This window comes from Allobosea sp. 05T422_2 (genome assembly GCF_056396265.1).
The window spans coordinates 1-46,119 of the sequence record NZ_JBFTLD010000020.1; the positions used below are offsets into that span (position 1 = coordinate 1).

Annotated in this window: 46 protein-coding genes; 16 read left to right on the top strand and 30 right to left on the bottom strand. The window is 65.4% G+C overall.

Annotated features, from left to right (window positions below; genetic code table 11):
* A partial coding sequence (locus AC1DJT_RS05950; RefSeq protein WP_476833712.1) for a hypothetical protein occupies positions 1 to 420 on the top strand: 420 nt, incomplete at its 5' end.
* Between the two features lie 11 nt (positions 421 to 431).
* Here the strand turns inward: AC1DJT_RS05950 and acuI are convergent.
* Both acuI and AC1DJT_RS05960 read right to left on the bottom strand, forming a co-directional pair.
* Positions 432 to 1,418 (bottom strand): acrylyl-CoA reductase (NADPH), encoded by a 987-nt coding sequence (gene acuI, locus AC1DJT_RS05955; RefSeq protein WP_441506522.1) that lies wholly within the window; start codon positions 1,416 to 1,418, stop codon positions 432 to 434.
* A gap of 95 nt (positions 1,419 to 1,513) precedes the next feature.
* Complete coding sequence (locus AC1DJT_RS05960; RefSeq protein ID WP_476833713.1) at positions 1,514 to 2,749, bottom strand: MFS transporter; 1,236 nt, start codon at positions 2,747 to 2,749, stop codon at positions 1,514 to 1,516.
* A gap of 473 nt (positions 2,750 to 3,222) precedes the next feature.
* Between AC1DJT_RS05960 and AC1DJT_RS05965 the strand changes: the two genes are divergently transcribed.
* The 3 genes from AC1DJT_RS05965 (at position 3,223) to AC1DJT_RS05975 (ending at position 5,791) form a co-directional block, all read left to right on the top strand.
* Positions 3,223 to 4,308, top strand: coding sequence for a cell wall hydrolase (locus AC1DJT_RS05965; RefSeq protein ID WP_476769642.1), 1,086 nt, complete (start codon positions 3,223 to 3,225; stop codon positions 4,306 to 4,308).
* Between the two features lie 330 nt (positions 4,309 to 4,638).
* Positions 4,639 to 4,884, top strand: a complete 246-nt coding sequence (locus AC1DJT_RS05970) for a GDCCVxC domain-containing (seleno)protein (protein WP_441506519.1) — start codon at positions 4,639 to 4,641, stop codon at positions 4,882 to 4,884.
* Positions 4,885 to 5,194: 310 nt separating this feature from the next.
* Positions 5,195 to 5,791, top strand: a complete 597-nt coding sequence (locus AC1DJT_RS05975; protein ID WP_441506518.1) for a hypothetical protein — start codon at positions 5,195 to 5,197, stop codon at positions 5,789 to 5,791.
* Between the two features lie 82 nt (positions 5,792 to 5,873).
* On the opposite strand, the gene nadC is transcribed toward AC1DJT_RS05975, so the two are convergent.
* The 7 genes from nadC to AC1DJT_RS06010 all read right to left on the bottom strand — a co-directional run bounded on the left by nadC (position 5,874) and on the right by AC1DJT_RS06010 (position 12,117).
* On the bottom strand, positions 5,874 to 6,728 hold the full coding sequence (gene nadC / locus AC1DJT_RS05980; RefSeq protein WP_441506517.1) for a carboxylating nicotinate-nucleotide diphosphorylase: 855 nt from the start codon (positions 6,726 to 6,728) through the stop codon (positions 5,874 to 5,876).
* Between the two features lie 13 nt (positions 6,729 to 6,741).
* Positions 6,742 to 8,301 (bottom strand): L-aspartate oxidase, encoded by a 1,560-nt coding sequence (locus AC1DJT_RS05985; protein ID WP_441506516.1) that lies wholly within the window; start codon positions 8,299 to 8,301, stop codon positions 6,742 to 6,744.
* Positions 8,302 to 8,354: 53 nt separating this feature from the next.
* Entirely contained in the window at positions 8,355 to 9,458 is a 1,104-nt protein-coding gene (nadA, locus tag AC1DJT_RS05990) for a quinolinate synthase NadA (RefSeq protein ID WP_476833714.1), read from the bottom strand.
* A gap of 179 nt (positions 9,459 to 9,637) precedes the next feature.
* On the bottom strand, positions 9,638 to 9,907 hold the full coding sequence (locus tag AC1DJT_RS05995; RefSeq protein ID WP_441506514.1) for a hypothetical protein: 270 nt from the start codon (positions 9,905 to 9,907) through the stop codon (positions 9,638 to 9,640).
* An 8-nt stretch (positions 9,908 to 9,915) separates the two neighbouring features.
* Positions 9,916 to 10,188 carry a translation initiation factor IF-1 gene (gene infA, locus AC1DJT_RS06000; RefSeq protein WP_054207590.1) on the bottom strand — a complete coding sequence of 91 codons (273 nt, stop codon included), beginning with the start codon at positions 10,186 to 10,188 and terminating at the stop codon, positions 9,916 to 9,918.
* Between the two features lie 83 nt (positions 10,189 to 10,271).
* Complete coding sequence (locus AC1DJT_RS06005; protein WP_476833715.1) at positions 10,272 to 11,717, bottom strand: DEAD/DEAH box helicase; 1,446 nt, start codon at positions 11,715 to 11,717, stop codon at positions 10,272 to 10,274.
* A 190-nt stretch (positions 11,718 to 11,907) separates the two neighbouring features.
* Complete coding sequence (locus tag AC1DJT_RS06010) at positions 11,908 to 12,117, bottom strand: cold-shock protein (RefSeq protein WP_043233725.1); 210 nt, start codon at positions 12,115 to 12,117, stop codon at positions 11,908 to 11,910.
* 363 nt (positions 12,118 to 12,480) lie between these two features.
* Here AC1DJT_RS06010 and AC1DJT_RS06015 point away from each other — a divergent pair, with 363 nt between their 5' ends.
* On the top strand, positions 12,481 to 12,624 hold the full coding sequence (locus AC1DJT_RS06015; protein WP_476769646.1) for a hypothetical protein: 144 nt from the start codon (positions 12,481 to 12,483) through the stop codon (positions 12,622 to 12,624).
* A 3-nt stretch (positions 12,625 to 12,627) separates the two neighbouring features.
* Here AC1DJT_RS06015 and AC1DJT_RS06020 read toward each other — a convergent pair whose 3' ends face one another.
* The 4 genes from AC1DJT_RS06020 to AC1DJT_RS06035 all read right to left on the bottom strand — a co-directional run bounded on the left by AC1DJT_RS06020 (position 12,628) and on the right by AC1DJT_RS06035 (position 17,648).
* Entirely contained in the window at positions 12,628 to 13,332 is a 705-nt protein-coding gene (locus AC1DJT_RS06020; protein ID WP_441506512.1) for an HAD-IA family hydrolase, read from the bottom strand.
* Positions 13,333 to 13,335: 3 nt separating this feature from the next.
* Positions 13,336 to 14,157 carry an alpha/beta fold hydrolase gene (locus AC1DJT_RS06025; protein ID WP_476833716.1) on the bottom strand — a complete coding sequence of 274 codons (822 nt, stop codon included), beginning with the start codon at positions 14,155 to 14,157 and terminating at the stop codon, positions 13,336 to 13,338.
* 131 nt (positions 14,158 to 14,288) lie between these two features.
* A complete protein-coding gene (gene ppdK, locus AC1DJT_RS06030) occupies positions 14,289 to 16,973 on the bottom strand; it encodes a pyruvate, phosphate dikinase (protein WP_441506510.1) in 2,685 nt (894 codons plus the stop codon).
* 177 nt (positions 16,974 to 17,150) lie between these two features.
* Positions 17,151 to 17,648 carry a YcgN family cysteine cluster protein gene (locus tag AC1DJT_RS06035; RefSeq protein ID WP_441506509.1) on the bottom strand — a complete coding sequence of 166 codons (498 nt, stop codon included), beginning with the start codon at positions 17,646 to 17,648 and terminating at the stop codon, positions 17,151 to 17,153.
* 267 nt (positions 17,649 to 17,915) lie between these two features.
* On the opposite strand from AC1DJT_RS06035, the gene AC1DJT_RS06040 reads away from it, so the two are divergent.
* Genes AC1DJT_RS06040 through AC1DJT_RS06050 form a run of 3 tightly spaced genes read left to right on the top strand, consistent with a single transcriptional unit; the run spans position 17,916 to position 21,367 of the window.
* A complete protein-coding gene (locus AC1DJT_RS06040; protein WP_441506508.1) occupies positions 17,916 to 20,141 on the top strand; it encodes a transglycosylase domain-containing protein in 2,226 nt (741 codons plus the stop codon).
* Positions 20,142 to 20,153: 12 nt separating this feature from the next.
* Positions 20,154 to 20,729, top strand: coding sequence for a DUF1214 domain-containing protein (locus AC1DJT_RS06045; protein WP_441506507.1), 576 nt, complete (start codon positions 20,154 to 20,156; stop codon positions 20,727 to 20,729).
* Positions 20,726 to 21,367: a DUF1254 domain-containing protein gene (locus AC1DJT_RS06050; RefSeq protein WP_441506506.1), complete on the top strand. Its 642-nt coding sequence runs from the start codon at positions 20,726 to 20,728 to the stop codon at positions 21,365 to 21,367. Before AC1DJT_RS06045 ends, AC1DJT_RS06050 begins: the two co-directional genes overlap by 4 nt.
* Here the strand turns inward: AC1DJT_RS06050 and AC1DJT_RS06055 are convergent, their stop codons facing one another.
* Complete coding sequence (locus AC1DJT_RS06055; protein WP_441506505.1) at positions 21,368 to 22,162, bottom strand: hypothetical protein; 795 nt, start codon at positions 22,160 to 22,162, stop codon at positions 21,368 to 21,370.
* Positions 22,159 to 22,368 carry a hypothetical protein gene (locus AC1DJT_RS06060; protein WP_441506504.1) on the bottom strand — a complete coding sequence of 70 codons (210 nt, stop codon included), beginning with the start codon at positions 22,366 to 22,368 and terminating at the stop codon, positions 22,159 to 22,161. Before AC1DJT_RS06060 ends, AC1DJT_RS06055 begins: the two co-directional genes overlap by 4 nt.
* A 180-nt stretch (positions 22,369 to 22,548) precedes the next feature.
* On the opposite strand from AC1DJT_RS06060, the gene AC1DJT_RS06065 reads away from it, so the two are divergent.
* Positions 22,549 to 23,682 carry a DUF2336 domain-containing protein gene (locus AC1DJT_RS06065; RefSeq protein ID WP_476833717.1) on the top strand — a complete coding sequence of 378 codons (1,134 nt, stop codon included), beginning with the start codon at positions 22,549 to 22,551 and terminating at the stop codon, positions 23,680 to 23,682.
* Positions 23,683 to 23,705: 23 nt separating this feature from the next.
* On the opposite strand, the gene AC1DJT_RS06070 is transcribed toward AC1DJT_RS06065, so the two are convergent.
* The 3 genes from AC1DJT_RS06070 to AC1DJT_RS06080 are packed head-to-tail and all read right to left on the bottom strand — an operon-like array spanning position 23,706 to position 26,486.
* Complete coding sequence (locus AC1DJT_RS06070) at positions 23,706 to 24,041, bottom strand: DUF1491 family protein (RefSeq protein ID WP_069877409.1); 336 nt, start codon at positions 24,039 to 24,041, stop codon at positions 23,706 to 23,708.
* 23 nt (positions 24,042 to 24,064) lie between these two features.
* Positions 24,065 to 24,649, bottom strand: coding sequence for a hypothetical protein (locus AC1DJT_RS06075; protein ID WP_441506502.1), 585 nt, complete (start codon positions 24,647 to 24,649; stop codon positions 24,065 to 24,067).
* Positions 24,650 to 24,662: 13 nt separating this feature from the next.
* On the bottom strand, positions 24,663 to 26,486 hold the full coding sequence (locus AC1DJT_RS06080; protein ID WP_476833718.1) for a PAS domain-containing sensor histidine kinase: 1,824 nt from the start codon (positions 26,484 to 26,486) through the stop codon (positions 24,663 to 24,665).
* A 327-nt stretch (positions 26,487 to 26,813) separates the two neighbouring features.
* Between AC1DJT_RS06080 and AC1DJT_RS06085 the strand changes: the two genes are divergently transcribed.
* The gene (locus AC1DJT_RS06085) at positions 26,814 to 27,089 is read left to right on the top strand and encodes a hypothetical protein (protein WP_441488986.1); all 276 of its coding nucleotides are present in this window, start codon (positions 26,814 to 26,816) and stop codon (positions 27,087 to 27,089) included.
* 110 nt (positions 27,090 to 27,199) lie between these two features.
* Positions 27,200 to 27,625, top strand: coding sequence for a SufE family protein (locus tag AC1DJT_RS06090; RefSeq protein WP_441506500.1), 426 nt, complete (start codon positions 27,200 to 27,202; stop codon positions 27,623 to 27,625).
* A gap of 274 nt (positions 27,626 to 27,899) precedes the next feature.
* On the opposite strand, the gene AC1DJT_RS06095 is transcribed toward AC1DJT_RS06090, so the two are convergent.
* Positions 27,900 to 28,316 (bottom strand): Ros/MucR family transcriptional regulator, encoded by a 417-nt coding sequence (locus tag AC1DJT_RS06095; RefSeq protein ID WP_043233741.1) that lies wholly within the window; start codon positions 28,314 to 28,316, stop codon positions 27,900 to 27,902.
* Positions 28,317 to 28,787: 471 nt separating this feature from the next.
* On the opposite strand from AC1DJT_RS06095, the gene AC1DJT_RS06100 reads away from it, so the two are divergent.
* Positions 28,788 to 30,914, top strand: a complete 2,127-nt coding sequence (locus AC1DJT_RS06100; RefSeq protein ID WP_441506499.1) for a S9 family peptidase — start codon at positions 28,788 to 28,790, stop codon at positions 30,912 to 30,914.
* Here AC1DJT_RS06100 and AC1DJT_RS06105 read toward each other — a convergent pair whose 3' ends face one another.
* Positions 30,915 to 32,309 carry a hypothetical protein gene (locus AC1DJT_RS06105; RefSeq protein WP_441506498.1) on the bottom strand — a complete coding sequence of 465 codons (1,395 nt, stop codon included), beginning with the start codon at positions 32,307 to 32,309 and terminating at the stop codon, positions 30,915 to 30,917.
* Between the two features lie 326 nt (positions 32,310 to 32,635).
* On the opposite strand from AC1DJT_RS06105, the gene AC1DJT_RS06110 reads away from it, so the two are divergent.
* Positions 32,636 to 33,235, top strand: coding sequence for a superoxide dismutase (locus AC1DJT_RS06110; RefSeq protein WP_069877416.1), 600 nt, complete (start codon positions 32,636 to 32,638; stop codon positions 33,233 to 33,235).
* A gap of 72 nt (positions 33,236 to 33,307) precedes the next feature.
* On the opposite strand, the gene AC1DJT_RS06115 is transcribed toward AC1DJT_RS06110, so the two are convergent.
* Both AC1DJT_RS06115 and AC1DJT_RS06120 read right to left on the bottom strand, forming a co-directional pair.
* Positions 33,308 to 34,969 carry a methyl-accepting chemotaxis protein gene (locus tag AC1DJT_RS06115; protein WP_476833719.1) on the bottom strand — a complete coding sequence of 554 codons (1,662 nt, stop codon included), beginning with the start codon at positions 34,967 to 34,969 and terminating at the stop codon, positions 33,308 to 33,310.
* Between the two features lie 170 nt (positions 34,970 to 35,139).
* Positions 35,140 to 35,970, bottom strand: coding sequence for a ChbG/HpnK family deacetylase (locus tag AC1DJT_RS06120; RefSeq protein ID WP_476833720.1), 831 nt, complete (start codon positions 35,968 to 35,970; stop codon positions 35,140 to 35,142).
* A 163-nt stretch (positions 35,971 to 36,133) separates the two neighbouring features.
* Between AC1DJT_RS06120 and AC1DJT_RS06125 the strand changes: the two genes are divergently transcribed.
* Together AC1DJT_RS06125 and murJ are read left to right on the top strand one after the other, a co-directional pair.
* Positions 36,134 to 37,168 (top strand): glycosyltransferase family 2 protein, encoded by a 1,035-nt coding sequence (locus AC1DJT_RS06125; protein WP_476833721.1) that lies wholly within the window; start codon positions 36,134 to 36,136, stop codon positions 37,166 to 37,168.
* Between the two features lie 124 nt (positions 37,169 to 37,292).
* Positions 37,293 to 38,819, top strand: a complete 1,527-nt coding sequence (gene murJ, locus AC1DJT_RS06130) for a murein biosynthesis integral membrane protein MurJ (protein WP_441489227.1) — start codon at positions 37,293 to 37,295, stop codon at positions 38,817 to 38,819.
* A gap of 12 nt (positions 38,820 to 38,831) precedes the next feature.
* Here murJ and AC1DJT_RS06135 read toward each other — a convergent pair whose 3' ends face one another.
* The 4 genes from AC1DJT_RS06135 to AC1DJT_RS06150 form a co-directional block, all read right to left on the bottom strand.
* Complete coding sequence (locus AC1DJT_RS06135; protein WP_476833722.1) at positions 38,832 to 39,722, bottom strand: NAD(P)H-dependent flavin oxidoreductase; 891 nt, start codon at positions 39,720 to 39,722, stop codon at positions 38,832 to 38,834.
* Between the two features lie 95 nt (positions 39,723 to 39,817).
* Complete coding sequence (locus tag AC1DJT_RS06140; protein ID WP_476833723.1) at positions 39,818 to 40,684, bottom strand: branched-chain amino acid aminotransferase; 867 nt, start codon at positions 40,682 to 40,684, stop codon at positions 39,818 to 39,820.
* 125 nt (positions 40,685 to 40,809) lie between these two features.
* Positions 40,810 to 41,127 carry an AzlD family protein gene (locus AC1DJT_RS06145; RefSeq protein WP_476833724.1) on the bottom strand — a complete coding sequence of 106 codons (318 nt, stop codon included), beginning with the start codon at positions 41,125 to 41,127 and terminating at the stop codon, positions 40,810 to 40,812.
* Positions 41,114 to 41,845: an AzlC family ABC transporter permease gene (locus tag AC1DJT_RS06150; RefSeq protein ID WP_441488976.1), complete on the bottom strand. Its 732-nt coding sequence runs from the start codon at positions 41,843 to 41,845 to the stop codon at positions 41,114 to 41,116. Before AC1DJT_RS06150 ends, AC1DJT_RS06145 begins: the two co-directional genes overlap by 14 nt.
* A gap of 131 nt (positions 41,846 to 41,976) precedes the next feature.
* Here AC1DJT_RS06150 and AC1DJT_RS06155 point away from each other — a divergent pair, with 131 nt between their 5' ends.
* Positions 41,977 to 42,585 (top strand): 4'-phosphopantetheinyl transferase family protein, encoded by a 609-nt coding sequence (locus AC1DJT_RS06155; protein ID WP_441506495.1) that lies wholly within the window; start codon positions 41,977 to 41,979, stop codon positions 42,583 to 42,585.
* An 8-nt stretch (positions 42,586 to 42,593) separates the two neighbouring features.
* Here the strand turns inward: AC1DJT_RS06155 and AC1DJT_RS06160 are convergent, their stop codons facing one another.
* From AC1DJT_RS06160 to AC1DJT_RS06175, 4 genes are all read right to left on the bottom strand, one after another.
* Positions 42,594 to 43,334 (bottom strand): TerC family protein, encoded by a 741-nt coding sequence (locus AC1DJT_RS06160; protein WP_441488974.1) that lies wholly within the window; start codon positions 43,332 to 43,334, stop codon positions 42,594 to 42,596.
* Between the two features lie 18 nt (positions 43,335 to 43,352).
* Positions 43,353 to 44,057 (bottom strand): TerC family protein, encoded by a 705-nt coding sequence (locus tag AC1DJT_RS06165; RefSeq protein ID WP_441488973.1) that lies wholly within the window; start codon positions 44,055 to 44,057, stop codon positions 43,353 to 43,355.
* A gap of 72 nt (positions 44,058 to 44,129) precedes the next feature.
* The gene (locus AC1DJT_RS06170) at positions 44,130 to 45,209 is read right to left on the bottom strand and encodes a tartrate dehydrogenase (protein WP_476833725.1); all 1,080 of its coding nucleotides are present in this window, start codon (positions 45,207 to 45,209) and stop codon (positions 44,130 to 44,132) included.
* On the bottom strand, positions 45,206 to 46,117 hold the full coding sequence (locus tag AC1DJT_RS06175) for an alpha/beta fold hydrolase (RefSeq protein WP_476833726.1): 912 nt from the start codon (positions 46,115 to 46,117) through the stop codon (positions 45,206 to 45,208). The genes AC1DJT_RS06170 and AC1DJT_RS06175 overlap by 4 nt, the downstream gene beginning before the upstream one ends.
* Between the last annotated feature and the right edge of the window lie 2 nt (positions 46,118 to 46,119).

Genomic DNA, 46,119 nt, shown 5'->3' on the forward strand with positions numbered 1-46,119 from the left:
TCTAATGTGCTGAAACGCCTCGACATTCGGGCGAACGCCCCGAAGCCAACCCCGAGAGCCGACCCGGCGATTGAGGAGGCGGCCACGCCAACTCCCACCATCTCGTCTTCTGGAATTGTGACGACGGTGGCCGAACTCGACGCTTTTGAAAGCATTAGGCGACGGCTTGCGTTTCTTTCTTCGGGGAACATCAACCTGTTTAACTCAATCTCGAATGTAAAATTCCGAGACTATCAAGGAAAGATGGTCGTATTCTATAAACAGGAGAGAAAGGGACGCTTGGTCGATATCACGGAAGCCCGCGATGGAACCGTGAGGTACTGGATCGTTGATGGCAACGAATCCACCCCGTTCACGGATCTATCGCAAGCTGATCAGAGGCTGCAGACGTTGTTCGAAAAGCGAATAGCCGAGTTTTAGGTCTTATCGCCTCAGCCCACCTCAACCACCACCCGGCCCCGCACCTTGCCCTCGACGATCGCCTTGCCGGTCTCGATCACGCTCTCCAACGGAATCGTCGAGGTCATGGCAGCAAGCTTGTCGCGATCGAGATCGGAAGCCAGCCGCGCCCAGGCCTCGAGCCTGCGTGGTTTCGGGCACATCACCGAATCGACTCCGAGCAGCGAGACGCCGCGCAGGATGAAGGGTGCAACCGAAGCCGGCAGATCCATGCCCTGGGCCAGGCCGCAGGCAGCAACGGCGCCGCCGTACCGGGTCATCGCCAGCAGATTGGCGAGCGTATGCGAGCCGACCGCGTCGACGCCGGCGATCCAGCGCTCCTTGGCCAGCGGCTTGCCGGGGTTGGAGAGTTCGTTGCGGTCGATGATCTCGGCTGCACCGAGGCCCTTGAGGTAGTCGGCCTCCTCGGCGCGGCCGGTCGAGGCGATGACATGCCAGCCCGCCTTCGCCAAAAGCGCGATCGCGACCGAGCCGACGCCGCCGGCAGCACCGGTGACCACAACCGGGCCATCAGCGGGTTTCAGCCCGTGCCTCTCCAGCGCCAGCACGCAGAGCATCGCGGTGTAGCCCGCGGTACCGATCGCCATGGCGTCGGCCGGGGTCATGCCGGCCGGCAGCGGCACCAGCCAGTCACCCTTGACCCGGCTTTTCTGGGCATAAGCGCCAAGATGGGTCTCACCCGTGCCCCAGCCATCCAGGATGACGAGATCGCCCGGCTTGAAATCGGGGTGGCTGGAGGTCTCGACCCGGCCGGAGAAATCGATCCCGGGAATCATCGGCCAGCGCCGGATCACCGGCGCCTTGCCAGTGATCGCGAGCCCATCCTTGTAGTTCACGGTCGAGTGCGTGACGCGGACGGTGACGTCACCTTCCATCAGATCGGCTTCGGCGAAATCCGTAAAGGCGAGGTTCGGGCCGGTTTCGCCCTTCGTCGCGACGAGCGCCTTGAAGCTGGACATGCATCACTCCTGTCGTGCCAACTGGTCACGACAGGAGTGGAACGAGCCCGGGCAATCCGCAAGGCGCAAGCATGTGCGTCTTTGCCCCGTCCCGATCAGGCGGGCTGCGGCACCGCGCGCGTCACGGGCTTCTCGACGATCGGCAGGTTGATCAGGGCGGAGGCGACACCCAGAGCGACCGAAAGCCACCAGACGATCTCGTAGGAGCCGGTCCGCTCATAGAGGATGCCACCGAGCAGCACGCCGAGGAAACCGCCGACCTGATGCGAGAAGAAGGCGAAGCCGTAGAGCATCGCCATGTATTTCGTGCCGAACATCAGCATGACCAGCGAGGAGGTCGGCGGCACGGTGGAGAGCCAGAACAGGCCGATSACGACGCCGAAGGYSAKCGCGGTSGCYGGGCTGGSCGRMAGCAKGATGAAGGCWGCGATSGCMACCGCACGSCCMAGATAGATCCAGGCSAGSARATGGCGCTTCGGCATGCGGGAGGTCAGCCAGCCGGAGCCGAGAGAACCCGCCGCATTCGCGAGACCGATCACGGCAAGTGTCCAGCCGCCGACCCAGGCCGGCATCCCGGCATCCTTGAGATAGGCCGGCATATGCGCGGTGATGAAAGCGAGCTGGAAGCCGCAGGTGAAGAAGCCAAGCACGAGCAGGACGTAGCTGCGATGCTTGAAAGCCTCCGACAGGGCCTGCGTGACGCTCTGGTTGGGCAGGTTGACAGCCGAAGCGACCTGCCTGGCCTCTCCGGTCTTGCGCGTTCCCAGCATGATGGCGAGCGGCATCACCAGCAGCACCGAGCCGGCGAAGACGACAAGCGCCTGATGCCAGCCGATCTGCTCGATCATGATGTTGCCGATCGGCGGGAACAGGAACTGGCCGAAGGAGCCGGCCGCGGTGCCGGCACCGAATGCCATCGGGCGCCATTGCTCCGGCAGCAGCTTGCCGAAGGCAGCCAGCACGAGATTGAACGAACAGGCCGAAAGGCCGAAGCCGATCAGCACGCCGGCGCCGAGATGCATCGTCATCGGCGTCGTGGCATAGGCCATGACGACGAGGCCGGCGGCATAGAGCAACGCACCGAAGCACAGCACCCGCACCGTGCCGAACCGGTCGGCCACGGCGCCGGCAAAGGGAGCGCCGAGGCCCCAGAGCAGGTTCTGCAGGGCAATGGCGATACTGAACGTGTCGCGCCCCCAGCCGAATTCCAGCGTCATCGGGATCTGGAACAGACCGGCGCTGGCGCGGGGGCCGAAGGTGATCAGCGCGATCAGACAGCCGGCAGCGACGACGATTTCAGGCGCGTATCTGCGCCCAGTGGCCGCACTCATTGGGAGCTCCGACAATAGGACAGAAGGAGAGCAAGTCTAAACGTGTGGCTGCACGTTATCGTTTCGTCCCGCGCCGCAACAACGTCTTTTCGTGAAATTCCACATCACGGCCGCACATGGAACGCGGGTCGCCGAAGAACGCGCGCCCGAGCGCGGCATTAACCGGCTCTCAACCCTACCGGATGGATAACGGGATCGTCGAAAAGCGCGCCTTGGCTGCGCGGCCGACCCCCGGTGTTGTCAAGGCGGGCAGAGCGTTGAGTCAGTTGCGGTTACGGCGTCGCACGAGGCGAATCAGAGCGCTGGGTCTGAAATGGGCCCTGGCCACGGTCGCGCCCTGGGCGCTGTCCGTCGGGCTGCTGGTTTCCTTCACCGCATCCGCCGGGCAAAATCACGACGGCGACGCAATTCCCTATTCCATGCTGCGGCGCGCAGCGCCCTCGCCCGAATCCATGCTCGAGGAAGGCCCTTCGATGCTGGTTGCGGCCAGCGCCTTCCGCCTGCCGGGCCTCACGCTGTCATCCTCGATCCAACAGGCTCATCTCTCCTTCGACGACCCCGAACGGCGCATCGCCATCGATCCGCGCCAGCCGCGCGAGGATATGAAGCGCACGGCAAGCGCCTTCCCCGAGGTCGACCGCAGCGCCAAGGGCGACCTGCTGCCCGGCCTGCGCCCGGGCCTGACGCTTACCCCGCAGCCACGCGAGCTCGAACGTGTCGTCTTCGGCGACAACCAGCCGGGCCTGATTTCGGGCGGCTTTGCGCTCGACGCCGTGCGCGAGGGCGAAAGCAGCGACGGTCCGCAAGTGGGGTTCGAGCCCTATTCCAATGACGAGGGACTGACCGACCCAGCCCTCTCGGACTCCTCGCCGAGTTCGCCGAAGCGGATCATCACCTCGCCGCGGGAAGCCGAACTGCATCTCGAGAGCATCGACGGCTCGACGCCCTCGGTTCCGCAGCCCGCAGCACGGGCCTCATCGACTCCGGCCGTGAACTACAGCGTCGCCACGATCGCGCCGACGACGCCGCCGGCCGTGGCCGCCGCACGGCCCGCCGCCATCGGCAAGGCCGCCGCTCCCGCAACCAGCGTCGCGCGCAAGAGCGATCCGGGGCCGAAACAGATTTATACCGGGCTGATCCTGCCAGAGAACATGGCGCGCGAGCAGCGCTGCCTCGCCGAAGCCGTCTATTTCGAGGCTCGTTCGGAATCCGAGGAAGGCCGGGCTGCGGTCGCGCAGGTCGTGCTCAACCGGGTGAAGAGCGGGCTTTATCCGGACTCGGTCTGCGGCGTGGTCTACCAGAACCGGAACCGCTACCTCGCCTGCCAGTTCACCTTCGCCTGCGAGGGCAAGTCGCTGCGCATCACCGAGCCCGAGCCGTGGCGCGCCTCCGTGCGCATCGCACGCGAGGTCTTTGAGGGCACGACCTATCTCGCGGATGTCGGCGCCTCCACGCATTACCACGCGGACTATGTTCGGCCGTACTGGGCCAAGAAGCTGAAGAAAATGGATGTGATMGGCCGGCACGTCTTCTATCAGCTGAGGCCGGGCCAGACTTAGTCTATCCTGAATTTTCAACCGCGGGCCCTGACTCCAAACAGATTGAATACCGGGCTTGTTTGCGAGAATGCGGGGTCTTGGCTTGCGGGAGCGAGGCTGTATCGAGGCACCTCTGGCCGGCCCGGAGGTCACCCCACGGGAGGCCCCCCTGCCCTGGAAACCTCTGTCGGCTCAATGAGGGTGCTCAGCGAAAGCCACTGCGCCAGGACCTGATCCTTCCGGGCAGCACCAGACAGGACGCTCATGAAAGTCGTCCTGTCAGCTTGACCCGGCCCGTCGCTTGGAATTGCATCTATGAAGCCTGATGCCTCAGAACCGCGCGTGAATTGAATGCAGCTTCAGTCCCTGATTACCTGCCCGCATTGCCGACACGCGGCGGCCGAGACGATGCCGACCGACGCCTGCCAGTTCTTCTACGAATGCAAGGGATGCGGCGCATTGCTCCGGCCGAAGCAGGGTGATTGCTGCGTGTTCTGTTCCTATGGCTCGGTTCCCTGCCCACCCATTCAGGAGGCTGTGAACGGAGGATCCGGCAACCTGTCCTGCTGCGCCTCTGCTGGTCCGAGCGGAACGTGATCTGAGCCCGGGGGATACAGCCCGAAGCTGCGTCCATCTCGGCTGCACGCTGAACGAAATCGTTCTTGCCACCGTGCCCGGCCGGGACTTGCGGCCCGCTCTACCCTTGAGCCGGGAGGCTTCCGCTGCGTAGGGCTCGCCGGCCTGCTGCCTTTGCATTCCAATTCAGTATTCGAGGCCTTGCCGGACGCGCCGGATCATGGTTAATTTTACCTTGTTTTCGCGTTTACCTTGCGTTCATCACTGCCGGCTGGCTTTCTGCCTCCAACACGGCGGCGCCAGAACGCCGCCGGGGAGGTCGGAGTCAGACATGCGAGGCAAGGTGCTTTCCGCTTCCGCATTGGCCGCTTCGGTGGCTGCGGCCGCGCTGCTGCTCGGCGCCCAGGGCGCCCAGGCTGGCGGTGGCTGCTATGGCTCCGCCTGCTACACGCTGCAGCAGTCGCCCCCGGTCTATGGCACGATCAACGAGACCTATGTCGCGCGCCCGGCCCAGACGCAGTCGCGCATCATTCCGGCCGAATATGAATACGTCACCGAGCAGGTGATGGTGCATCCGCAGCGGGTCATCCCGCGCTATCGCCCGGCCCAGTACAGCACGGTTGCCGAACAGGTCCTGATCTCACCGGCGGGGCGTCGCTGGGAGGTGAGCCGCGATCTCTATGGCAACGTCACCGGTTGCTGGGTCGATGTTCCCGCGCGCTACGGCATCCAGCAGCGTACGGTCGAGATCAGCCCGGCGAGCACCGATTACGAGACCCTGCCCGCCGTCTATGGCCAGCGTCAGCGCAAGGTCATGGTGCGCCAGACGCAGGTCGTGCACGAGACGATCCCCGCTCTCTACGAAACCCGCCAACGCCAGGTGCTGATGAGCCCTGGCTCGCAATACTGGGCGCGCGGCCGCTATTGAGTTCACGCCTACCAAGAGTTTAGACGCAGACCCTTTTAACCACGGAAACGACCTTACGCCCCGGCTTCGGCCGGGGCTTTTTTCATGCGATCTCGATATCGAGCCCGAGGTCGAGCACGCTGGCGGAATGGGTCAGGGCGCCCACCGAGATCATGTCGACGCCGGTCGCCGCAATCGCCGCGACAGTGTCGAGCGTGATGCCGCCGGAGGCCTCGACCTTCATGCGGCCGCCGACCATCGCAACGCCCGTGGTCAGATCCGCAACGGACATGTTGTCGAGCATGACGATGTCGGCCCCCTCGGCGAGGACCTCCTCGAGCTGGGCCAGGGTATCGACCTCGATCTCGATCTTGACGAAGTTACCGGCCTGGCGCTTGGCCGCCTGCAAGGCGGGGCGAATGCCGCCGGCGACGGCGACATGATTGTCCTTGATCAGGATGGCGTCATCGAGCCCATAGCGATGGTTGCCGGCGCCACCGCAGCAAACGGCGTATTTCTCGAACGCGCGCAGGCCTGGCGTGGTCTTGCGGGTGTCGACGATCATCGCCTTCGTGCCCGCGGCCTTGGCTACATAGGCCGCTGCCAGTGTAGCGATGCCCGAGAGTCGGCCCATGTAATTCAAGGCGACACGCTCTGCCGAGAGGACAGAGCGGGCCTCCCCCTCGATGCGAGCCACAATGGCGCCGGGTTCGAGCCTGTCGCCGTCCGACATGGCGGCCTCGAAGCGAACCGACGGGTCGTATTGCCGGAAGGTTTCGCGGGCGAAGGGCAGCCCGGCAACGATGCCGCTCTTGCGCGCGGCGATCACCGCGCTTGCCCGCTTGCCGGCCGGAATCGTCGCAAGGGTGGTGATGTCACCGGCCCGKCCGAGATCCTCGATCAGAGCGGCACGCACCGCTTCGGTGATGAGCAGGGGATTGAGGACGGCTTGGCTCACGTCGGGCTCCGGATCAGGACAGGGCGCGGCGCGCGGCAGGCGGCGCCGATAATGTCAGCTTGCTGCGCGTCGCCAGCGCCGCGCTGGCTTGCGGAAAATCGCTGCGCCAATGGCCGCCACGGCTCTCGCGCCGGGCAAGCGCTGCGGCAACGATGATGAGAGCGGCGCTCGCCATGTTGACGAGCGTCGAACTGTCCGCAGCCTCGGCGATGGCCTGGAGCTGACGCGACGCGGCAAGCAGCCCTGGCCCGCCACGCACCACGCCGGCCCTATCCGACATGATCGCGCGCAAGCGCTCGATCGCGCGCTGGTCCGCGGCTGTCGGCAAGCAGGCTGCCGTGCCGCTCATGCGGACAGGCTTCCCCCTGGTTCTCATCACCAACGGGCGGCCCTTCAGGTGCTCGGCGACACGTGCGCCGAAGACCACCGCCTCCAGAAGGGAATTCGAGGCGAGACGGTTGGCACCATGCAAGCCGGTACTGGCCACTTCACCGGCGGCATAGAGGCCGGGAAGCGTCGTGCAACCATGAGCGTCCGTCGCCACACCACCCATGTGGTAGTGCTCGGCCGGCGCCACCGGCATGAGCTCGGTCGCTGGATCGATGCCCGCCTTGCGGCAGGCGGCGGTGACGGCGGGAAAGCGCTCGGAAAACTCCGTGCCGATCGCCGCCCTTGCATCGAGGAAGGCACCGCGCCCGGCCGCGATCTCGGCGAAGACGGCGCGCGCCACGATATCGCGTGGGGCGAGCTCGACGTCCTTGTGGGCAGCCAGCATGAACCGCTCGCCAGCGGCATTGACGAGAATGCCGCCATCGCCCCGGATCGCTTCGGTCGCCAGCGGGGCTGGGTCGAGCCCGAGCGCCAGCGCGGTTGGATGAAACTGCACGAACTCCGCATCGGCAATCGTCGCGCCGGCGCGTGCCGCCATGGCCAGTCCTTCGCCACGCGCCTCCGCCGGGTTCGTGGTCAGCGCGTAGAGATGGCCGATGCCTCCCGTGGCCAACACGGTCGCGACGGCATGAAATCGCGTCGCCTCGCGCGCCGCCCCGTGCTCGCCGCGCGCCAGCACACCCGTGCAGGCGCCATCGGTAAGAAGCAGGTCCTCGGCAATGAACCCTTCCCGGACGGTGATCGAAGGCGTCTGCCGCACCGTCGCAATCAGCGCCTGCATGATCGCGGCGCCGGCACCATCGCCGCCGACGCGGACGACACGATGCTCCGAATGCGCGGCCTCGCGCGACTGCACGAGTCGCCCGGCGAGATCGCGATCGAAGGGGACGCCATAGGACAGAAGATCATGGACGCGTTCGGCAGCCTCATTGGCAACCATATGCGCGACGGCCTCGTCGACGATGCCGGCACCCGCCGCGATCGTATCGGCAGCGTGTTTGCCGGCCGTGTCGCCCTCGGACATCGCCGCGGCAATGCCGCCTTGCGCCCAGCTCGAGGAAGAGCCCTCGCCGAGCGGGCGCGGCGCCAGCACCGTGCAGGGCAGCGGCGCCAGTTTCAAGGCCGTGAACAGCCCCGCCAGCCCGCCGCCGACGATGAGGATATCCGCTTGGATGTCAGGCATGAGGGCCAATCCGCCGCCAGCGCCCCTCCCCCTGAAGGGAGAGGCATGCGGGTTTACATCGTCAGGTTGACCATTCGCTCAACCGAGCGCCGGGCCTTCTCGGCCATCGCCGGATCGATCACCACCTCGTGCTGCATATAGACCAGCGACTCGAGGATCTTGGGCAAGGTAATGCGCTTCATATGCGGGCAGAGATTGCAGGGCCGCACGAATTCGACGCCCTTCGTCTCGGCTGCAACATTGTCCGCCATTGAGCATTCGGTGACGAGCAGGACGCGGCCCGGCAGCTCATGCTTGACCCAGTCGATCATGCCCTTKGTCGAACCAGCGTAATCGGCAACTGCCACGACTTCCGGCGGGCATTCCGGATGGGCGACGATTTTGATGCTCGGATCGGCCTCGCGGTAGCGCACGAGCTCTTCGGCGGTGAAGCGCTCATGCACCTCGCAGGCGCCTGCCCAGGAGATGATCTTCACCTTGGTCTGCGCCGCGACGTTCTTCGCCAGATACTGGTCAGGCACGAAGATGACTTCCGGCACGCCCAGGCTCTCGACCACCTGCACGGCATTCGACGAGGTGCAGCAGATATCGACCTCCGCCTTCACATCGGCCGAGGTGTTGACATAGGCGACGACCGGACGGCCGGGATAGCGCTCGCGCAACAGACGGATATCGGCGCCCGTGATCGAAGAGGCCAGCGAGCAGCCGGCCTTCATGTCCGGCATCAGCACGATCTTGTCGGGGCTGAGCAGCTTCGAGGTCTCGGCCATGAAATGCACGCCGCCCTGCACGATGACCTCTGCCTTGGTCTTCGAGGCCACCTTGGCGAGCTGCAAGGAGTCGCCGACGATGTCGGAGACACAATGGAAGATCTCCGGCGTCATGTAGTTATGGCCGAGGATGACCGCGTTGCGGACCTGTTTCAGCTYGTTGATCGCCTTGATCGTCGGCGCGAAGAAGGGCCACTCCACCGCCGGAATGACGGCCTTGACCTTCTCGTAGAGATGCGCGGTCGCGGCCTCGACCTCAGGCGTCCAGGTCAGGTCTGGCATCGGCAATGGTCGGAAGCGCGGATCGTCCCTGCGGCGCGCGACAGTGACCGGGGCGACAGCGTTGTCGGCCTCGAAGCCCCGAGTCTTTTCCAAGCCCAAAGACATGGCATCCTCCTCATCCCTGCGATGCCGGAGCTCCGCTCCGGGTCGCCGCCGGCCTGTTGCTAGCCAGCTATGCTCGTTTTGAGCATAAGGATATTAGCACGTCTCCCCGATGCTGACCAGCACTCGGCATCCCGCGCCAGCGCGCGGTCCTTCATGTGTTTGGGGAATATGGCAGGCAGTCAGGCGATGCCGCCGGTGACCAGCGCCAGGACGCCAAGACCGAGCACGAAGGCCAGGATCCGGGCGGGCATCCCGACAAGGGCGCCGGGCGGACGGCCCGTCACGAAACCAAAGACGACTTCGATGAGGCCGAGCCCGATCAGGACGAACAGATAGCGCGGGAAAGCTGCCGATCCCGCCAGCCATCCAATGTGAGCCGCGAGTGCGACAAGGCCTCCGAGGCCTGCGCCTGCAGCGAGGAAGAGCAGTTCAACCCGGCTGAAGCGCATGCTGTGGCTCAACGCCGACGGAAGTTCTGATTGCGCGGCGGCCCACCCGGAGCCGGTCCCGCCGTCTTCTGACGGAAGTTKATGCGGCCGCGATCAAGATCATAAGGCGACATCTCGACGACGACCCGGTCTCCGGCGATCGTGCGGATGCGGTTCTTCTTCATCTTGCCGGCCGCGTAGGCCAGGATCACATGGTCATTGTCGAGCTTCACCCGATAGTTTCCATCGGGCAGCACCTCGACCACCGTGCCGTCGAACTCGAGAAGTTCTTCTTTCGCCATTCCTTGGTCCTTCTTCTGCGCCTTGGGCGGACGACCGGATCAGAGGGATCCGCCGGCCCGATCGTCCCCTGGCTATCCGCGCGTCAGTTCGCGCGGCGCCGGGCGCCGCCATTGCGACGTTGCTCTGTTCTTTGCTGCAAGAACGCGACGCCGCCAAGTCCTTCCTTGCCGGCAACGCTGTCTTTTCGCGCCGAAGGCGCCTCAGTGCGCTGCGGCGGACGGTCATTGCGCGGAGTCTCGCTGCGCTGACCGGCGGCATGCTGGGGCTTGCCCGCCTGCTGCGGCTTCGCGCCCTGGCGCTGGCCCTGCGGCCGGCCATGATCGCGCCCGCCACCGGAGCCCTGGCCATTGCGGCCGCGACCCTGGTTCTGCGGCGGCTTCTTGGGCGTGCGACCATCCCAGTGCGGCACCTCGCCGACCGGGGTCAGCGAAACGCGGGTCAGCTTCTCGATCGCCGCCAGATCGCCGCGCTCTTCCGGGGTGCAGAAGGCAATGGCGACGCCGGTGGCACCAGCGCGCGCGGTGCGGCCGATGCGGTGGACATAGGTTTCCGCCACGTTCGGCAGGTCGAAATTGACGACATGGCTGACGCCGTCGACATCGATGCCGCGCGCCGCGATATCGGTCGCGACCAGAATGCGCAGTTCGCCATCACGGAAAGCGCCGAGAGCGCGCTCGCGCTGGCCCTGGCTCTTGTTGCCGTGGATGGCAGCCGACTTGATGCCGGACTGCTCGAGCTGGCGCACGACCTTGTCCGCACCGTGCTTGGTGCGCGTGAACACGATCGCGCGCTCCATCTCCGCCACGCCGAGCGTCTTCGCCAGCAGCGCCGGCTTGTGGCCGGGATCGGTGAAGATGACGCGCTGCTCGACCTTCTCGGCAGTCGTGGCAACCGGCGTCACCGCGACCTCGACCGGATTGGTCAGATAGGCCGAGGCGATCTCGCGGATCTGCTTCGGCATGGTCGCCGAGAACAGAAGCGTCTGGCGCTTGGCCGGGATCAGCGTCGCAATCCGGCGCAGGGCATGGATGAAGCCGAGATCAAGCATCTGATCGGCCTCGTCGAGCACCAGGAACTCGATCTCGCGCAGCGAGACTGCGCGCTGGTCGACGAGATCAAGCAGGCGGCCGGGCGTGGCGACGAGGATGTCGACGGTCTGGCMAAGCGCACGGATCTGCTTGCCGACTGGCACGCCGCCGAAGATCACGGCCGATTTGACCGTGGTGAACTGGGCGTAGGTGCGGATGCTGGTCTCGATCTGCGCCGCAAGCTCACGCGTCGGGCTCAGGATGAGTGCGCGCACCGAACGCGGCTGCATGCGCCGGGGGTTGTTCAGCAACCGGTGCAGCATCGGCAGCGAGAAGGCGGCCGTCTTGCCCGTGCCCGTCTGGGCCGCGCCGAACAGATCCTTGCCTTCGAGAATAGGGGGGATGGCCTGCGCCTGGATGGGCGTCGGCTTGGAATAACCTTCAGCCGCGAGCGCCTTGAGAAGCTGCTCGGCGAGGCCGAGGTCTGTAAATTGTGTCAAAACAGGTCTTTCTGAAGCCGAAACGCAAGGGGCGCATGTGGAAACCGGCTGCGCCACCGAATGGGTTCGGCATTGAAGTACGTCATTCCGCCCGGCGAACCGCTAGCCACTGCGCCGAAAGGTATTGTTGTAAAGGTATCGATAGAGAGAGCCGGGAGAGTGCGAGCACCCTCCCGGTCAGTATTCAGCCTCAGGCGACGACGAGGTTGCCGGCCGAGGACTTGCCGGTCTTGCGATCGGCGATCAGCTCGAAGGAGACGACCTGACCATCGCGAAGTTCGCGCAGACCAGCACGCTCGACAGCGCTGATGTGGACGAAAACGTCCTGGCCGCCGGCCTCAGGGGTGATGAAGCCATAGCCCTTGGTGGTGTTGAACCACTTCACGGTGCCCTTGTTCATAGGGTAGTCCTTACGTTTCAGATCCGCGTTCGTATGTGGAAGACACGACTTGACGCGCGGACGCCTCGCCGTGGCCTTGATAACGATGTGTGGTGGATCTGAATCGTGCCCGCCGACCGGGAAATCCCGCGCGGAGGATTGGCCAGAACCCGGCCGCATCTCGTCTTACATGGGCGGCACTAGCATAAATTGCAATGCGGGTCCAGCGCAGCGCCCTGATGCGCAACGGCGCCCCCTTCCCGGCATCCGCGCAAGACGGGAGCATCGGAGAAGGCGGCCCGCGGAGGCCCGCTCTGCGTCGAGGCTGCATCCCTCGACCCGTCGCATCAACGTCTTCGTCGGCGTGCCGACAGAATAACCGCAATGAGCGATGTCAATCGGCAGGCCGAACTCTTTGCCGATCTGGTCTTCGAACGGGGACTGCTCGCTTGCGCCCTGGAACGGATGCCTTCCGGGCCGCTCCTCAGCTTTGACGCGGCGGATGGTCCGACCAGGGGCCGTCGCTAGCGCTCATTCGATCTCGCCCAGAAGCCCGACGAGGCCGCCAAGATCCGCCAGGCGGCGATAGCGCTGCTCCGCGACCGGTTCCTCGGCATGTTCGAGCACCCAGGTCAGCTCATGCGGCACATGCACAGCCCAGGCCCCCGCCTGCAGCGCCGGCACGATGTCCGACTTCAGCGAGTTACCCACCATCATCGCATGTCTCGGCCCGTCACCATGACGCGCGAAGATGCGTTCATAGGTCGTGACACTCTTGTCGCTGACGATCTCGACCGCCTGGAAGAAATCGCCCAGCCCGGACTGGGCGAGCTTGCGTTCCTGATCGAAAAGATCGCCCTTGGTGATCAGGACCAACCTGTATTCGGAGGCCAGCGCCTCCAGTGTTTCCTGTGCCCCCGGAAGCGTCTCGACCGGATGCGCCAGCATCTCGCGCCCGGCGGCAAGGATTTCGGCGATGACGGAAGCCGGCACATTGCCGCCTGTGACCTCGATCGCGGTCTCGATCATCGAGAGCGTGAAGCCCTTGATGCCAAATCCGTAGAAGCCGAGATTGCGACGCTCGGCGTCCAGCAACCTGCCGGAGATTTCGGCGGCTTCGCCGTGCTCGCCGAGCAGGGCGACGAAACGCTCCTCCGTCAGCCGGAAGAACTGCTCGTTCTGCCAGAGCGTGTCATCGGCATCGAAGCCGATCGTGGTGAGCGCGCGAGACGGCACGGTTCAGCCCTTCAACTCGGAGATGAAGCGGTCGAGCTCGGCATTGAAGCGCGCCGCATCCTCGAAATAGACGGAATGGCCGGTTTCGGGAACGCTGACGAAGCGGCCCCTGGGAGCATGGGCAGCGACCGCCGCGACGCCACAAGGCGGGACGACGAGGTCGTCGGCGCCGGACAGGAACAAGGCTGGACAATCGAGTGCGGCGAGGTCGGACGGCGGGCGGTTGCGCGCCTCCCAGATGCGTTGCCGAACCAGCGCCTTGTCCAGACCTGCATTGATGCGGTCGATCGATTTGTAGAGTTCGTAGAGCGCCGGCAAGCGTTTCGCGAAGGCTTCGCCGCAGGCAGGATGGATACCGCTCCTGGCCCAACGCGGCAGTGTCTCATCGACACGCTGCTGCCAGKCCGCGAGTTCGCTCGAGATATTCCTTCCGGCCTTGCCGAAATCGAGCGTGCCGGTGGTGCAGGCCATGACGAGCCCGCTCACCCGACCGGGGTTCGCCAGCGCATAATCCACACAACTCCAGCCGCCCATGGATTGCGCGACCAGAACCGGCCGCTCCAACGACAGATGGGTGATCAGCGCGGCGAGGTCGCCGGCATAGTCTGCCGGATCGGGGCCTCCGGCCACCGGCTCCGACGGCGCGAAACCGCGATGAGCGAAGGTGACGCAGCTGTACTGCGGACTGAAATGAGCGACCTGCTGCCACCAGGACAAATGATTGCCGCCCAGTCCATGAGCGAAGACGATGGGCGGGCCAGAGCCCGTGACCTCGTAATAGAGCTTGCCGAAGGGGCGGGAGAGTTGGCCGATACGCGTCTGCATGGCGCGAAACTAGACCGGCGGCCGTTCTCGCGGCAATGCAGGATTGTCGGTCTCAGGCCGAGCATGGCGCAGGCCCGGGACCGACGTCCAGGAGATGGTCGGCTCGAGGCCGACCATCAGGATCTCCCTGCTCAGGCGTCCTTGGCCTTGATCGCGCCCAGTGCGGCTTGCGCCGCGGCCAGGCGTGCGATMGGCACCCGGAAGGGCGAGCAGGAGACGTAGTCGAGACCGATGCTCTCGCAGAAGCCGATCGAGGCGGGGTCGCCACCATGCTCGCCGCAGATGCCCAGCTTGATCCGCGGACGGCTCCGGCGACCGCGCTCGACCGCGAGCTTGACGAGTTCGCCGACGCCCTCCTGGTCGATGGTGACGAAGGGGTCGAATTCCAGGATGCCCTTGGCGGTATAGGAGCCGAGGAAGGAACCCGCGTCGTCGCGGCTGATGCCGAGCGTGGTCTGGGTCAGGTCATTGGTGCCGAAGGAGAAGAATTCGGCGCTGCGGGCGATCTCCTCGGCACGCAAGGCGGCGCGCGGCAGCTCGATCATCGTGCCGACCTGATAGGTGAACTCGGTCTTGCTCTCGCCGATCACGGCCTTCGCCATGGCGTCGATGCGGGCCTTGACGAGGTCGAACTCGGCGACGCCCATCACCAGCGGCACCATCACCTCCGGGATGACCGGCTTGCCGGTCTCGCGCGCCGAGATCACGGCGGCCTCGAAGATGGCGCGGGCCTGCATCTCGGCGATTTCAGGGTACGCCACCGCCAGCCTGCAGCCGCGGAAGCCGAGCATCGGGTTGAACTCGTGCAGCTCGGCCGCCCGGCGCCGGAGCACGTCCGGCGTCACCGCCATGGCGCGCGCCACCTCGGCGATCTCCTCGTCGGTATGCGGCAGGAACTCGTGCAGCGGCGGATCGAGCAGCCGGATCGTGACCGGCAGGCCCTGCATGATGGTGAAGAGCTCGACGAAATCCTGCCGCTGCATCGGCAGGAGCTTGGCCAGCGCGTCGCGCCGTCCCTTGTCGTCGCCGGCGAGGATCATCTCCCGCATCGGCAGGATGCGATCCTCGTCGAAGAACATGTGCTCGGTGCGGCAGAGCCCGATGCCCTCGGCGCCGAAATCGCGGGCCGCGCGGGCATCGCGCGGCGTCTCGGCATTGGCACGGACCTTGAGGCGCCGAACCTTGTCGGCCCAGCCCATCAGCGTGCCGAAATCGCCGGAAAGCTCCGGCTGTTGCATCTTGACCTCGCCAAGCAGAACCTGGCCGAGGGTGCCGTCGATCGTGATGAAATCGCCGGCCCGCAGCGTGGTCGGCCCCACCGTCAGCGTGCCCTTGGCATAGTCGACCCGGATCTGGCCGGCGCCGGAGACGCAGGGCTTGCCCATCCCGCGCGCCACGACCGCCGCATGCGAGGTCATGCCGCCACGCGTGGTCAAGATGCCTTCGGCGGCATGCATGCCGTGGATATCTTCCGGACTGGTCTCGACCCGGACCAGGATGACCTTGCGGCCTGTCTTCTTGGCAGCCTCCGCATCGTCTGAATTGAAGACGATCTCCCCGGCCGCCGCACCGGGCGAAGCCGGCAGGCCGGTCGTCAGCACGCGGCGCTCGGCCTTGGGATCGATCGCCGGGTGCAGGAGCTGTTCGAGGGCGCCGGGCTCGACGCGGCCGATCGCCTCCTCCTCGCCGATCAATCCCTCCTGTGCCAGATCGACCGCGATCCTGAGCGCGGCCTTGGCGGTACGCTTGCCGGACCGGGTCTGCAGCATCCAGAGCTTGCCCTCCTGGATGGTGAACTCCATGTCCTGCATGTCGCGATAATGCTTCTCGAGGATGCCGTAGATCCGGCAGAGCTCGGCATAGGCCGCGGGCATCGCCTTCTCCATGGAAGGCTTGTCCGAGCCGGCGGCCTGACGCGCCACCTCGGTGATGTCCTGCGGAGTGCGGATGCCGGCAACGACATCCTCACCCTGCGCATTGATCAGAAACTCGCCATAGAGCGCGTTCTCGCCGGTCGAGGGATTGCGGGTGAAGGCGACGCCGGTGGCCGAGGTCTCGCCCATGTTGCCGAACACCATCGACTGGACATTGACGGCCGTGCCCCAGGAGGCAGGGATATTGTTGAGTTCGCGGTATTTGATCGCGCGGGCATTCATCCAGGACGAGAACACTGCGCCGACGGCGCCCCAGAGCTGCTCCTGCGGCTCCTGCGGGAACTCGGCACCGAGCGCCTTCTTCACGATGTCCTTGTAACGACCGACAAGCACCTTCCAGTCATCGGCCGAGAGATCGGTATCGAGATGCAAGCCCTTGCGCTCCTTGTAGTCTTCGAGCGCCTCCTCGAAATGGCCGTGATCGACGTCGAGCACGACGTTCGAATACATGGTGATGAAGCGGCGATAGCTGTCCCAGGCGAAGCGGGCGTCGCCCGAGGCCTTCGCCACGGCCTCGACGGTGACGTCGTTGAGGCCAAGGTTGAGKACGGTGTCCATCATGCCTGGCATCGAGGCGCGAGCGCCGGAGCGCACCGACACCAGAAGCGGATTGGCAGGATCGCCGAAGAGCTTGCCGGTGAGACGCCCCATCTCGGCAAGCGCAGCCTTCACCTGCCCGGCGAGATCGGACGGGAAATTCTTGCCATTATCGTAATAATGGGTGCAGACCTCGGTGGTGATCGTAAAGCCGGGCGGAACCGGCAAGCCCAGATTGCTCATCTCGGCGAGGTTTGCACCCTTGCCGCCGAGCAGGTTCTTCATGCCCGCTTCACCCTCGGCCTTGCCGTCGCCGAAGGTGTAGACCCACTTCCCACCAGCCATCACAACTACCTCTTCATCCAGCCGGGCTCAGCAACGCGCCGGCGATCCAAAAGTTTCATGCGAAGCGCCGCCGGCAGAGACAGCCGGGCGGCAGGGACGGGCGAGGTCATGCCGAAAAGCGGATGAACAATCAATGAGCGAGGCTGCAGCAGGATTGCTGCAGATCTGCGACGCTCCTCAGCCACGCAAAGGGTTGCGCGCCGCACGCGGCCAACGCAGCGGCCAATTGACGATACGTTCGGGCAGGTCGTCCTCATCGACGTCATCTTCACTGGCGAAGACCCGGCCGCGCACGGAGACGCCGGCCGTGACGACCGTCTCGGGGTCGCCAGACACCAGCGGATGCCACCAGGGCAGGTCACGCCCCTCCCCGACCAGCCGATAGGCGCAGGTCGGCGGCAACCACGGCAGCGTGCGAACGTCTTCCGGGGTCAGCGTCACGCAATCGGGAACGAGCGTCGAGCGATGGGAGTAATCCTTGCAGCGGCATGTCCCGGCATCGAACAATCGGCAGCCAATATCGGTCGCGTGGATGCGGCCGGTATCGTCGTCCTCGAGCTTCACCAGGCAGCAGCGCCCACAGCCGTCACAGAGCGATTCCCACTCCTGCATGGTCATCTCGTCGAGCGTCTTGCTAAGCCAGAATGGCTCTGGCCGGATGGGTGCGTCCGTCATGAAGGCGCTTATGCGCCCTCGTGGGGTTCGTGGGAAGCGCCGCGATGCCGCGCATCCCAGCTGCACGTCGATCCGGGCGGACTGTTTCGCAATGGCACGGATCGTCTGGCGCGAAACCTGCTGTTCATCTGCTTAAAGGATGACACTGGCCTTCACGCGCGCGAAGGTCGATCCTATGTCCCTACCAAGGGGCACTTTGGGTTGCCAACACCATCCGGTCGCGGCAGGAGATAACCGCAGTTTTTCGTCAGGGTGGCCCGGGCGGCGATGGAGTTCAGGAAGGCAAACTGGACGACCCGTCTCAAGCGCTTCGCGCTTGCCGTCGATTCATGGATCGACGACACGCTCTGGGGCGCGGGCCGTCGCGCGGGCGAAGCCTATGAACGTTTGCGCAGCTATGCCGACCGGCTGACCGTCTCCGGCGGCAAGCGGCTCGCAGCGGAGTTCGCCAGCGAGGGCCTGAATGTCGGGATCGCCGGCGCTCTCGTCATGCTCATGCTCGCAATCCCGGCCTTCCACGAAGGCCGCGAGGAGGCGCTCAAGCATCAAGTCTTCGCGGTGACCTTCCTGGACCGATACGGCTCCGAGCTCGGTCATCGCGGCGCGCGCCATGACGATTCGCTGAAGCTCGAGGAACTGCCGGACCATCTCATCAAGGCCGTCCTGGCAACCGAGGACCGGCGCTTCTACGACCATTTCGGCATCGACATCTTCGGCACCTTTCGCGCGATCACCGTGAACGCGCGCGCCTCGGGCGTGGTGCAGGGCGGCTCGTCGCTGACCCAACAGCTCGCCAAGAACCTCTTCCTGAGCAATGAGCGCTCGCTCGACCGCAAGATCAAGGAAGCGTTCCTGGCTCTGTGGCTCGAATACAGGCTGACCAAGAACGAGATCCTCAAGCTCTATCTCGACCGCGCCTATATGGGCGGCGGCACCTTCGGCGTGGCGGCTGCGTCAGAATATTATTTCGGCAAATCCGTGAAGGATGTCAGCGTGGCCGAGGCCGCCATGCTGGCAGGACTGTTCAAGGCGCCGACCAAATATGCGCCGCATGTCAATCTGCCGGCAGCCCGCGCCCGCGCCAATGACGTGCTGAACGCGATGGTCGATGCCGGGTTCATGACCGCAGGCCAGATCGACAGCGCGAAGCGCAACCCGGCGACCCCGGTCGACCGTAAGCGCGACGTCAGCCCCGATTACTATCTCGACTGGGCCTTCGAAGAGGTTCGCAAGCTGGCTGATGAGGGCAAGATCGGCCCGGACCGGGTCCTGACCGTCAAGACGCCGCATGATCCGGCGATCCAGGATCGCGCCGACCACGCGATCGAGACGGTCCTGCGCCAACACGGCCCGGCCTATCATGCGAAGCAGGCGGCGACCGTGGTGATGGACCCTGACGGCGCCGTGCGCGCGATCGTCGGGGGGCGCGACTATGGTGCGAGCCAGTTCAACCGCGCGACGGCCGCAAGGCAGCCCGGCTCTTCGTTCAAGCCGTTCGTCTATGCGGCAGCACTCTCCGCGGGGCTCTATCGTCCTAACACGATCGTGACCGACCGCCCGGTCTGCATCGGCAACTGGTGCCCGAACAATTACGGACGCTCCTATGCCGGGTCGATGCCGTTGACGGTGGCGCTGGCGAAGTCGATCAACACGATCCCGGTGCAGATGTCGATCGCGATCGGCCGCGCCACCGGCGAGACCCACGAGGCGCGCGCGGCACGCATCGGCCGGATGAAGATCATCGAGACGGCGCACGCCATGGGCTTGACCACGCCGCTGACCGACACGGTCTCGCTGCCCATCGGCGCAGCCGAAGTCACGGTCATGGATATGGCCGCAGGCTATTCCGTGTTCGCCAATGGCGGGCTGCGGGCCAAGCCCTATGCCGCGATCGATATCCATAATTCGCAGGGCGAGCTGATCTACCGGCATGATCGCGACGACGGCACCGGCAAGCGCGTGCTGAGCGTCCAGGTCGCGCAGGACATGAACTTCATGCTGTCCAAGGTTCCGACCGAAGGCACCGGGCGTCGCGCCGCGCTCGACGGCGTCGTGACGGCCGGCAAGACGGGCACCACCAATGGCTACAAGGACGCCTGGTATGTCGGCTATTCCGGCAATCTGGTCGGCGCGGTGTGGTTCGGCAACGACGACTCGTCGGAGACGGCGAATATGACGGGTGGTTCCCTGCCGGCAATGACCTGGAAGGAGATCATGCAGTTCGCCCATCAGGGGCTGGAGCTGAAACCGATCCCGGGTGTCACGCCTGTGACCGACCCGAAGGTCGCAGCACTCGCCAAGGCCAATGCTCCGGCAGCCGATGCCGCAGCGCTGGGCGCCGGCGCAGGACATATGCCGCGCCAGTCCTTCGAGGTTCTCTCGGCGGTCGGCGCGATGTTCCGCACGATCGAGCCGGTGCGGGCGGCAGGACGGACGGCCCAGGCCGGCATCCAGGACCTGACGCCACCGGGTGGCGCAAGCCGCATCCGCTGAACAGGCTTAGCCGTGCGCCTCCTAACGCTCTCCTACATCATCGCACTCGGTGCCGGGCTCGGGCTCGCCTCGGCGCATTATGCCGTCGCGGAGCGCCCTCCGCTCGGACGGCTGCAGGTCGGTTCATGGACCGCCTGGCCGCGCAGCGGCGGGCGTGATGTCGATCCCTATATGCGGGCCTATCTGGCMCGCGGCGTGCATCTGCCCCTTGGCTCCGGCGAAGGGCTCGAGTTCATCGCCGAACGCGACGAGAGCGGCCAGGTGCTCGACGGGCGCTGCCGCTATCTCGTCACCGGAACGACGCCGACGACGCGAGGCTGGACACTGAACGTCACGGACGCCGATGGCCACGCCTTTCACCTGCCGCTCGAACGCAGCGGATTCACCGATGCCGAGATCGTGCGCGACGAGAGCGCCGGTGTCCGGGTGGTTGCCGGGACGACGCCGGAGGCGGGGAACTGGCTGCCATTGCCCATTCGCGGGCGGTTCCAGTTTCGGCTGAGGCTCTATGATACCCCGATCTCTGGACATGCCAGCGAACTGCGCCCCGAGTCCCTTCCCCGCATCGGCCGGATCGATTGCCGATGACAAGTTTCGAGCCCTCCCACGGTGTTTCCGGTCCGGTCGTCGCGAAGGCAAAGCGGGCGATGAATTGGCGTCTGCGCATCACGACCGCGATCCGCCGCTTCGCACTGGCGACGCTGGCCGGGCTGGTGCTGGCCGGAATCGTCCATATCGTGATCGTGCTGCTGATCCCGCTCTTGTCGGAGCGCGATGCGGCAACGGCTTATGCGGCCTTGGGCGCCGGGGGGCAGGCCGAACTGGTATCGGCGCAGACCGCAGGCCTGCCGGCCCCGCGTGATGCCGACCCTGCCCTGGTGACCGCCGTTTGCAGCTATGATCTGAGTGCCGGCCCGATGCGGGTGGTGGCTCGCGTCGGATCACTGCCGCTGGGACTATCGCTGCACCGGCGTGGCGGCGGTGTCGGCTACGCCATCACGGACCGGGCCGCGATCCGCGGGGTTCTGGAATTCGTGGTGATGACCAGCGAACAGCTCGACGAGCGATTGGCACGCGACGAGGAGGGAGAGACCACCCGCGAACTGCGTGTCGTGTCCGACACGGAGCAAGGCCTGATCGTCGCGCGTGTCCTGGCGAAGCTGCCTTCCGACCGGCCCGATGCCGAGGCGATGGCCAAAGGCGTCGCCTGCGGCCTGGCGGATTGATCAGCCCTTGTAGACCACCGGCCTGGACGGCTCGTCACTCCGGAAGGTGCCGATCAGCGGCAACTTGCAGAGGGGCCCGGCCTCGGCCTCGAGCGCCATGATGCTGCGTTCGGCCCTGACCGCGTCGCGCGCCGGCATCTCGACGACGAGATTGGCCAGCGCATAGCGGTAGCTTTCCAGCCGGAAGGCGACACGCTCGCAGACCCAGAGAATCAGGCCTTCATTCTCGATCACGCGCGCCAGGGCCGGATCGTTCTGATCGGGCGGCACGAGAGGCGATGCCTCCAGCGTCTTCATCCGGATCCGGTCTGCCGCTACCACCCTGGCTGCATTGCCCCGGAACGGCCCGATCAGCAGGCGGTCGGCGTGGGCATCCTCGGCCAGCCGATTGTAGCGCGAGGCCTGCGACCGAAAGGAGCCGGATATCAGCGACCGATGATAATCGGAGATGTTGCTGGACTGAGCGGCTGCCGGCAGGATTCGGGCATAGGCCAGATCGGAGACCTGGCGCTCGAAGACATTGCGTTCATGTGCCGGCATGACGAAGCGCCAGGCGCGATCGCGCAACTGCTCCTCGTCGTCTGTCATATGGAAATACGATACGGCCTCGCCACGTGCGATTGCGGAGCCGAGGCCGATGCTTGGCGCAATGGTATCGTTCCAGATACCGGGACGCGGGCGGCCGAAGTCGCCGCTGCCCGGCGCACAGCCCGCTGCCGACAGGGCCACCGCCAGAGCCCATTGCAGGCTCCCCCTGCCCGCACCGGAACGCATACGCCGCAACAGGAGCATCACGCCGGCTGCCTGACACTCTTCGGAGCGGACTTGGCACGGGACCGGGTGCTCGGCTTGCGCTCCGGCCTGCCGGAAGCGCGCGGCTCCGGCGGGCGCTCGTAGCGAACACCGGTGAAGAACAGGATCGTTCCGGCTTCCCGGGGAATGGCCGGGAGCAGGCCAGCAACCCTGCGCCGACGCGGCGCGAAAGGAATGACGACGGCCATGATGCGCCTCCTTGGTTGGCGCCTTGGTTGCGGTCGAGGCAGGGAACGGATGGCACGGCGCGGGCCGGCGCCGGCAGCCGAGGCCCTCAAACCGCATCAGGCCCCGACATGGTTAACGCCACATTAACGCGTCGGGCATAAGTTGACGGAAACCACCCGAGTCTCCGACGAGTTGTCAGTATGCCGTCCCGAATCTCCGCCGATCTTGCGCAGCTCGCTCGTCTCGCGCGTGACGGCGGGCTCGATCTCAGCCAGGTTTCACTGCGTGTGAAAGCCGATCTGCTGATGTCGACTGCCCAGCCCTCCAGCGAGGATCTGGAGGCGTTTCGGGAGATGGCACTCGCCCTGATTCCCGCCATCGATGAGGGCACAGCCATCATCCTGGCGCGCAAGCTTGCCGGGTGGCGCCATGCGCAGGCTGATGTCCTGCAGGCGCTCAAGGCACGCGGTGGGGCTGTTCTGTCGACGCTGATGCGCCATGGCGGCCCGATCTCGCCCTCCGAGCTCGAAGACATTGCAGCCCATGGCGACGCAGCAGCTGCCATTGTCGTTGCCGAACGGGCCGACCTGCCGGCCAAGGCCAGCCTGATGCTGGCGGGTCGGGGCGAGCGGGCAGTCGATCTGGCGCTCCTCGCCAACCCGTCCGCCCCCCTGCCCCGGCCCGTGCTCGACCTCCTGCTCGACCGGGCGCGAGACGATGCCGCCTATGTGCCGGGCCTGCTTGTGCGGCGAGACATCAACAGCGCAGATCTGATCCCGCTCTTCCTGCATGCCGGAGCCGAACGACGCCGCGCCACAATCGAATCGCTTGCGGCGCTGGAGGCGGTCAGCCCATCGGAGAGACGCCCGGCGCCGACGCCGGAGACCTTTGCAGGCTGGCTCGCCACCGCCGAACAGGATCGCGATGGCCTCTTCGGTGCGCTCTCGAGCCAGCTGGGCACGGGCATCCGTCTCGCCKAGGCAATGGCCCGCGATCACTCGCGCGACCTGACGGCACTGACCTTGATCGCCGGCGGCGTCAGCGTCGAGGACGCGACGCGCCTCCTGATCCGGCTTGGCGACGATGCCGCCCATTCGGTGGAGCGCATTTTCGCCCTGGTGGCGCTGATGCGCTCGGTCACCCCAGGGGTGGCCTATCGGCTCGTCATGCAGATATCCGGCGAGAGCAAGGGTCTGTCCAGCCRCAAGGGCCAGCACCAGCCCMTCCTCGACCCGAGTGGAACGCCTGCCCGTTCCGGCGCCGCCAGGCCCGAAACTCGCTCGGTCCTCGACGAGGTCAGACGCGGACTTCGCGGCGGGCGCGAGCACGGCTGAGCGTTCGTATACGCTGCCGGGGGTCAGCCCTCGGCAAGGGCCAGTCTGGGATCGCCCTTCCGGTTCTCGATCTCGACGAGCCAGAGGTCCGGATCGAAACGACGTTCGCGCTCCACCCGTTCCTCAACGCTTAGCGGGTCGGAATCGAGGATCAGCTGAAAGCGGCGTGCGCCGCTCTCGTCCGCCAGCGCCTGCGGCGCAGGCCCGTAGAGCGCGGCGGTGCCGTCAAGCCGGTCGAGTTTGACGAAGATCGCCCCGGCCTCGCTGGCACCGCGGCGGCGCAGGACGGCATCGAAGCCGTCGAGTGCCGCCTGCCGCAAATAGGCTGAGACCCAAAAATCGCTGGTAAGACGCGCCATCGTCGGAAGGTACGCGATCTGCCTCAGTTTTCCACGGTGCGGCGCGGCGAAGCCGGCTTGGCCGAAGCCACGCCCCGGATTTCCGCCGGAGGCCGCATGTCGACACCGTTGATCAGATCGGCGATCGGATCCCGGTCACGCACCGGGGCGGGAGCACGCTGTGCGGCCGCCTGGGCCGGCGCAGGGCGCGGGGCCGCATTGACGGATGCCGGTGGACGCGGCGCCGCTTCACGAGCCGCCTGCGTCAAGCCGCCCGGGCGCGAAGGGGGCAATTGCGCGGGCTCCGCCGGAACGGATGCGGCCGGAGCGGGAGCGGCAGGGGCCTGCTCGGTGCGCCGCTCCGCGTTGCGCGGCGACGGGGTGGCCGTCGTGGATTGTGAGAGGATTGGCGAGGGATGACGCGCCTTCTGAAACAGGAGCGCGTTCATCAGGATGGCCGCGGCGGCAGCCGAGAACAGGGTCAGGATCAGGCTACGACCCGGGCGACGCAAGGTTGCGCGCCAGATCCGCATCAGGAAGGACGCCTTGCGGCGAGCCGGCGGGGCGCGTCTCGCCGGAGCGGACAGGGTCGCGTTCGAGTGAGCGCGGGCTGCGAGTGTGACGGACATGGTCGGCTCTCGATCAGGCAGTCAGACGATAGGGTTCTTTGGTTTCGAAGCCGCGGCGCGGCGCTCGGGCGAAGGTAACGATCTTTGCGGGCTCGGAGGCCTGGGCGACGCCGCCAACCGGTAACCTCACCGAGACGCGCGTGCCGACACCTGKAGCGCTCTCCACCGTCAGGCGGCCACCATGCAGGCCGACGAGGCCACGCACCACCGACAGGCCGAGACCGGTGCCCTCATAGGCGCGGTCATAGGAGCCCTTGGCCTGGAAGAAGGGGTCGCCCAACCGTGGCAGATCCGCGGCCGCAATGCCGATGCCGGTATCGGACACCGAAAGATCGAGCATATCGCCGTCACGCACCACGGCCAGCGTGACCCGGCCGCCAGCCGGCGTGAACTTGATCGCGTTCGAAAGCAGATTCAGCAGGACCTGCTTCAGCGCACGACGGTCGCCACGCAGCAACGGCAGATCCGGGCCGATGACGCGTTCCAGGGCAACCTTCTCCGCTTCGGCACGTAGCGCCATCAGCCTGCAGCCGTCCTGGGCAAGTTCCGCAAGATCGAGCGGCTCCTGCTCGATCGCCATGACTCCGCTCTCGATCTTGGAGACATCGAGCAAGGTATTGACGACATCGAGCAGGTGATGGCCGGAAGCATGAATGATATTGGCGTATTCGAGGCGCTTGCCAGCATCGAGCAGGCCGTAACTGTCGGTTCCCAGCATTTCCGAGAAGCCGATGATCGCGTTCAGCGGTGTGCGCAGCTCATGGCTCACCGTGGCGAGAAACTGTCCCTTCTMGTCGCTCGCACGGACGGCCYCGGCATGGCCGCGCGCCCGCTCTTCGTCGAGCGCACGACGCGCGGTGACGTCGCGCATGACGCAAACGACCGCAGCCCCGTCCCGCGGCCCGGCATTCGCGACGCGATGCGCCTGCATCTCGAGCCAGAGGGCCACCGGAGAGGACGGCGTTCCCGGCTCGTCCTGGCGCGGCACGAACAGCGTGCGGAAGCAGGCGCTCGCTGTCCCGTCACCGTGCGCGGCATCGCTGAGCGCCTTGAGGAAAAGGGGGCGGTCGGCGACATGGACACGCTCGAGCAGCCCTCGCCCGATCAGCTCGCGCGGCTCTGCGCCCGTCAAGGAGGCCGAAGCCGCATTGGCGAAGACAACGGCGCCGGTCGCATCATGCCAGGTCACGAGGTCTCCAACATGGTCGAGCAGGAGCTGCGCACGCACGCCGGAGGCGCGATGTTCGCGCATCTCGTCGTCACGCCGCCACAGGAAGCCGAAGGCAACCACCGAGACATGCAGGATTGCGGCAGCAGCCAATAGCGGCATGGCAGCGGAGACCCAGGGAGCCGACTCCGCGGACAGGCCGAATGCATGCACGATTGCGACCGAAGCCAGGGCGCCGGCAGCGATGGCGCCGGCGCGGGCAACATAAGCCCGCGAGCCGAAGAACATGGCCTCCGCCGGAATGGCGGCGAGCCACAGCAGGAGTGGCGACGCGATCCCGCCGGTCATGCCGGAAAGCGCGACGATCAGGAGCGCCAGCGCTGCGGCCGAAATGCAATGGGCGAGTTCGAGCCGCCCGCTGCGCGAGAGAATGAAGACAGCCAGCAACGGAAGCGTCACCGCAATCAACACAAGCAGTTCAAGCGCGCCCATCGTACCCCGCCAGGCGAGATAGGCCGGAGCCAGGCTCAGGGCCACCGCGCCGAGCGTCAGCCGCGTCAGCATGAAGCGCTCGTGGCGGATGCGCTCAACGGAATTCGGCAGCACCGATGGATGAACCATCGCCGCTACCTGTGTCCTGATCGCCGTCATCGTGATGGGAAAACGCAACGCTCACCTCGGCAGGCCGACTTGCCTGTAACATCCCGATCCTTGCCGAGCCGGGTTTAAGCGGGGTTTAAGGCGATTGCCGACCGAACGCGCCGAACCTGTTCCGCGGAGAGAAATTCGACAAATTGTACAGATAGTTAGAGCAGTTCGGCCGACGAATTTCATCCATTTCGATGTTCGCAGCAGGGTGAACGGAAGCTGAAGATAGAGCTGCGCCTTCGATTCAAATGCATTGCTTACAAATGACGCGATCTTTTGAGATCCGGATCTAGGATGTCTTCGGGATCAGGGGCGAGCCGGCATTGCCGGCAACCGGGGAAACGAGCGATGGCCTATCTTCTGCGCAGCCTGGCGGTGATCGGGGTCATCGCCCTCAACTCACCCGTCCATGGCGGCAAAGCCGAAGATGGCGGCGCGGCTGATACCCTGCGCAACGTGGCGAAGGCTGCGAGCCAGGTCGATGTCAGGACAGTGGCGAATGGCGCCATGGCCGCCCGTGAGGCCGCAGAGATCCTGGCTGGTCTCGATCCGGAAACGCGCTCCCGCTTCCTGGCGCTCACGCTCAGTGCAGCAAACCAGAAACCTCTGGCCACTACCCGCTAGCAGACTCGCACCTATATCTTGAAGGGCGAGCGCTTGACGGGGGGCGCCGGTCGGCCGAAGACGCTCGCCGTTGCCGCCCCGCCCATGGCGCGGCTMCGAGCGGACAGGACATGAGCGCAAGCCTCGACGAGATCATCGCCAATTTCGAGCTGCTCGAAGAGTGGGACGACCGCTACCGGTATCTCATCGAGCTCGGCCGCAGCCTCGCCCCGCTGCCGGAAGAAGCGCATAACGACGACAACAAGGTCCGCGGCTGCGCCAGTCAGGTCTGGCTGGCGGCACGCAGGGAAGGCGGCCCCGGCGCAGGGACGCGCCTGCATTTCCTGGGGGACAGCGATGCCCATATCGTACGTGGCCTCGTTGCGCTGGCACTCGCGATCTATTCGGGCCGCACCGCCCAGGAGATCCTCGCGACGGACGCATTCACGATCTACCAATCCCTCGGGCTCGCAGCCCATCTGACGCCGCAACGCTCKAACGGCGTGCGCGCGATGATCGAACGCATCAAGACGGATGCCCGCAGGGCGGTCGCCTAAGACTGCTCAAGACCGAATGCGGCGGGCGCAGTGAAAGCTGTCGCGCGGCCGGTTAAGCCTCGCCTCCTGCCGCTTCCTCATTTGCTTCGCTGGGGGATGTCGGCGCCCCCAGGCGACGGCTGGGACCGATGAGCCGAGGCACGACGCGATCCCCGCCGAGCACGCCGGCAAGCGGCAGCGCCATGAAAAAGGCCGCCGGGAACYCGGCGGCCAGACGAACTGTTTGGTCGCAAGCGCTGCCCACATTGGCAGCGCCGTCCTCCGCGACAAGCAATCAGCGGCGCTTGCGGCGCTGCTGACCCAAGCCCATTTTCTTCGCCAGCTGCGAGCGCGCCTCGGCGTAGTTGGGAGCCACCATCGGGTAGTCGGGCGGCAGACCCCACTTTTCGCGATACTGCTCGGGCGACATATTGTACTGCGTACGAAGATGACGCTTCAGCGACTTGAACTTCTTCCCGTCCTCAAGGCAGATCAGATAGTCGGCCGTGATGGATTTCTTGACCGGAATGGCCGGCTTGGGCGCCTCGGCAGGCACAACCGGCGCAACACCACCAACAACGCGGCTCAGGGCGGCATGCACATCGCTGATCAAAGCGGGCAGTTCGGACGTAGGAACAGAATTGTTCGACACATAAGCGGACACGATGTCCGCGGTCAGCTCGATGAAATCCGAGCCGTCGTTGTCGGTCATGGCGAAAATACTCCTTATGTGTTCTTGGACAAAAAAATCGTCGGATCGGCCTGAACGTCCCGCGACTGAAGCCTTCGTTCTTCCAGCCCAGCAGCTGGTCAAGAGCTGCCCAAGCCAGAATCACAAAAAGCGAGACGACGAGGAAACGGTTTAATGCATAGAAAACACTCTCGCAAGACAATAATCGATCGCATGAATACATTCAAACGCCCGACTTACTGCACCCACGAACATTGTTCATAGCGTCCGTATTGTGTCGCGGCCATGATCATRCTCGGTCTGGTTGTCTTGCTCGCGCCACACACCGGCCTTACCTGTTCATTGCGCGCGCGAAGTACCCAAGTGTCCTATGCCTACCCGGATTTGAACTCCGAACCTTCGTGAACATCGCAACAAACGACGTTGACTACGCAACGATACCCACATCGCCCTCAATCCTTAACGCCATCTTAAGACAGTGCGAGCCCTGCCGTGACCAAACGCCTCCCCTTGCCTCCCCGTGCCGAGAAGCGGCCGGAGACCCGTACCGTTCACGGAGTTGCGCTGAGCGACGCCTATGGCTGGCTCAGGGCCGAGAACTGGAAGGATGTTCTCCGGGACCCCGGCAAACTGCCTGCAGATATTCGCGCCTATCTTGAAGCTGAGAACACCTATTGCGCAGCATTGATGGCACCGACGCGTGCTCTGCAGCGCGATCTGGTCAAGGAAATGCGCGGCCGGATCAAGGAAGACGATGCAGCCGTCCCACAGCCGGACGGCGCCTTCCTCTATTATTCGCGCTATCGGCGCGGCGGCGAACATCCTCTGATCTGCCGCAAGCCGCGCATCAGGCCCGAAAAGGGCGAAGCCCGCGAGCAGCTCCTGCTCGATGCCGACGCCCTGGCAAAGGGCAAGGACTTCTTCGAGCTCGGCGACGCGGCCCACAGCCCCGATCACAGCTTGCTTGCCTGGAGTGCGGACGAGGCGGGCTCGGAGCTCCACGACATCAAGGTCCGCGACCTTGCCACCGGAGCGGATCTGGACGACCGGATCACCGACACCACCGGCGACATCGTCTGGGCGCCCGATTCACGCTCCTTCGCCTATGTCCGTCTCGACGCCGATCACCGCCCGTCGCAGGTCTTCCGCCATCGACTTGGCACCGGGATGGACGAGGACGAACTCCTGCATGACGAGCAGGATGCAGGCATGTTCGTCGATATCGACGAGACCCAGTCCGGCCGCTTCCTGCTGATCTCGATCAGCGATCATGAAACCTCGGAGACCCGCTTCGTCGATCTTGCCGCACCGCAGGCTGAGCCGGTCCTGATCGCGCCGCGCGAGACGGGCCGCCAGTACAGCGTCGAGCATCACGGCGACGACTTCCTGATCCTGACCAATGCCGATGCCGAGGACTTCAAGATCGTCTCGGCCCCGCTCGCATCCCCATCGCCGGAGAATTGGCAGGACCTGATACCGCACCGATCAGGCCGCCTGATCCTCAGCCATCTCTGCCTGAAGGATCGGCTCATCCGGCTCGAACGCGAGGATGGCCTGCCGCGCATCGTCATCCGCGACCTCGCCAGCGGCGCCGAGAGCAGCATCTCCTTCGACGAGGAGGCCTATGGTCTCGGCCTCGATGCCGGCTACGAATTCGAAACCGACACGCTGCGCTTCCTCTATGCCTCGATGGCGCGCCCGGCCGAAACCTACGACTACAACATGGCGACGGGAGAGCGGACGCTGCTGAAGCGCCAGGAGGTTCCGTCCGGCCACGATCCGGCGGCCTATCGGGTGCGACGCGTCTTCGCGACGGCGAAGGACGGAGCCAGGGTCCCTGTCTCGCTTCTGCACCGGGCCGACCTTGCCCTCGATGGTTCAGCGCCCTGTCTGCTCTATGGCTACGGCTCCTACGGCGCGGCCATGTCGGCCTCGTTCCGGACCAATCCGCTCAGCTTGGTCGATCGCGGCTTCGTCTATGCCATTGCCCATATCCGCGGCGGCACCGACAAGGGCTGGCGCTGGTATCTCGACGGCAAGCGCGAGAAGAAGACCAACACCTTCACGGACTTCATCGCGGCGGCCGAGATGCTGGCCGATACCGGCTTTACTGCACGCGGCCGCATCGTCGCGCAGGGTGGCAGCGCCGGCGGCATGCTGATGGGCGCAATCGCAAACATGGCCCCGGAGCTGTTCGCCGGCATCATCGCCGAGGTCCCCTTCGTCGATGTGCTCAACACGATCCTTGACGACACGCTGCCGCTCACCCCGCCGGAATGGCCGGAATGGGGGAACCCGATCCGGGACGTCGAAGCCTTCCACATGATCAAGAGCTATTCGCCCTATGACAACGTCCAGGCGCAGGCTTACCCGCCGCTGCTCGCGATGGGCGGGCTCACCGACCCTCGTGTGACCTATTGGGAACCGGCAAAATGGGTCGCGCAACTGCGCGCGACCATGACCGGCGGCGGGCCGGTCCTGCTGCACACCAATATGGAGGCCGGCCATGGCGGCTCGGCCGGGCGCTTCGACTCGCTGAAGGAGGTGGCGCTGGCCTATGCCTTCGCCATCCACACGATCCGCGAGGGATGGCCGGAGCAAGCGGCCGCCAAGAGCTGATCAGCCGCCAAGCCTGCTCTTCTCGCTGGCGAGATAGGTCTTGAGCTCGTCCATCGAGGCGAACTTGTACTCGCCATCGGGCGTACGAGCCTGGATGGAACCATCAGCATACATCGTGAAATGCGTGTCGCCGACCTGATAAGCTCCGACGACGCCCTCGTCGGAGGTCGCCGGGCCGGGCGGCTCGGGAACCGTTTCCGTCTCTTCGCCGGAGATTGCCTCCTCGGCTTCATCCAGCGGCTCGCCCTCAGCCTCGGTCTCCTCGAAGACCGGCTCGATCCGAGATTCCGCCTCAGTCGTGTCCGGTTGGACCTCCGGCGCATCCGCACTCTCGACATCCGGCTCCAGCCGTGGCGCTCCGCTGGTCAGCGGCGGCCAGCGCGGTATCGTAGGCTCATCCGCCACTTGCTCGGGCTCGCCAAAAGTMGGCTCACGCCGGCCGAAGGCCGGTGCCATCCAGGCGGCGGCCTCGTCGATCTCGCGATCGCGCTGATCGAACGATGTTTCTCCCGCCGGCAGATCGGGCTCCGGTTCGGGCTCGAAATCGGGTTCCGGGCGCTGCGGACCGAACGAGAGATGCTGGCGCAAGGCGCCGAAATCATCGGCTTCCACGGGGGGCTTGGCCTCCTCCGGGCGCGGCCTCTCGACCTGCGGCCACCAGGCTGGCGCTTGAGGCGAACGCAGGTCTTCGTCACCCGCCACAGCGCCCGTGTCGGCGTCCTCGACCTCTCCGGCGGCTTCGTCCTCATGCTGCGTCACGAAGGAAGCGGCAATCGACGGGGTGACAACGTCCGGCGCAAGCTCGGGCAGCACCGCTTCCGTTTCATGCGGCTCATGCAGTTCGGCCGTGGGGGCATCCGCCCTGCCCTTTTCGGGCTCCTCGACCGCGTCAATGGCCTCCTCACGCCGGTCAGCGGGCAGCTCCGAGGGGTGCGTGATCTCATCGAACAGATCGCTGATCACAGGCTCAGGCAAGTCCTGGGCGGCAGCGGGAGCATCCTCAGCGCCACCGCGCATTGAAGCTGCCAGGGCCCCGCCGGCGGCGACAAGCCCGGCCCCTGCTGCCACGGTGCCAAGGCCCGGAAGCGTCGACCGGGCTTCGCCCGGGATCGTCCGTACATCGTCATCCATCTCCACCGATGCCCGCGCCGCGTCAGCGGCGGAAGGCCCGGCTGAGGCCACCGTCAGCGCACCGGCAATCGCCACCCTGACGCGGCGCAGTTCCACCAGGACCCACGACAGGGCAAGCAGGATGATCCCAGCAGCGACAGCCACGCTGCCGGCTATGACCAGGGTGAAGCCCCGCTCGAGCACGAGGTAGGGCCAGCCATTAACGATGGCAGCGATGCCACCGGCAAAGAACCCCAGGCCCAACAGAACGAAGATCGTTATCAACGCAGTACCCTCAGTATCCACCGGAGGCAGGCGGCTTCATCGCCTCTCCGATCATCTTCTAACTTATTGAATAAGAGACTGTTTCACAATTCGCACTGAACTATGCCTGCAAATGGCCTGTTCATTGTGCCCCGTCCCGCATGTTTCGGGCCGTTTGCTCCGACGCAATATCATGGCCCACGGCGCGCCAAGCCGGTTGCCGGCCGGAAGCGGGAGGCTTAACTATCGCGTGGAATGGCGGCTGATCCGCCGGGCTGGCAAGTCCCAAGCCGTTCATGACGAAGCCATTCTCAGCAGTGTGATTTGACAGCCTAAGGAGAGGCCAAATGACCTTTACCCTTCCCGATCTGCCCTACGCCCATGACGCGCTCCAGCCGTTCATGTCGCGGGAGACGCTGGAATATCACCACGACAAGCACCACCAAGCCTATGTCACCAACGGCAACAACGCGATCAAGGGCACCGAATTCGAGGGCAAATCGCTCGAAGAGATAGTCAAGGGCTCCTACGGCAAGAACCCGGCTGTCTTCAACAATGCCGGCCAGCACTACAACCACCTCCATTTCTGGAAGTGGATGAAGCCCAATGGCGGCGGCAAGCTGCCGGGCGCGCTGGAGAAAGCCGTCGTCGATTCGTTCGGCTCCGTCGACAAGTTCAAGGAAGACTTCGTTGCGGCTGGCGTTGGCCAGTTCGGCTCCGGCTGGGCCTGGCTCGAGGTCAAGGGCGGCAAGCTCGCGATCAGCAAGACCCCGAATGGCGAGAGCCCGCTGGTTCACGGCGGCACGCCGATCCTCGGCGTCGATGTCTGGGAGCACTCCTACTACATCGACTATCGCAACCGCCGTCCCGACTACCTCAAGGCCTTCCTCGAGAGCCTGGTGAACTGGGACTACGTTGCTGAACTCTACGACGGCGCCAAGGCCTGACGGCAGCGCAGTCGTGACCCTATGCGACGGGGCCCTTTCGGGCCCCGTTTTGCATTCTTGGTAGGGTGACGGTCAGGCCGCCACGCTGTGCAGGAATTGGTCGACCGTCGCGCGCAGTCGCAATGCCTGGGCCGCAACCTCGCCAGCGGCATCCCGAACCTGCCCCGCAGATTGTCCGGTCTCCTCGACGCTGTCCGCGAGCACGCTGAGATCGCTCGACACCGACAGCGCTGAAGAGCTTGCCATCGCAACGCCGCTGGCAATCTCGCCGGTCGCGATCGCCTGCTGCTCGATCGACGTTGCGACCGCGTTCGTGAAGTTCTCGATCGCGCCCATTCGGTTGGCGATGTTCAAAATGGCGCCGACGACCTCACCGGTCGCCCCCTGGATGGCGCCAACCTGTGTCACGATCCGATCTGTTGCATCCGCCGTCTGCGCCGCAAGACTCTTCACCTCCGACGCAACGACCGCGAAGCCACGCCCAGCGTCGCCGGCGCGCGCAGCCTCGATCGTCGCGTTGAGCGCCAGCAGATTCGTCTGTGCGGCGATATCCCGGATCAGATTCACCACCTCGCCGATCGCGCGAGCCGTTTCGTCCAGCGCTTGTACCGAACCCGCGGTGTCGCGCGAGGCTGAGGCTGCCTCGACGATCTCGGTGCGGACATGCCGGATCTGAAACTCGACCTCGCGGATGGCCGCGCCCATCTCTTCGGCGGCCTGTGCGGCGTTCTCGACATTGGCCGAGGCCCCGTGCGAGTTCTGGGCGGCGCGGGCCGCACGTCCCGACGACTCTGCCGCAACACGCGCCAGGCCATCCGACGCTTCGCTCATCCGTTCGGCGTTGTTCTTGAATGCCTCCAGCGCGGCACTAACCTCGCCCCGGAACAGGGCAATCGATTCGTCGACGCGGCGCTGCTGGTAGCGGCGTTCGGCCTCGGTGACGTGCTGGGCCTCCTGGAGGGCCGCACGCTCTCCCAACCGGACCTTGAGCACGCTGAGCGCCTGCGCGATCGCGCCGATCTCGTCCCTCCGGTCTGCCGCGTCGATCGGTGTATCGAGCTTGCCGTCGGAGATGCTGACGATGGCCTGGGTCATGCTCTTCAGCGGCCGCATCGTGCGCGACAGGGAAACCCAGAGCAGTGGTCCGAGAATGAGCAGGATCAGAACGCCGATGCCGATCGTGACGAACTGCTCAAAGGAGGCCCGCGCATTGAGGCGCGTCTTGTCGAACCGGACGGCGACATAGCCGACCTGCTTCTGGTTCGGCCCAATCCGCACCGAACGAAGCTGGACGAGGTAGACATTATCCTCAAGCTGAAGAGTATCGCGCTCCTTCAAGGCATCCCAGGGCTCGCGCCCAAGTGCCGCCGCCAATGAGCGTGGGGTGAGCGAAAGCCTGCTCTCGGTCGATTCGCCGGCGCTCGCCAGGGCAACGATGTCATCGGCGACGAAGCCGGCATTGAAATCGGGGTCCTGACGCAGCGATTCGAGGATGTATCCCAGTGTCGTGGTGTCACGGGACAGAATTAGCGCCGGAGCGGCATTCGTGACCATGCTGGTCAGCGCAGCGATCTTGTGCTCGAGATCGTCGCGGGTCTGGGCCTGATTATAGCGTGATGCCACGATCACGAGGATGAGGATGGCCGCCGCGACGATGGCAATCGCCGCCCCAGCGATCCTGCTGCCGAGCGAGAGCGAACCGCGTGTTCCAGCCGAGCGCTTCGATGCAACCATCGCGATCGCCCCAGATCGCTTCAACCATGCCATAGCGCCGAGATCTCCGCCGGAGGCTGCAAGGGTAGGATCCGAACGGACCGGTGCTTACAAACTGAGCGATCACGGTAAATTTTCGATTGCGTAGGGTTAGCTTCGCGGCAAAGTTTTTAGCCGGCACCGACCTGTGGTCAAAACAGCTCCGAGAAGCGCGCAATTCTGAAGCCCGGCGGAGGCACGAACGCGGCAAGGGCAGCGTGTTCGAGCGCGCGCGTGGCGATCACCGGATCGAGCCGCGCCAGTTCGTCATCGATATGTCCGGGATGACACATCACAAGATGTGCCGCTCCGGGCGCGATCAGGAAATGGCGCAGATCCGCGCCGAAGTCGCGTTCGGAATCGAATGGCGAAACGCCAGAGAAGCCCCGGTTGACCGGGATCCCGCGCCGCAAGGCCTGCGAGCGCAGGCCCACGGCCAGACCAGCGATCACCAGTGCCTTGCCTACCGCCACCCCGCGCTGGCGGATCGCCCGGGCCGAGTCGGCCGGATCGCGCAGATAGACCGTCCCTTCCGGGTAGTGGCGCTGGATCGCCCGCAGCACCGCTCCGCGGACGCCCGGCAGCACGTGGACGTGCTGATGGCCGTCGACAAAATCCGGTGCGTGGCCCAGCGCGTCCTCGAAGGCTTCGAGCTGACGGCCGATCTCGCCCGCGATCTCGGCGCGGGCTGCGGCCGAGGTCGCCGCCGCCCGCGCGAGATCGCCGAGCCTTGGGAACATGCCCGCTKGCGCGACCCGATGCATCGGCCCAAGCGGGGCAGCGCAGGTCAGATTGAGATGCAGCCCGAGATCAGCCCTGCCGGAAAAGCTGCCCAGTTCGGAGGCAAGGCGCTGCCAATGCGGCCGGTTTGTCATTGCGCCCGTCGCCGAGAGCTTTCCAAGCGCAAGCAATTCCAGGATCGAACGGCTGACGCCTTCGGTCATGGCAAAATCATCGGCACAAAGAACGAAACGGATCGTCATCGATTTCGTTGTCCAGGGTTCATCCGCGATGGTGTAAGGGGCCCGTCGTAGGACTTGTGAGCACAACAGCTTTACGGTTCTGTGCCCATCGCGTCACCCGTGTCGAGCCCGGCTTCGCCGGAAGGCGGGGCCGGCCCGTCCTGGCCGGATCAAGAGGTCAGTCGTGTCGGAAACTTCGCCCGCTCCCAGCCTCGCAGTGCAGCGCCCCGCGCCTGCCCGGCCGGAGCTCTCCATCGTCGTCCCCGTTCACAACGAGGCCGATAATCTGCCGCTTCTCGTCGAGCGCCTGAAATCCGTGCTGACAGGCGTGGTTTCGTCCTGGGAAATGATCTGCATCGATGACGGCAGCCGCGACGGCTCGCTCTCCGTGCTGCGCCTGCTGAACGCCAGCGACCCGCGCATCAATGCCGTGTCGTTCAGCCGCAATTTCGGCAAGGAGATCGCCATCGCCGCCGGGCTCGACCATGCTTCGGGCGATGCGGTGGTGATCATGGACGCCGATCTGCAGCATCCGCCGGAAACCATCCTGACCTTCMTCGCCAAGTGGCGGGAAGGATATCTCAACATCTACGGCCAGCGCGCCGACCGCTCGGGCGAGAGCCGGCTGAAACGCGGCTTCGCCAAGGCTTTCTATCGGGTCTTCGCCAGTTTCGGCGAGACGGAGTTGCCGGAGGGCGCGGGCGATTTCCGCCTGCTTGACCGCCGTGTTGTGGACGCATTGCGCGCCCTGCCGGAGCGGGCACGGTTTTCCAAGGGTCTCTATGCCTGGGTCGGCTTCCCCTCGACCGGCGTGACCTTCGAAGTCGCCGAGCGCCAGCACGGCGTCACCAAGTTCAGCTTCCGCAAGTTGTTCAGCTTCGCCTTCGACGGGTTGTCCTCGTTCTCGACCGTGCCGCTCAAGATAGCGACCTGGACGGGGGTGATCATCGCCCTGATCTCGACCTTCAGCGCCTTGTTCTTCCTGTTGCGGACGCTGCTCTACGGCACCGACCTGCCTGGCTTCCCTTCGCTGATCGTGTCGATCATGTTCTTCTCGGGCATCCAGCTGATTTCGCTCGGGCTGATCGGCGAGTATGTCGGACGCATCTTCGCGGAAGTGAAGCGCCGGCCACTCTACCTGATCGGCGAGCGGGTCGGTTTCAACGCGCGCGCCGTCGATCATCCGCGCGGCGACGCATTGCCGCCATTGATCCGCTAAGAATGGTGCAGACGATTCGGCTTGTTCCGGCGCAGGCGAGCGCGCCTTGGGGCAAGAGCGAGGCCTGGAGTTCGAGCATGACGCCGTCCGCACGCCGGAAACCACATCCCGGCCTCATGCGCTGATGTTCAGGAAGATCCTGTCCGTTGGCGGCTTCACGCTGCTCTCCCGCCTGAGCGGTTTCCTGCGCGACATCGCTCTCGCCGCCGTGCTCGGCGCCGGCGCGATGATGGATGCTTTTTCCGTCGCGTTGCGGCTGCCCAATCATTTCCGCGCGATCTTCGGCGAGGGCGCCTTCAACCAGGCCTATATCCCGGCCTATGCGCGCATCAGGCAGCAGACCGGAGACGCCGCGGCGGCGCTCTTCGCCAACCGCGTCTTCACGCTGAACCTGATCGTGCAGGTCGTTCTGCTCGCACTCGCCCTGCCCCTGATGCCCGAGGTCGTGCGCCTGCTCGCGCCCGGCTTTGCCAACGATCCTCAGCGCTTCGAGCTTGCGGTCGCGCTGACGAGGATCACCTTCCCCTATCTGCTCTTCATCACGCTGGTGACGTTGCTCGCCGCGAACCTGAACGCCGTCGACCGTTTCGCAGCCGCAGCGGCAGCGCCGGTCCTGCTCAACATCTGCCTGATCGCTGCACTGTTCATCGCCTTCCTGTTTCCGAGCGCAGCCTATGCCGCCGCCTGGGGCGTCGCCGTCGCGGGCCTGCTCGAATGGCTGCTGCTGGTGCTTGCGGCCCGGCAGGCCGGCGTGTCGACGGCGCTGACGCGCCCGCGTGTCGATGCCGATGTGAAGAGCTTTCTCAAGGCTTTCGGCCCGGCCGTCATCGGCTCCGCCGGTGTGCAGATCGCGCTCTTCGCCGACACGATCATCGCCTCCCTGCTGCCGCGTGGCGCCTATGCCTCGCTCTACTATGCCGAACGGCTCTACCAGCTGCCGATCGGCGTGATCGCGATCGGGGTGGGTACGGTGCTGTTGCCGACCATGAGCCGCCTGATCGCGGCCGGCGATATCCACGGCGCGGACAAGGCGCAGAACCGGGCCGTGGCGCTGACGCTGGTCATGGCCGCCCCCTTCGCCGCAGCCTTCCTCGCCATCCCGGAGCTGATCGTCTCGGCCCTGTTCGAACGCGGCCGTTTCGATGCGGCAGCAAGCCAGGCGGCGGGCGCAGTGCTGTTTGCCTATGCAATCGGGCTCCCGGCCATCGTGCTGATCCGCTCGCAGGTCTCCGCCTTCCAGGCTCGTGGCGACACCACGACGCCAATGCTGGTTTCGCTTGCCGCCATCGCCGCCAATGTCGCGCTCAAGCTGCTGCTCTGGCGCGATTTCGGCGCGCCCGGGCTTGCGTTGGCGACGGCAACCGGAGCCTGGATCAATGTCGGTGCCTTGTTCGTCCTGGCGCTGCGCCGCGGCTGGACGAAACCGGACCGGCAGCTTCCCGGGCTGATCGTCATCACCCTCGCAGGTGGTGTGATTGCCGGGCTGGTCGCCCGTGTGCTCGCGCCCGGTGTCCTGGCCGCACTGGCGCATGTCCCGGTCGAGCCGCGCCTTCTGGCACTCACCGCGATCGGGCTGGTGGCCGCGAGCCTCTATCTCGTGATCGTTGCTGGCGGGTTGAAGGCGGCAGGCCTGTTCCGGCTCCTGCGCTGACCGGCAGATTCGTCAGGCCCTGAGCCGGGCTGCTCCGGAGCGAATGCGCGCGGCGGCCTCCGCAACCATGCGCTCGACGATCTCGGCTGCCGTCGGGATATCCGAAATCAACCCGGCAGCCTCGCCGAAGATCACTGCGGCGCCCTGCGGATCGCCGGCCATGAAAGCCGCCTTGTAGGCCGGGGCCTCCGCTTCGATCACGTCCTTGAGTTCATGGTCCCGGCCAACCCATTTCGCAATGAAGGCGTTGGCGCTGACCCGGATATCGAACGGTCTTGGCCAGTCGAGCTGGCGGACGATATCGGGGAGCGACGAGCGCACGGTCTCGTCCCCCGTCGCGGCGACGGCGACCGCATGGTGATTGGCGTGAACCAAGGCCTCACGGCTCGCCCAGAAACGCGTACCGACCAGAACGCCGTCTGCCCCCAGCATCAGGGCCGCCGCGAGTCCACGGCCATCGGCGATGCCGCCCGCCGCCAGCAGCAAAGTATCAGGGCTTTCGCGTGCGAGCAGATCGGCCACTTCCGGCACGAAAGGCAGGGTCCCGCGCGCTTGACCGTGACCACCGGCTTCGGCGCCCTGCGCGACGATGACGGCTGCGCCGGCCCGCAGCGCCTGCCGGACATGAACAATCGACTGGCACTGGCAGATCATCGGCACGCCAGCCGCCGCGATCTCGCCCGCAAAGGGTGCAGGATCGCCAAAGGAGAGCATCAGCGCCGCAGGCTGATGCTCGAGAACCTTGCCAAGCAAATGCGGCTGCCTCGCAAGCGACCAGGTGATGAAGCCGCAGCCGGTCCGGGTATTGCCGGCTGCGGCGAATTGCTGGTCCAGCCAGGCATCATCGCCGTAACCGCCGCCGATCAAGCCCAGCCCGCCGGCGCGCGTTACAGCGGCGGCCAACGCCCCGCCCCCGGCCAGAGCCATCGGCGCGGACAGGATCGGATGATCGATCCCGAAGCGCTCGGTGAGCCGGGTGGCGAGGCACGCCACAGTGACTAGGCGGTCTTGGAGTGCGCGAAGTCCATGTAGAGTTCGCGCGCCTTGCGGAACAGCGGGCCGGGCTGGAGCGCGGTGTTGTCGATCCGGGAAACCGGCATGACCTTCGAGTAGTTGCCGGAGATGAAGATCTCGTCGGCCTGCTCKAAATCGCTGTAGCGCAGGCTGGTCTCCTCGACCGTGATACCGTCCTGGCGCAGCAGCGAAATGACGCGCTGGCGGGTGATGCCGTTCAGGAAGGTGCCGTTCGCGACCGGGGTCTTCACCACGCCGTCCTTGGCCATGAAGATGTTGGACGTCGCCGTCTCCGCGACATTGCCAAGCATGTCGAGCACCAGCGCGTTGTCGAAACCGGCCGCCTTGGCGGCGCGCAGGACACGGGCATTGTTGGGGTAGAGGCAGCCGGCCTTCGAGTCCGTCGGCATGGTCTCGAGCGTCGGGCGGCGATAGGCGCCCTGCGTCACCGAGAAGCCGTTCGACGGCACCGGCATCGGAGCCTCGAAGAGGCAGAGGCAGAACTTGGTCGACTCAGGGTCGGCCATGATGGTCGAGAGACCGTCTGCCTCGCCCCAGTACATCGGCTTGACATAAAGCGCCGTGCCCGGGGCGAATTTCTTCGCGCCTTCATAGGTCTTGGCGATGATCTCCTCAGCCGACATCGTCGCCTTCAGGCCGAGCGCATGGGCCGAGCGGTTTACGCGAGCCGCATGCTTGTCGAGATCGGGCGCCTTGTCCTCGAAATAGCGAGCCCCGTCGAAGACGGTCGAAGCCAGCCAGCTGGCATGGGTCCGCGGGCCCATGATGCCCGGATTTCCCTCATGCCATTCACCTTCGAACCAGCTCCAGGTTTGCGAATACCAAGCCATAACCATCCTCGATTTTGTCAGTGTTATTGACCGACACCGTCTGCCGCCCCGCCGCGCGCGTCAACATGCCGAAGGCCCTCCGGCAATGACGTCATGTGATGGAAGCAATGCAGCCGGGTGATGGATCACAAGCCAAAGGCGCGGGCGAGCGAAACCACCGCCATGCCGACGACAAGTGCCAGAAGCTCGCTTCGGCGCAGTACCATGCTGCCGACAGCGGCCAGCAGCGCCAGCGCCGCAGCARGCCCCAGACGCTCGACCAATGGCAGCACGGTTGCGACGACGATCGAGCCCGGCAATGCGGCCAGCCCGCGCCGGACATGCGGCGTGAGAGGGATGAACCCCATCAACACCACGCCCGAGATGCGACAGAGATAGGTGGCGATCGCCATGGCGGCGATCGCTGCCCAGGCTCCCCAGCCGGCGAGATCAGGCAGCGTCATCGAGGAAAGCTCCAGCGACCGCGCCAGAGAGCGCTCCGACGATGATGAAGGCATAGCCATCGACCAGCTTGGCCGTGACAAGCGCCACGATGCCCGCAACCAGCCAGGGCCGCGCCGCCTTCCGGCCACGCCAGAGCGGCACGATCATCGCTGCGAAGAAGATCGGCATCACGAGATCGATGCCATAGCGTCGCGGATCACTCACCAGCGAGCCGAGCAGATATCCCGGCACGGTGGCAAGAACCCAGACAACCCAGAGCAGGAGTCCGCCGCCGATCAGCACGCCGAGATCGCGCCCACCCTCGGCGTGATAGCGCGTTCCGACCAGCCAGTTCGCATCGGTGAAGAAGAACAGATGCAAGGCGTTGAGGGCCCGCGGAAAACGCGAGAACCAGGGCTGAAGCGACGCACCTTGCAGCACCATCCGCGCATTCACCGTCGCGGTGACGGCTGCAAGGCCGGCGATCGCCCCCCAGGTCCATTCCGGCCGCCAGAGTTCCATCGCCACGAGCTGCGCGACCCCGGCATAGACAATCGCGCTCATCATCACGGTTTCCAGCAGGCTCAGGCCCTTCGCCGCGGCGGCTGCACCGAAGGCAACCGCGAAAACGATGATGCCCGGGAGCACCACGGAAATCTTGCGGACTCCCAGAATCATGCCGCGCCAGGTCACGGGCGCGCGCGCTTCCTTCGGGAGTGGGTCGGGTGACGACGTCATGCTTCTTCCATGGACCAAGCAGGCCCCGCGTCAACGGGTCCAGGCGGCGCCGTTGCATGAATTCCATGCAGGGCGGCGCAACGCGGATCAACAGAGGCGACGGAACGCCCCGAGCCCGCTAGCATTCTGCCATGCTCTGGCTGACCTCGATCGATACAAAGGCCTCCACACTCCCCGCGGTCTGGCTGATCCCGACCAGCGAGCGACCGGCCAATCTGATGGAGCGCGCGCGGCTCAGACATAGCGTGGCTGGGCTCGTGCTGGACCACCAGCTCGGCCAGCCAGCCGCCACCAGTGAGATCGGCCATGACGAGCGGGGCCGACCGCTGCTCGTCGGCCCCGCTGGCCGCGACCTGCATCTTTCTCTCGCGACGCGCTCAGGCATCGTTGCCGTGGGCCTTGCCGAGCGGCCGATCGGCGTCGATGTCGAGCGGGTGGAACAGCAAACAGAGCCGCCGCTGGCCGTTCTGCACCCCACCGAAAGGGACATTCTGCTTGCCCTGCCTGCGGCTGAAAGACCGCTCGCCTTCGCGCAACTCTGGAGCGCGAAGGAGGCCTATGTGAAGGCACTGGGCACGGGCTTTGCGCACGCGCCCGAACGCTTCTGCGTGAGATTCCTGGCGGAAGGATTCTTCACGGTCGAGGACGCGGGCGTTCGCTCCATCGGTCTCGGAGCGGCCCGCCTCATGAAAAACGGCGACCAGGAAGACCTGGCCGCCGCGATTGTCGTACTTGCCTGAAGGGCGGCTTAGCCGGGCTGGTTCACCGGCTTGCGCTTCAGGACGTAGCCGATGATGCAGACAAGCGCCGCGCCGAGAGCCGCGCTGACATAATGGGGCAGGTTCGCAGGCCCGACGCCGAGCGGGTTGACGTCCGTCGAGACCGCCTTGACCCAGGTCGGCATGTTCACCTGCAGCCATTGCAGCACGGCGATATCACCCAGAATCATCTCTGCCGCGATCCAGCCGAGCAGTGCAGCGCCAATCCAGATCAGGATCGGGAAACGCTCGATGATCGAGGTCAGGAGCTGCGCGCCCATGATGATCAGCGGGATCGAGAGCAGCAAGCCGAAGATGAAGAGCTCAGGGTGGCCCTTGGCGGCGCCGGCGATCGCGATGACGTTGTCGAGGCTCATCACGGCATCGGCGATGGCGATGGTGCGCACGGCCTTCCAGAGATTGTCCGCTGCCTTGATGTCGGTATGCGCTTCCTCTTCACCCTTGGCGAGCTTGACCGCGATCCAGAACAGCAAGAGGCCGCCGACGACCTTCAGATAGGGCACGGCCAGCAGATAGGTGACCACCAGAGCGAAGGCGATACGCAGGCCGACCGCCGCACCCGCGCCGAGCCAGATGCCGACCTTGCGCTGATTCTCCGGAAGGGAGCGGACGGCAAGCGCGATCACCACCGCGTTGTCGCCGGACAAGAGCAGATCGATCCAGATGATCTGCAGCAGCGAGATCCAGAATTGGCTCGACGAAAAATCCATTTTACGGTCAGTCCTCTATCAAGTTGCCGGGTCGGGCCGGCGTGATTTCAGCCAATAGCCAAGGCCGAGAACCAGCAGCGCTCCAAGGATCGCCGCCGGATATTCAAGCTGGTGCATCACTGCTGCACCAAATTGCGATGCGAACCAGGGGTCGCTATCGAGCATCTCGCCCGCGACCCAGCCGAGCAGCCCCGCCCCCGCCCAAACCAGGAGCGGGAACTGGGCCAGCAGGCGGGTGATGAGAGAGGCCCCGACGACGATCAACGGGATAGAGATCACCAGCCCCGCCACCAGGAGCGGAATCGAGTCCTTGGCGACCGCAGCGATCGCCAGGACATTGTCGAGGCTCATGACGATATCGGCGATCGCAACCGTCTGAACGGCCTTCCAGAGCTTGCTGCTGGCGGCGATGGCGTCGTCGTCACCCTCGCCATCCTCCAGAACCAGCTTCACGGCGATCCAGAACAGCAGCACCGCCCCGGCGATGCGCAGGAAAGGCGCGCTCAGGAGCGAGGCCACCACGACCGTGAACACGACCCGCAGCAGCACGGCGACAATGGCACCAAGCGCAATGCCCTTGGTGCGTTGCGCCGGTGCCAGCGCCCGACAGGCGAGCGCGATCACAACCGCGTTGTCGCCCGACAGCACGATGTTCAGCACGATGATTTCGAAGAGCTTGCCCCAGAGGAGGGGATCGGCCAGCGAAGCAGCGGTGAAATCCATGGATGAAGCAGCCTCTCGCGGAATATGATCGCTTTCTAGCCAATACCCTGGCTGGAGTCGCGCCCTTCTTGCTCAGCCCAGTGCCTGCTCGACTGCTCTGCCCGCAGCCTCGGTGYTCAAGGTTCCGCCGAGATCGCGCGTGCGGGTCCGGGCGTCTCCAAGGGCACGCTCGATCGCGGCCTCGATGGCCTTTGCGGCCTCACGCTCGCCGAGATGGTCGAGCATCATCGCGCCTGACCAGATCTGGCCGACGGGATTCGCGATGCCCTGGCCGGCAATGTCGGGCGCCGAGCCGTGAACGGGTTCGAACAGCGAAGGGAATTCACGGGTCGGGTTGATGTTCCCCGACGGCGCGATGCCGATCGTGCCGGTGCAGGCCGGCCCGAGATCGGACAGGATGTCACCGAACAGGTTGGAGGCGACCACGACGTCGAAACGGTCGGGATTCAGCACGAAATGCGCGGTGAGGATGTCGATATGGTACTGATCGACCGCGATATCCGGATAGTTCTTGGCCATCTCCTTCACCCGCTCGTCCCAATAGGGCATGGTGATCGAGATGCCGTTCGACTTGGTGGCCGAAGTCAGCTTCTTGCGCGGCCGGCGCTGGGCGAGCTCGAAGGCGTATTTCAGCACGCGGTCGACGCCGACGCGGCTCATCACCGTCTCCTGTAGCACGATCTCGCGCTCGGTGCCGGCATACATGCGCCCACCGACAGAGGAGTACTCGCCCTCGGTGTTCTCGCGCACGACAAAGAAATCGATATCGCCCGGCTTGCGGTTGGCCAGCGGGCCAGGCACGCCGGGCATCAGCCGCACGGGGCGGAGATTGACATACTGGTCGAATTCACGCCGGAACAGCAGCAGCGAGCCCCAGAGCGAGATGTGGTCCGGCACCTGCGCCGGCATGCCGACAGCACCGAAATAGATCGCGTCATGCCCACCGATCTGGTCCTTCCAGTCGTCGGGCAGCATCTTGCCGTGCTTTGCGTAGTAGTCGCAGGAGGAGAAATCGAAGCTGTCGCAGCGCAGCTCGAAGCCGAACTTCTTCGACGCCGCTTCGAGCACCCGCAGACCTTCGGGCATGACCTCCTTGCCGATGCCGTCGCCGGCGATCACAGCGATGCKGTAGACGCGATTGGTTCCGGTCATGTGTCTTCTCCGAAGAAAGCCGTGAATTCGGCGGCGACGAGATCGGGGATCTCCTCCGCCAAATAATGGCCACCGGGCAAGGGCCGGCCTTGGACATTCTGTGCACGCTGGCGCCAGAGCGCTAGGGGATCGAAGCAGCGCCCGATCACGCCCTGCTCGCCCCAAAGCGCCAGCAGGGGCTGCTCAAGCTTGCGGCCACCATCCTCGTCGTCATGACGGAGGTCGATGGTCGCAGCCGCGCGATAATCCTCGCAGCTCGCGTGAATCGTCGCCGGATCGGCGAAGCAGCGCAGGTAGTGTTCAAGCGCCTCAGGCGCGAAAGGGGTCAGACCGGCGGAGCCCGAGCCGCATTTCTTCAGCCAATAGGCCTTGGAATCAGCACCGATCATGCGCTCGGGAAAGGGCGCGGGCTGGATCAGGAAGAACCAGTGCCAATAGGCACGCGCGAAGGCGTCGGTGGTATTGGCATACATCTCGCGCGTGGGCGCGATGTCGAGCGTGGCGAGCCTCGTCACACGGCCTGCGTGGTCGAGCGCCAAGCGATGGGCCACGCGCGCGCCGCGATCATGCGCCCCAACGGCAAACCGATCATGTCCAAGCGCAGCCATGACCTCGACCATGTCCTGCGCCATCGCACGCTTGGAATAGACAAGATGAGCGGCATCGGAGACAGGCTTCTCGCTGTCGCCATAGCCACGCAGATCTGCACACACTAGGGTAAAACGCCGCTTCAGCCGGTCCGCGACCTTGTGCCAAAGCGCATGCGTCTGCGGATAACCGTGCAGCAGCAGCAAGGCTGGCCCCTCCCCGCCCGTCCGCACGCGAATTCGCGCACCCGACGTCTGAACGTCGAGCAGGCGAAAGCCAGGGAAAAGGCTGTCCGCAACGGGACATTCGGAGATGGTCATAC

Coding starts and splice junctions, on each gene's coding strand:
- acuI (WP_441506522.1), bottom strand. CDS start 1,418: ATGTCCAGCTTCAAGGCGCTCGTCGCGACGAAGGGCGAAACCGGCCCG.
- AC1DJT_RS05970 (WP_441506519.1), top strand. CDS start 4,639: ATGCAGCTTCAGTCCCTGATTACCTGCCCGCATTGCCGACACGCGGCG.
- AC1DJT_RS05975 (WP_441506518.1), top strand. CDS start 5,195: ATGCGAGGCAAGGTGCTTTCCGCTTCCGCATTGGCCGCTTCGGTGGCT.
- AC1DJT_RS05985 (WP_441506516.1), bottom strand. CDS start 8,301: ATGCCTGACATCCAAGCGGATATCCTCATCGTCGGCGGCGGGCTGGCG.
- AC1DJT_RS05995 (WP_441506514.1), bottom strand. CDS start 9,907: ATGCGCTTCAGCCGGGTTGAACTGCTCTTCCTCGCTGCAGGCGCAGGC.
- AC1DJT_RS06010 (WP_043233725.1), bottom strand. CDS start 12,117: ATGAACAAGGGCACCGTGAAGTGGTTCAACACCACCAAGGGCTATGGC.
- AC1DJT_RS06015 (WP_476769646.1), top strand. CDS start 12,481: ATGAGCGATGTCAATCGGCAGGCCGAACTCTTTGCCGATCTGGTCTTC.
- AC1DJT_RS06035 (WP_441506509.1), bottom strand. CDS start 17,648: ATGACGGACGCACCCATCCGGCCAGAGCCATTCTGGCTTAGCAAGACG.
- AC1DJT_RS06040 (WP_441506508.1), top strand. CDS start 17,916: ATGGAGTTCAGGAAGGCAAACTGGACGACCCGTCTCAAGCGCTTCGCG.
- AC1DJT_RS06050 (WP_441506506.1), top strand. CDS start 20,726: ATGACAAGTTTCGAGCCCTCCCACGGTGTTTCCGGTCCGGTCGTCGCG.
- AC1DJT_RS06060 (WP_441506504.1), bottom strand. CDS start 22,368: ATGGCCGTCGTCATTCCTTTCGCGCCGCGTCGGCGCAGGGTTGCTGGC.
- AC1DJT_RS06070 (WP_069877409.1), bottom strand. CDS start 24,041: ATGGCGCGTCTTACCAGCGATTTTTGGGTCTCAGCCTATTTGCGGCAG.
- AC1DJT_RS06075 (WP_441506502.1), bottom strand. CDS start 24,649: ATGTCCGTCACACTCGCAGCCCGCGCTCACTCGAACGCGACCCTGTCC.
- AC1DJT_RS06085 (WP_441488986.1), top strand. CDS start 26,814: ATGGCCTATCTTCTGCGCAGCCTGGCGGTGATCGGGGTCATCGCCCTC.
- AC1DJT_RS06095 (WP_043233741.1), bottom strand. CDS start 28,316: ATGACCGACAACGACGGCTCGGATTTCATCGAGCTGACCGCGGACATC.
- AC1DJT_RS06110 (WP_069877416.1), top strand. CDS start 32,636: ATGACCTTTACCCTTCCCGATCTGCCCTACGCCCATGACGCGCTCCAG.
- AC1DJT_RS06115 (WP_476833719.1), bottom strand. CDS start 34,969: ATGGTTGCATCGAAGCGCTCGGCTGGAACACGCGGTTCGCTCTCGCTC.
- murJ (WP_441489227.1), top strand. CDS start 37,293: ATGTTCAGGAAGATCCTGTCCGTTGGCGGCTTCACGCTGCTCTCCCGC.
- AC1DJT_RS06150 (WP_441488976.1), bottom strand. CDS start 41,845: ATGACGTCGTCACCCGACCCACTCCCGAAGGAAGCGCGCGCGCCCGTG.
- AC1DJT_RS06155 (WP_441506495.1), top strand. CDS start 41,977: ATGCTCTGGCTGACCTCGATCGATACAAAGGCCTCCACACTCCCCGCG.
- AC1DJT_RS06160 (WP_441488974.1), bottom strand. CDS start 43,334: ATGGATTTTTCGTCGAGCCAATTCTGGATCTCGCTGCTGCAGATCATC.
- AC1DJT_RS06165 (WP_441488973.1), bottom strand. CDS start 44,057: ATGGATTTCACCGCTGCTTCGCTGGCCGATCCCCTCCTCTGGGGCAAG.
- AC1DJT_RS06175 (WP_476833726.1), bottom strand. CDS start 46,117: ATGACCATCTCCGAATGTCCCGTTGCGGACAGCCTTTTCCCTGGCTTT.